At 66.8% G+C, this 53,601-nt stretch carries 51 protein-coding genes, 1 tRNA gene and 2 pseudogenes; 16 read left to right on the forward strand and 38 right to left on the reverse strand.

Annotation, left to right across the window (positions count from 1 at the left end):
- From VH499_RS14540 to VH499_RS14555, 4 genes and pseudogenes are all read left to right on the forward strand, one after another.
- Nucleotides 1-487: pseudogene (locus VH499_RS14540) on the forward strand (peptide ABC transporter substrate-binding protein); the annotation flags it as partial.
- Nucleotides 488-1,066: a GNAT family protein gene (locus VH499_RS14545; protein WP_332053460.1), complete on the forward strand. Its 579-nt coding sequence runs from the start codon at nucleotides 488-490 to the stop codon at nucleotides 1,064-1,066. It abuts the pseudogene before it with no gap.
- A gap of 28 nt (nucleotides 1,067-1,094) precedes the next feature.
- Nucleotides 1,095-2,075: an ABC transporter permease gene (locus VH499_RS14550; protein ID WP_332053461.1), complete on the forward strand. Its 981-nt coding sequence runs from the start codon at nucleotides 1,095-1,097 to the stop codon at nucleotides 2,073-2,075.
- Entirely contained in the window at nucleotides 2,072-2,977 is a 906-nt protein-coding gene (locus VH499_RS14555) for an ABC transporter permease (RefSeq protein WP_332053462.1), read from the forward strand. Before VH499_RS14550 ends, VH499_RS14555 begins: the two co-directional genes overlap by 4 nt.
- Here the strand turns inward: VH499_RS14555 and VH499_RS14560 are convergent.
- From VH499_RS14560 to VH499_RS14595, 8 genes are all read right to left on the reverse strand, one after another.
- Nucleotides 2,974-3,975: a TauD/TfdA family dioxygenase gene (locus VH499_RS14560; protein WP_332053463.1), complete on the reverse strand. Its 1,002-nt coding sequence runs from the start codon at nucleotides 3,973-3,975 to the stop codon at nucleotides 2,974-2,976. The genes VH499_RS14555 and VH499_RS14560 overlap by 4 nt on opposite strands.
- Entirely contained in the window at nucleotides 3,972-4,877 is a 906-nt protein-coding gene (locus VH499_RS14565) for a DUF6671 family protein (RefSeq protein ID WP_332053464.1), read from the reverse strand. Before VH499_RS14565 ends, VH499_RS14560 begins: the two co-directional genes overlap by 4 nt.
- Nucleotides 4,878-4,907: 30 nt before the next feature.
- Nucleotides 4,908-6,101: a M20 aminoacylase family protein gene (locus VH499_RS14570; RefSeq protein ID WP_332053465.1), complete on the reverse strand. Its 1,194-nt coding sequence runs from the start codon at nucleotides 6,099-6,101 to the stop codon at nucleotides 4,908-4,910.
- Between the two features lie 112 nt (nucleotides 6,102-6,213).
- Nucleotides 6,214-7,254: an oligopeptide/dipeptide ABC transporter ATP-binding protein gene (locus VH499_RS14575; RefSeq protein WP_332053466.1), complete on the reverse strand. Its 1,041-nt coding sequence runs from the start codon at nucleotides 7,252-7,254 to the stop codon at nucleotides 6,214-6,216.
- Nucleotides 7,247-8,281 (reverse strand): ABC transporter ATP-binding protein, encoded by a 1,035-nt coding sequence (locus VH499_RS14580; RefSeq protein WP_332053467.1) that lies wholly within the window; start codon nucleotides 8,279-8,281, stop codon nucleotides 7,247-7,249. The genes VH499_RS14575 and VH499_RS14580 overlap by 8 nt, the downstream gene beginning before the upstream one ends.
- Entirely contained in the window at nucleotides 8,281-9,216 is a 936-nt protein-coding gene (locus VH499_RS14585) for an ABC transporter permease (RefSeq protein WP_332053468.1), read from the reverse strand. Before VH499_RS14585 ends, VH499_RS14580 begins: the two co-directional genes overlap by 1 nt.
- A 1-nt stretch (nucleotide 9,217) precedes the next feature.
- Nucleotides 9,218-10,207 carry an ABC transporter permease gene (locus tag VH499_RS14590; RefSeq protein WP_332053469.1) on the reverse strand — a complete coding sequence of 330 codons (990 nt, stop codon included), beginning with the start codon at nucleotides 10,205-10,207 and terminating at the stop codon, nucleotides 9,218-9,220.
- A gap of 145 nt (nucleotides 10,208-10,352) precedes the next feature.
- Complete coding sequence (locus tag VH499_RS14595; RefSeq protein ID WP_332053470.1) at nucleotides 10,353-11,969, reverse strand: ABC transporter substrate-binding protein; 1,617 nt, start codon at nucleotides 11,967-11,969, stop codon at nucleotides 10,353-10,355.
- 210 nt (nucleotides 11,970-12,179) lie between these two features.
- Here VH499_RS14595 and VH499_RS14600 point away from each other — a divergent pair, with 210 nt between their 5' ends.
- Entirely contained in the window at nucleotides 12,180-13,589 is a 1,410-nt protein-coding gene (locus VH499_RS14600; protein ID WP_332053471.1) for an aspartate aminotransferase family protein, read from the forward strand.
- 1 nt (nucleotide 13,590) lies between these two features.
- On the forward strand, nucleotides 13,591-13,944 hold the full coding sequence (locus VH499_RS14605; RefSeq protein ID WP_332053472.1) for a hypothetical protein: 354 nt from the start codon (nucleotides 13,591-13,593) through the stop codon (nucleotides 13,942-13,944).
- A 13-nt stretch (nucleotides 13,945-13,957) separates the two neighbouring features.
- On the opposite strand, the gene VH499_RS14610 is transcribed toward VH499_RS14605, so the two are convergent.
- Both VH499_RS14610 and VH499_RS14615 read right to left on the reverse strand, forming a co-directional pair.
- The gene (locus VH499_RS14610; protein WP_332053473.1) at nucleotides 13,958-14,326 is read right to left on the reverse strand and encodes a c-type cytochrome; all 369 of its coding nucleotides are present in this window, start codon (nucleotides 14,324-14,326) and stop codon (nucleotides 13,958-13,960) included.
- Between the two features lie 2 nt (nucleotides 14,327-14,328).
- Complete coding sequence (locus VH499_RS14615) at nucleotides 14,329-14,907, reverse strand: ferritin-like domain-containing protein (protein ID WP_332053474.1); 579 nt, start codon at nucleotides 14,905-14,907, stop codon at nucleotides 14,329-14,331.
- A 313-nt stretch (nucleotides 14,908-15,220) separates the two neighbouring features.
- On the opposite strand from VH499_RS14615, the gene hemA reads away from it, so the two are divergent.
- A complete protein-coding gene (gene hemA / locus VH499_RS14620; RefSeq protein WP_332053509.1) occupies nucleotides 15,221-16,444 on the forward strand; it encodes a 5-aminolevulinate synthase in 1,224 nt (407 codons plus the stop codon).
- On the opposite strand, the gene VH499_RS14625 is transcribed toward hemA, so the two are convergent.
- The 4 genes from VH499_RS14625 to gor form a co-directional block, all read right to left on the reverse strand.
- Nucleotides 16,445-17,650 carry an MFS transporter gene (locus VH499_RS14625; RefSeq protein WP_332053475.1) on the reverse strand — a complete coding sequence of 402 codons (1,206 nt, stop codon included), beginning with the start codon at nucleotides 17,648-17,650 and terminating at the stop codon, nucleotides 16,445-16,447.
- A 7-nt stretch (nucleotides 17,651-17,657) separates the two neighbouring features.
- Nucleotides 17,658-18,806, reverse strand: coding sequence for a hypothetical protein (locus VH499_RS14630; protein WP_332053476.1), 1,149 nt, complete (start codon nucleotides 18,804-18,806; stop codon nucleotides 17,658-17,660).
- 45 nt (nucleotides 18,807-18,851) lie between these two features.
- A complete protein-coding gene (locus VH499_RS14635) occupies nucleotides 18,852-20,288 on the reverse strand; it encodes a class II 3-deoxy-7-phosphoheptulonate synthase (RefSeq protein ID WP_332053477.1) in 1,437 nt (478 codons plus the stop codon).
- Between the two features lie 105 nt (nucleotides 20,289-20,393).
- Nucleotides 20,394-21,782, reverse strand: coding sequence for a glutathione-disulfide reductase (gene gor, locus VH499_RS14640; protein ID WP_332053478.1), 1,389 nt, complete (start codon nucleotides 21,780-21,782; stop codon nucleotides 20,394-20,396).
- Nucleotides 21,783-21,919: 137 nt separating this feature from the next.
- Here gor and VH499_RS14645 point away from each other — a divergent pair, with 137 nt between their 5' ends.
- Nucleotides 21,920-22,402 (forward strand): EF-hand domain-containing protein, encoded by a 483-nt coding sequence (locus VH499_RS14645; RefSeq protein ID WP_332053479.1) that lies wholly within the window; start codon nucleotides 21,920-21,922, stop codon nucleotides 22,400-22,402.
- 71 nt (nucleotides 22,403-22,473) lie between these two features.
- Here the strand turns inward: VH499_RS14645 and VH499_RS14650 are convergent, their stop codons facing one another.
- The 10 genes from VH499_RS14650 to VH499_RS14695 form a co-directional block, all read right to left on the reverse strand.
- Nucleotides 22,474-23,694 carry an ABC transporter substrate-binding protein gene (locus VH499_RS14650; RefSeq protein WP_332053480.1) on the reverse strand — a complete coding sequence of 407 codons (1,221 nt, stop codon included), beginning with the start codon at nucleotides 23,692-23,694 and terminating at the stop codon, nucleotides 22,474-22,476.
- 129 nt (nucleotides 23,695-23,823) lie between these two features.
- Nucleotides 23,824-24,048: a hypothetical protein gene (locus VH499_RS14655; RefSeq protein WP_332053481.1), complete on the reverse strand. Its 225-nt coding sequence runs from the start codon at nucleotides 24,046-24,048 to the stop codon at nucleotides 23,824-23,826.
- 76 nt (nucleotides 24,049-24,124) lie between these two features.
- Nucleotides 24,125-25,342 carry an ABC transporter substrate-binding protein gene (locus tag VH499_RS14660; RefSeq protein WP_414709787.1) on the reverse strand — a complete coding sequence of 406 codons (1,218 nt, stop codon included), beginning with the start codon at nucleotides 25,340-25,342 and terminating at the stop codon, nucleotides 24,125-24,127.
- A 137-nt stretch (nucleotides 25,343-25,479) separates the two neighbouring features.
- Nucleotides 25,480-26,700, reverse strand: a complete 1,221-nt coding sequence (locus VH499_RS14665; RefSeq protein ID WP_332053482.1) for an ABC transporter substrate-binding protein — start codon at nucleotides 26,698-26,700, stop codon at nucleotides 25,480-25,482.
- Between the two features lie 71 nt (nucleotides 26,701-26,771).
- Nucleotides 26,772-27,992, reverse strand: a complete 1,221-nt coding sequence (locus VH499_RS14670) for an ABC transporter substrate-binding protein (RefSeq protein WP_332053483.1) — start codon at nucleotides 27,990-27,992, stop codon at nucleotides 26,772-26,774.
- A 72-nt stretch (nucleotides 27,993-28,064) separates the two neighbouring features.
- Nucleotides 28,065-29,288 (reverse strand): ABC transporter substrate-binding protein, encoded by a 1,224-nt coding sequence (locus VH499_RS14675; RefSeq protein WP_332053484.1) that lies wholly within the window; start codon nucleotides 29,286-29,288, stop codon nucleotides 28,065-28,067.
- Nucleotides 29,289-29,353: 65 nt separating this feature from the next.
- On the reverse strand, nucleotides 29,354-30,355 hold the full coding sequence (locus VH499_RS14680; protein ID WP_332053485.1) for a branched-chain amino acid ABC transporter permease: 1,002 nt from the start codon (nucleotides 30,353-30,355) through the stop codon (nucleotides 29,354-29,356).
- A gap of 1 nt (nucleotide 30,356) precedes the next feature.
- Nucleotides 30,357-31,262, reverse strand: coding sequence for a branched-chain amino acid ABC transporter permease (locus VH499_RS14685; protein ID WP_332053486.1), 906 nt, complete (start codon nucleotides 31,260-31,262; stop codon nucleotides 30,357-30,359).
- Nucleotides 31,263-31,281: 19 nt separating this feature from the next.
- Nucleotides 31,282-31,995 (reverse strand): ABC transporter ATP-binding protein, encoded by a 714-nt coding sequence (locus VH499_RS14690; RefSeq protein WP_332053487.1) that lies wholly within the window; start codon nucleotides 31,993-31,995, stop codon nucleotides 31,282-31,284.
- Nucleotides 31,995-32,783, reverse strand: coding sequence for an ABC transporter ATP-binding protein (locus tag VH499_RS14695; protein ID WP_332053488.1), 789 nt, complete (start codon nucleotides 32,781-32,783; stop codon nucleotides 31,995-31,997). The genes VH499_RS14690 and VH499_RS14695 overlap by 1 nt, the downstream gene beginning before the upstream one ends.
- A gap of 261 nt (nucleotides 32,784-33,044) precedes the next feature.
- Between VH499_RS14695 and VH499_RS14700 the strand changes: the two genes are divergently transcribed.
- On the forward strand, nucleotides 33,045-34,142 hold the full coding sequence (locus VH499_RS14700) for an EF-hand domain-containing protein (RefSeq protein ID WP_332053489.1): 1,098 nt from the start codon (nucleotides 33,045-33,047) through the stop codon (nucleotides 34,140-34,142).
- Between the two features lie 33 nt (nucleotides 34,143-34,175).
- On the opposite strand, the gene glmS is transcribed toward VH499_RS14700, so the two are convergent.
- Nucleotides 34,176-35,999 (reverse strand): glutamine--fructose-6-phosphate transaminase (isomerizing), encoded by a 1,824-nt coding sequence (gene glmS, locus VH499_RS14705; RefSeq protein WP_332053490.1) that lies wholly within the window; start codon nucleotides 35,997-35,999, stop codon nucleotides 34,176-34,178.
- Nucleotides 36,000-36,024: 25 nt separating this feature from the next.
- On the reverse strand, nucleotides 36,025-37,383 hold the full coding sequence (glmU, locus tag VH499_RS14710) for a bifunctional UDP-N-acetylglucosamine diphosphorylase/glucosamine-1-phosphate N-acetyltransferase GlmU (RefSeq protein ID WP_332053491.1): 1,359 nt from the start codon (nucleotides 37,381-37,383) through the stop codon (nucleotides 36,025-36,027).
- A 58-nt stretch (nucleotides 37,384-37,441) separates the two neighbouring features.
- Between glmU and VH499_RS14715 the strand changes: the two genes are divergently transcribed.
- The 4 genes from VH499_RS14715 to VH499_RS14730 all read left to right on the forward strand — a co-directional run bounded on the left by VH499_RS14715 (nucleotide 37,442) and on the right by VH499_RS14730 (nucleotide 39,705).
- Nucleotides 37,442-38,143 (forward strand): HAD-IA family hydrolase, encoded by a 702-nt coding sequence (locus tag VH499_RS14715; RefSeq protein WP_332053492.1) that lies wholly within the window; start codon nucleotides 37,442-37,444, stop codon nucleotides 38,141-38,143.
- 35 nt (nucleotides 38,144-38,178) lie between these two features.
- Nucleotides 38,179-38,253: transfer RNA gene (locus VH499_RS14720), tRNA-Val, on the forward strand.
- A 34-nt stretch (nucleotides 38,254-38,287) separates the two neighbouring features.
- The gene (locus VH499_RS14725; protein ID WP_332053493.1) at nucleotides 38,288-39,337 is read left to right on the forward strand and encodes a hypothetical protein; all 1,050 of its coding nucleotides are present in this window, start codon (nucleotides 38,288-38,290) and stop codon (nucleotides 39,335-39,337) included.
- On the forward strand, nucleotides 39,334-39,705 hold the full coding sequence (locus VH499_RS14730; protein ID WP_332053494.1) for a hypothetical protein: 372 nt from the start codon (nucleotides 39,334-39,336) through the stop codon (nucleotides 39,703-39,705). The genes VH499_RS14725 and VH499_RS14730 overlap by 4 nt, the downstream gene beginning before the upstream one ends.
- Here the strand turns inward: VH499_RS14730 and VH499_RS14735 are convergent.
- The 6 genes from VH499_RS14735 to VH499_RS14760 form a co-directional block, all read right to left on the reverse strand.
- On the reverse strand, nucleotides 39,702-41,216 hold the full coding sequence (locus VH499_RS14735) for a M81 family metallopeptidase (protein ID WP_332053495.1): 1,515 nt from the start codon (nucleotides 41,214-41,216) through the stop codon (nucleotides 39,702-39,704). The two genes, VH499_RS14730 and VH499_RS14735, sit on opposite strands and share 4 nt — an antisense overlap.
- A 16-nt stretch (nucleotides 41,217-41,232) precedes the next feature.
- Complete coding sequence (locus VH499_RS14740) at nucleotides 41,233-41,781, reverse strand: carboxymuconolactone decarboxylase family protein (protein WP_332053496.1); 549 nt, start codon at nucleotides 41,779-41,781, stop codon at nucleotides 41,233-41,235.
- A gap of 27 nt (nucleotides 41,782-41,808) precedes the next feature.
- Complete coding sequence (locus VH499_RS14745; RefSeq protein WP_332053497.1) at nucleotides 41,809-42,462, reverse strand: ChrR family anti-sigma-E factor; 654 nt, start codon at nucleotides 42,460-42,462, stop codon at nucleotides 41,809-41,811.
- Nucleotides 42,459-43,025 (reverse strand): sigma-70 family RNA polymerase sigma factor, encoded by a 567-nt coding sequence (locus tag VH499_RS14750; RefSeq protein ID WP_332053498.1) that lies wholly within the window; start codon nucleotides 43,023-43,025, stop codon nucleotides 42,459-42,461. Before VH499_RS14750 ends, VH499_RS14745 begins: the two co-directional genes overlap by 4 nt.
- Nucleotides 43,026-43,126: 101 nt before the next feature.
- A complete protein-coding gene (locus VH499_RS14755; RefSeq protein ID WP_332053499.1) occupies nucleotides 43,127-43,462 on the reverse strand; it encodes a hypothetical protein in 336 nt (111 codons plus the stop codon).
- 38 nt (nucleotides 43,463-43,500) lie between these two features.
- Nucleotides 43,501-44,895 carry a M20 family metallopeptidase gene (locus tag VH499_RS14760; protein WP_332053500.1) on the reverse strand — a complete coding sequence of 465 codons (1,395 nt, stop codon included), beginning with the start codon at nucleotides 44,893-44,895 and terminating at the stop codon, nucleotides 43,501-43,503.
- A gap of 62 nt (nucleotides 44,896-44,957) precedes the next feature.
- On the opposite strand from VH499_RS14760, the gene VH499_RS14765 reads away from it, so the two are divergent.
- Together VH499_RS14765 and VH499_RS14770 are read left to right on the forward strand one after the other, a co-directional pair.
- Nucleotides 44,958-46,103: an iron-containing alcohol dehydrogenase gene (locus tag VH499_RS14765; protein WP_332053501.1), complete on the forward strand. Its 1,146-nt coding sequence runs from the start codon at nucleotides 44,958-44,960 to the stop codon at nucleotides 46,101-46,103.
- 174 nt (nucleotides 46,104-46,277) lie between these two features.
- Complete coding sequence (locus VH499_RS14770) at nucleotides 46,278-47,675, forward strand: hypothetical protein (RefSeq protein ID WP_332053502.1); 1,398 nt, start codon at nucleotides 46,278-46,280, stop codon at nucleotides 47,673-47,675.
- Between the two features lie 16 nt (nucleotides 47,676-47,691).
- Here the strand turns inward: VH499_RS14770 and speB are convergent, their stop codons facing one another.
- From speB to VH499_RS14790, 4 genes are read right to left on the reverse strand one after another with little or no spacing between them, the layout of a single operon-like run.
- On the reverse strand, nucleotides 47,692-48,681 hold the full coding sequence (speB, locus tag VH499_RS14775) for an agmatinase (protein ID WP_332053503.1): 990 nt from the start codon (nucleotides 48,679-48,681) through the stop codon (nucleotides 47,692-47,694).
- A gap of 16 nt (nucleotides 48,682-48,697) precedes the next feature.
- On the reverse strand, nucleotides 48,698-50,035 hold the full coding sequence (locus tag VH499_RS14780; protein WP_332053504.1) for an aspartate aminotransferase family protein: 1,338 nt from the start codon (nucleotides 50,033-50,035) through the stop codon (nucleotides 48,698-48,700).
- Nucleotides 50,036-50,062: 27 nt separating this feature from the next.
- Nucleotides 50,063-51,208 (reverse strand): FAD-binding oxidoreductase, encoded by a 1,146-nt coding sequence (locus VH499_RS14785; RefSeq protein WP_332053505.1) that lies wholly within the window; start codon nucleotides 51,206-51,208, stop codon nucleotides 50,063-50,065.
- Nucleotides 51,205-51,693 (reverse strand): MarR family winged helix-turn-helix transcriptional regulator, encoded by a 489-nt coding sequence (locus tag VH499_RS14790; protein WP_332053506.1) that lies wholly within the window; start codon nucleotides 51,691-51,693, stop codon nucleotides 51,205-51,207. Before VH499_RS14790 ends, VH499_RS14785 begins: the two co-directional genes overlap by 4 nt.
- Before the next feature lie 146 nt (nucleotides 51,694-51,839).
- On the opposite strand from VH499_RS14790, the gene VH499_RS14795 reads away from it, so the two are divergent.
- On the forward strand, nucleotides 51,840-52,079 hold the full coding sequence (locus VH499_RS14795) for a hypothetical protein (protein WP_332053507.1): 240 nt from the start codon (nucleotides 51,840-51,842) through the stop codon (nucleotides 52,077-52,079).
- Between the two features lie 226 nt (nucleotides 52,080-52,305).
- Here the strand turns inward: VH499_RS14795 and VH499_RS14800 are convergent, their stop codons facing one another.
- Nucleotides 52,306-53,121, reverse strand: coding sequence for an isocitrate lyase/phosphoenolpyruvate mutase family protein (locus tag VH499_RS14800; RefSeq protein WP_332053508.1), 816 nt, complete (start codon nucleotides 53,119-53,121; stop codon nucleotides 52,306-52,308).
- 95 nt (nucleotides 53,122-53,216) lie between these two features.
- A pseudogene (locus tag VH499_RS14805) lies at nucleotides 53,217-53,601 on the reverse strand (FAD-containing monooxygenase EthA); the annotation flags it as partial.

A 53,601-nucleotide genomic window follows, 5' to 3' on the forward strand; every position in this document is an offset into this window, starting at 1 on the left:
CACCGCCGGCAACCGCGTGCGCGAGCAGGTGGCGCAGGTGATCCAGAGTCAGCTTCGCCGGGTCGGCATCGAGCTGCGCATCAAGGCCCAGCCGCCGCGCATCTTCTCCGACGCGCTGAACCACCGGCGCTTCACCGGCCTCGCCATGTATGCCTGGGTATCGCGTCCGGAAGGCGTTCCGCGCACCACGTTGCATTCCGAAGAAATTCCCACGGAGAAGAACGGCTGGAGCGGTCAGAACTATCCCGCCTATGCCAATCCCGCCATGGACAAGGCGCTCGATGCCGCCGAACGCGCGCTCGATCCGCACAAGCGCCGCGCCCTGTTCGCCGAGATCCAGCGCTACTACGCCGACGACCTGCCCGTTCTTCCGCTTTACTTCCGCGTCGATCCCTTCGTGATCCCCAGGCAACTCAAGGGCGTGCGGCCGACCGGCCATCTCAACAGCTCGACCCTGTGGGTCGAGCAATGGCGCTGGGAGGGCTAGATGGCGCTCGAGAAAGTGGTCCTCGAGGGCCGCTTCGTGCGGCTGGAACCGCTGCAGGAACGTCACCGCGAGCTGGTGCGGCCGGCCGCGCAGCATCCCGAGATTTTCGCCGTCACGACGTCGGCGTTCGGGCCTCTGTTCGATCCCTATATCGACAACGCGCTTCAGCGGACCGCCGCCGGCAGCGAGCTGGCGTTCGTCGTGCTTCACAAGGCAGAGGCGCGCCCGGTCGGCATGACGCGCTACCTCAACATCGAGGAAGCGCACAGGAGACTCGAGATCGGCTCGACCTGGTACGAGCCGTCGGTATGGGCGGGCATCGTCAATCCCGAGTGCAAGCTCCTGCTCCTGCAGCACGCTTTCGAGCGGCTGAAGTTCAACCGGGTCGAATTCAAGACCGATTTGCGCAACACCCGCAGCCAGTCCGCCATCCGGAAGCTCGGCGCCATGCAGGAAGGCGTCCTGCGCAAGCATATGATCGTCGCGGATGGCTACGTGCGCGACTCGGTCCTCTTCTCCATCGTCGACGAGGACTGGCCCGCCGTCCGGCAAGGCCTCGAGAAGCGGCTCTCGGCATGATCGAATCCGCAGCGCGTGCGCCCCTGCCGTGAGTCGCTACCTGGCGTCCCGGGCGGTGGAGATCGTGGTCACGCTGGCGATCATGAGCCTCGTCGTCTATCTCCTGATCGGATTGATGCCGGGCGATCCCATCGATCTCATGATCTCGGGCGACCCCAAGATGACGAGCGCCGACGCCGCAAGGCTGCGCGCCGTCTATGGCATCGACAAGCCTTTGCTCGACCGCTACCTCGCCTGGGCGCACCAGGCGCTGATCGGCAACTTCGGCTATTCGCGCTCCTTCAACCAGCCGGTACTGGCGGTGCTGGGGCCCCGGCTGCTGAACACCGTCGAGCTCGCCGGCATCGCCTTTTTCCTGGCGATCGGCATCGCCCTGCCGCTCGGCATATGGACCGCCGCCCGGCCGCACAGCCGCGCCGACTATCTGGTCAACCTCTTCTGCTTCGCCGGCATCTCGACGCCGCCTTTCTGGCTGGCGCTGCTGCTGATCACCCTGTTCGCCGTCACGCTGGGCTGGCTGCCGGCCGGCGGCATCGCCGAGCTGCGGGCCGGAACGGGCTGGGCCGCCGCGCTCGGCCAGAAGGTGCGTTTCGCCATCCTCCCCGTGGTCACGCTCGCCCTGGTCCAGCTCGGCACCTACACGCGCTTCATGCGCAGCGCCATGATCGAGGTGCTGCGGCAGGACTACGTGCGCACGGCGCGGGCCAAGGGCGCGTCCGAGCGGCGCGTGCTCCTGGGTCATGCCTTCGTCAATGCGCTCGCGCCCGTCCTGACCGTCCTCGCGCTCTCCTTCGGCGCGCTGTTCTCCGGCGCACTGATCACCGAGACCATGTTCGCCTGGCCCGGCATGGGCAAGATGATCTACCAGGCCATTCTCGACAACGACTACAATCTCGCCCTCGTCGGGCTGCTGATCGCGACCTTTGCCACCATCGCCGGCAATCTGCTGGCCGATCTTGCGCTGGTTTGGATCGATCCGCGCGTCTCGCTCTCGAGCCGCCTGCAATGACCGCGACCAGCCCGACCCTTCTCGTCTGGCGGCGCCTGCTGCGCCATCGCCTGGCCGAGCTTTCCCTGGTCTTCCTGGCCGTCCTGCTCGTGCTGGCGCTCGCCGCGCCACTCATCGCCGCAATGCGCGGCGTCGACCCCACGATGACGGACCTGTTCAGCCGGCTCGAGCCGCCGTCGGCGCGTCATTGGCTGGGCACCGACGAGCTCGGCCGCGATCTCTTCCAGCGCCTGCTCGACGGTGGCCGGATCTCCCTGCTGGCGGGGTTCGCGGGCGCGGCCTTGTCGGCCGTTCTCGGCGCGCTGATCGGCGTGGTCGCCGGCTATCTCGGCGGGCGCCTCGACGGCCTGCTGATGCGCCTCACCGACGGCGTGATCGCCCTGCCGCTGCTTCCGCTTCTGATCGTGCTGGCGGCGATCGATCCCCGCAAGCTCGGGATTCCGCCCGAGGTCGCGCAGTCGGAAACCTTCTCCCTCTACCGCATCGTTGCGATCGTTGCCCTGACCGGCTGGACGACGGTGGCGCGGCTGGTGCGGGCCGAGACCCTGTCGCTCAAGGCGCGCGACTTCGCGCGGGCGGCGCAGGCCCTCGGGGCTCCTCCGATGCGCATCATGTTCCGTCACATCCTGCCCAACGCGGCCGGCTCGCTCGTGGTCGCGACAACGATGTCGATCGGCAGCCTGATCCTGCTCGAATCGACGCTCTCCTTCCTCGGCCTCGGCACGCAGCCGCCGGCGGCCAGTTGGGGCAACATGCTGGCCGGCGCGCAGGACCTGCTGCGCGAGGCGCCCATGCTGGCGGTATGGCCGGGCCTGATGATCTTCCTGACCGTCATCGCCTTCAACTTTCTGGGCGACGGGCTACAGGAAGCGCTCGATCCGCGCAGCGAGCGGCGCCTCTAGGCCGTTGCGGTTTCCTGCGGGATCCAGCTCCGGCGCTCGCCGGCATAGATCGCGCCCGGATTGCCGCGCACCGTCGTGCGCCACATCAGCCGGCGCTCCCTGTCGGCGTCGTACCACGTGGCGCTGTGGATCAGGCAGCGATTGTCCCAGACGAGAAGATCGCCTTCGGTCCATTCGTGGACATAGACGAATTCCGGTCGCGTGTAGTGGCTCATCAGCTCGTCCAGCAGCGCGGCCCCGTCGCCGTGCGGGCCCGGCTGCATGCCGACGAAGGGTCCGTCGAACCAGTCCATCTGACCGTATTCGCAGAGATAAAGAGCGCGCTGTCCGGTGACCGGATGGGTCCGCACGACGGGCTGCGGCTGCGACCGTTCGTGCGGCGCGAACGGGCGCGGCGTCTTGCCGGCCAGCGCGTCCTTGCGGCCGCGGCCCGTGCCCGGCTGGGCGTGCAGCCCCTGCAGCGTGTCGACCCTCGCCTTGAGACGGGTTGGCAGGGCTTCGTAGGCGAGGATGCCGCTCGCGAACAGGGTCTGGCCGCGGCTGCGGTCGACCGGCATGACGGCATAGAAAAGCGAGATATCGGGCGGCGGCCGTCGATAGCTCTGGTCGGTATGCCAGCCCGTGCGATGCGGATATTGCACCGGCAGCCCACCGTCGACCGTCAGCGGCGGGTCCGGTTGCGCAGGCGGCGGCCGCGCGCCCGGGACGGTGTTGGTGACGAGAAAGATCTCGGGCTGCGTTTCATGCACCACGTGTCGCCCGGTCAGCAGGTGCCGGTAGTCCTCCACTTCCGGTCCGAACAGGCGGCTGAGCTGCACCAACAAGCCGGGCTCGCGGCTGATCTCCTTCAATCCCGGAATCAACAACAGGCCGCCGGCTTCAGCCAGGATCTGCGGCAGGCCCCGGGGCAGCTCGCTCGCAAGCGGCCGGGCAAGCCTTGCCGTGGCACCGAACGCCGCTTTCGGCAGAGGACGGGTCGTTTCGATCGATGCGCTCATCCTGTCCTTCCTGTGGTCTCTCCACTCGCGGTGGAGGACACCACCGATCGGTTGCGACAGGCCTTGCAGGAAAGCCGCGGTGCGGTTCGCCGGCCGTCGTTGCGCAGGCGGACGACAGCATGGCCGCAGCAGGAACAGCCGTCGATCTCGAAGTCGATCCAATGGGTGGGATCGCCGCATGCCTCGCAGGGCAGGCCGCGCCGCGACAGCAGATGGCCGAAGCCCGGCGCTCCGCATTTCGGGCACAGAGTCGCGAGCCGCCTGGCAAGCTTCCAGGCGAGCGCGCGCAGTACTTTCATCCGCATCGGATTGCGGTGTGCGCGCATGTCGGCGACCACCAGCGCCTTGCCGTCGGCCGACCGTCTCGCCTCGCGATCGACGGCCGCCACGACCTCGTCGAGGTTCGTCAGGTCCTTGACCGGATGATCGCCCGAGCTGCCGGAGATCACGAACACGCCATAGTCGGGAAAGCCCAGCGACTTCACCGCCTTCGAAACGGAGGGATCGCCGGCTTCGAAGCTCATCAGGCGCCAGTTGGTGCGGTGTGTCGCCAGCGTCTCGACCACGCGCATGCCGCGCTTGCGATCGACGAAGGCCATGATCTCCATGCCGCCGGGAGTGAGCGGCAGGCGATCGATTGGCCCGTAGCTTCCTTCGCTGGCCACCGCGCAGTCGACGTCCATGGTGCGGAAGACCAGCTCGGCCTTCATCAGCGACGTCTCGACCAGCGCATCGGGCCGCGGTACCTCGCCGGAAAAGGTCCCCAGCTTGTCGGTGTCGAGATCGGGCGCGACGACGACCGTGGCATCCATCAGACGACGGAATGGAGGGGCGACGGCGCGTTCCTTGGCGTGGATTGTCGCAAGACCGATGCGGTCGCCGGCGTAAGGATGGACTGACACGGTTACGACAAGTCTTGTCCGACGCGAATCCTATTCCGCGGCCTGAGGCACGGCCTGACGCGCGAGCTGCTGCTCAACCAGGGTCGCCCAGTACGAGGCCCCGACCGGCAGGATCTCGTCGTTGAAGTCATAGCCCGGATTGTGGACCATGCAGCTTCCCTCGCCGTCGCCGTTGCCGATCCAGATGTAGCAACCGGGCTTCTTCAGCAGCATCCAGGCGAAGTCCTCGCTGCCCATGGCCGGCGTCGGATTGCGGTTGACGTTGTCCGCCCCGACCAGCGCGGTCGCGGCCTGCGCCGCGAACTCGGTCTCCTGCGGGCTGTTCACCGTGGCGGGATAGCGGCGCTCGTATCGCCACCTGGTGACTTCGGCGCCGAAACCCGCGGCCACGTTGCGCGCGATCTTCTCGATCTGCCTCTCGATCAGGTCCTGCACCGGCTTCTTGAAGGTGCGCACGGTGCCCCGCAGCGCGCATTCCTGCGGGATCACGTTCCAGGTATCGCCCGCATGGATCTGTGTCGTGGAGACCACGGCGGTATCCATGGGATCGACGTTGCGCGCCACGATCGACTGCAGCGCGGTCACGATGTGGGCGCCAACCACCACCGGATCGATGCCGTGATGGGGCATCGCGCCGTGGGCGCCCACGCCCTTCACCACGATCTCGAAGACATCGTAGGCCGCCATCATCGGGCCCGGCCTGACCGCGAAGCGGCCGACCGGAATGCCCGGAATATTATGCATGCCGTAGACGCCCTCGCAGGGAAACTTCTCGAACAGCCCCTCTTCCACCATGACCCGGCCGCCGCCCTCGTTCTCCTCGGCCGGCTGGAAGATGAAGTGGACGGTGCCGTCGAAGTTCCGGGTCTCGGACAGGTACTTGGCCGCCCCCAGCAGCATCACCGTGTGGCCGTCGTGGCCGCAGGCGTGCATCTTGCCCGGAATGGTCGACTTGTGGCCGAAGTCGTTGGTCTCATGCACATCGAGCGCATCCATGTCGGCGCGCAGGCCGATCGCGCGCTTGGAGGTGCCGCAGCGAAGCACGCCCACGACGCCGGTCCTGGCGAGACCGCGATGCACCTCGAGACCGAACTGCTTCAGCTTGTCCGCGACGATATCGGCCGTCCGCACTTCCTCGAAGGCCGTTTCGGGATGGCTGTGGATGTCGTGCCGCCACGCCGTCATGTCCTTGTGAAACGAAGCGATGCGGTTGATAACCGGCATGGAATTCTCCAAAAAATATAGGCGCGGATCGTAAGCGCCCGTCCCGAGGGGTCAAGCACGGCCGGCATGCGGCGGCGCACATCATGCTCCCTGCTGCCAATTGCCGCGACCCCTAGCGTGAATTGGCATAGCTGCGCTGCTCGATCGCCAGCCGTCCTTCCTCGATGGCATGGCAGGCCACCGCTCCGCCTTCGACCGGCAGCAACTGCGGGCGCTCGACCGTGCAGCGTTCGTTGGCGAACGGGCAGCGCGGATGAAAGCTGCAGCCGGACGGCGGATCGATCGGGCTCGGCACCTCGCCGGCGACGGGCACGCGCCGGCGGCCGGTCATGTCGAGATCGGGAATCGTGTCGAGCAGCATGCGCGTATAGGGGTGCTTGGGCCGCCCGAACAGCGTGTCGGTCGGCGCCTGCTCGACAAGGCGACCGAGATACATGACGCCGACGCGCGTCGAGATGTGATAGACGACGGCAAGGTTGTGCGAGATGAACAGGTAGGTCAGGCCGAAGCGCCGTTGCAGATCCATCATCAGGTTCAGAATCTGCGCCTGCACCGAGACGTCGAGCGCCGATGTCGGCTCGTCGCATACCAGGAATTCCGGCCGGCTGGCGAGCGCGCGCGCGATCGAGATGCGCTGGCGCTGGCCGCCCGAGAACTCGTGCGGATATTTGCGTCCGTCGGCCGGCGTCAGCCGCACCTGGCGCAGGAGGTCGCCGACCTGTTTCTCGAGGTCGGCCTTGCCGGCGGCGAGGCCGAAGGCCCGGATCGGCTCGGCGATGATGTCGAACACGCGCCAGCGCGGATTGAGGCTGGCATACGGATCCTGGAAGATCATCTGCAGGCGACGGCGCAGGGCCGCGTCATGCGCGCGCCCGCGGCGCAGCGCGATATCGCTGCCATCGAAGGCGATTCGACCGGCGGTCGGTGCGTAGAGCCCCACCACCAGGCGCGCCACCGTCGACTTGCCGCAACCCGATTCGCCGACGAGCGAGAAGGTCTCGCCTTTGGCGATGTCGATATCGATGCCGTCGACGGCCTGGACGATTTGCCGGCCGCTTCCCTCCAGCAGCCGGACCAGCCAGGGCGGCGAGACGTCGAAATGGCGCTTCAGTCCCTCGATCTGGACGAACGGCTTGCCGCCTCCGTCAGGCATCGACCAGCTCCCCGGTGACGGCGCCGCCGACGCCCTTCGGATCGTGCAACCAGCAGGCGGCGCGGCCGGCGCCCGCCGGCATCAGATCGGGCCGTTCGACCAGGCAGCGCCGGCCGCGATGTCGGCAGCGCGGGTTGAAGGCGCAGCCTTGCGGGATCTCGGTGAGGCGCGGCATCGTGCCGTCGATCTGGGTCAGCCGCTCGGTGCGATGGCCGAGGCTGGGGATCGAGCCCATCAGACCCTCGGTATAGGGATGCCGGGCCTGCTTGATCACCTCGCGCACCGGTCCGATCTCGGCAATGCGACCGGCATACATCACCGCCACCCGGTCCGCCGTCTCGGCGATCACGCCCATGTCGTGCGTCACCAGCATCACCGCGGTGCCATGGTCCCGGCACAGGCGCTTCAGAAGCGCGATCACCTGGGCCTGGATCGAAACGTCGAGCGCGGTGGTCGGCTCGTCGGCCACGATCAGCCTCGGACCGGCGCATAGCGCGAGCGCGATCACCACCCGCTGACGCATGCCGCCCGAGAACTGGTGCGGATAGTGATCGATGCGCTGCTCCGCCCCGGGGATGCCGACCTCCTTCAGGAGATCGATGGCGCGCGTGCGCGCTTGCCCGGCCGACATCGGCAGATGGGTCTGGATAGTCTCGACGAGCTGCCGGCCGACCGAGTAGAGCGGATTGAGGCTGGTCAGCGGATCCTGGAAGATGGCGCCGACCTGCGCGCCGCGCACCTTGCGCATTTCCTCGTAGGGAAGATTGTCGATGCGCCGTCCCTCGAGCCGGATCTCGCCATCCGCGATGCGCCCCGGCGGCTCGAGCAGCCCGATGATCGCGTTGCCGGTGAGCGACTTGCCCGCGCCCGACTCACCCACCACGCCCAGCACCTCGCCCGCCGCAATGTCGAACGACACGTCGTCGACCGCCAGCAGCGTGCCGCGCCGCGTCGGGAACTCGATGCGCAGGTTCCTCACGTCGAGAAGCGGAGCGTTGCCCGGCACGGATCCGACCACGTCCGCCATCAGCGCAGCTTCGGATTGAGGGCGTCGCGCATCCAGTCGCCCAGGAGGTTCACCGCCAGGACCAGGATGGCGAGCGTGATGCCGGGAAACACGGTGATCCACCATTCGCCGGACTGCAGCAGCTCGTTGCCGAGCCGGATCAGCGTGCCGAGCGACGGCTGGGTCGAGGGCAGGCCGACGCCGAGGAAGGAGAGAGTGGCCTCGGTAATGATGGCGAGCCCGAGATTGATGGTGGCGATCACCAGCACCGGCCCGGTGACGTTGGGCAGCACGTGCCGCACCATGATGACCACCGGCGAGAGGCCGATCACGCGTGCCGCCTGGACATATTCCTTGTTCTTCTCCACCAGCACCGACCCGCGCACGGTTCGCGCGTACTGCACCCAGAACGACAGCCCGATGGCGCCGATGATCACGAAGGTCGCGATCTCGTCGTGGCGCTCGGAGGAGATCAGGCCACGCACCAGGCCGTCGATCAGCAGCGCCACGAGGATCGCGGGAAAGGTGAGCTGGACGTCGGCGATGCGCATGATCACGGCGTCGATGGTGCCGCCGAAATATCCGCTCACCAGGCCGAGCCCGATGCCGAGCACCATCGCCACTGCCACCGACGCGAAGCCGACAATCAGCGACAGCCGCGTGCCGTACATGATCGATGACAGGACATCCCTGCCCTGATCGTCGGTGCCGAGCGGAAAGCTCCAGTCGCCGTCGGGCGACAGCAGCACCGGCGGCTTGAGGCCGTCGCTGAGGCTCAGCGTGCCCGGATCGAAAGGCGTGTGCGGGGCGATCGCCGGCGCCAGGAAGGCCATGGCGACGATCAGCAGCGTCACGAGGGCCGCGATCACGGTGGTCGCCGACGACTTGAAGCTCCACCAGATGTCGCTGTCGGCCGCGTGGTGCAGCCAGGCGCCGATGGCCGTGCGGGTCGCCATGTCAGTGCGCACCGGCACGCAGGCCGATCTGGCCGCGCAGCCGGGGATCGACGACGAAGTAGAGCAGATCGACCGCCAGATTGATGATCACGAAGAACAGCCCGATCAGCATCAGGTACGCCGCCATCACCGGTATGTCGGAGAACTGCACCGACTGGATGAAGAGCTGGCCGACGCCCGGCCAGGCAAACACCGTCTCGGTGACGAGCGCGAAGGCGATCAGCGAGCCGAGCTGCAGGCCGGTGACGGTGATCACCGGCACCAGCGTGTTCTTCAGCGCATGGCCGAAGTTGATCGCCCGGTTGGTGAGGCCGCGGGCGCGGGCAAACTTGATGTAGTCGGTGCGCATCACCTCCAGCATCTCGGAGCGCACCAGGCGCATCAGCAGGGTGAGCTGGAACAGGCCGAGCGTGATCGACGGCAGGATCAGCGCCTCGAGTCCCTTCCAGCGCAGGAAGTTCGTCGTCCACCAGCCGATGGTCACGGTCTCGCCGCGGCCGAACGACGGCAGCCAGCGCAGGATGACCGAAAAGAACAGGATGAGCAGGATGCCGATCAGGAAGGTCGGCAGCGAGACCCCGATCAGCGAGATCGCCTGCAGCGCCCGGCTCGTCCAGTGCCGCGGGTAGAGCCCGGTGTAGACGCCCATCGGCACCCCGACCAGCAGGGCGAACAGTGCCGCGCAGAAGGACAGCTCGAGGGTTGCCGGCAGGCGCTCCAGGATCATGCGGTTCACCGGCTCGGAGGTGCGGTAGCTCAGCCCGAACTGGCCGCGCGCCGCGTTGGCGATGAAATGCACGAACTGGACCGGCGCGGGATCGTTGAGGCCGAGCTTCTGGCGCAACGCTTCGCGCTCGACCGCCGGCGTGTCCTGGCCGACCATGGCGTTGATCGGGTCGCCGACATAGCGAAAGAGGAAAAACGACACCAGGCCGACCGCCAGCAGCACGGCCACGGATTGCATCAGGCGTCTCAGGATGAAGGCGAGCATTTCGCGTCAGTGTGGGCCTGTTCCTCCCCTTGAACGGGGAGGTGGCTGCAGACCGGCGGGGTCGGCCTCCATCGTCGCTGGCCTCCGAACCCCTCCGCCCCTGCGGGGCACCTCCCCGGAGGACCGGGGAGGATGATTGCAATCGCTATTTCATGGTCACGAAGCGCAGCGGGAACGTGTTGTCGGCCGGCTGGACCAGATCGACATTCTTGCGCATCGCCCACACCAGCGCCTGCTGGTGCAGGGGAATGTAGGCATAGTCGTCGAGGTAGATCTTGGTGGCCTCGTGGATCATGGCATCGCGCTTGGCCTTGTCGGTCTCGACCTCGATCTTGTCAGTCAGCTCGTCGAATTTCTTGTTCGAGTAGCCGCCGACGTTGTAGAGGCCCTTCTTGCGCTTGATGTCCGGCGTCTCGATGAGATTCTCGAAGACGTTGTGCACGTCGTAGGTCGTCGCCGGCGACCAGCCCAGCATGAAGAAGCTGGTCTTGTTCGGCTTGCCGTCGCTGGTGCTGCGCAGGATCTTGGCGAAGAAGAGGTTTCGGGTCTGGGCCCTGAGGTTCACCTTCACGCCGATCTTGGCCAGCATCGACACGACCGCCTGGCAGATCTTCTCGTCGTTGACGTAGCGGTCGTTGGGGCAGTCCATGCCGACCTCGAAGCCGTCCGGATAGCCGGCCTCGGCGAGCAGCTTCTTGGCCGCCTCCGGCTTGAGAAGCGACGGCCGCTTGTCGAGATCCTTGGTGTAGCCGTTGATGCCCGGCGCGACCATGAGGGCGGTCGGGAACGATTGCCCGCGCATCACGGTACGCTTGATCGCGTCGACGTCGATCGAGCGGTACATCGCCTCGCGCACGCGCTTGTCCTTGAACGGGTTCTTGCCCTTGACGTTGGACTCGACCAGCTCGTCGCGCTCCTCGTCGAAGCCGAGATAGACGATGCGCGTCTCGGGACCTTCCAGCACCTTGATGTTCGGATCCCTCTTGAGGTTCTCGGTGTCGGCCGGCGGCACCTCGTAGGTCATGTCGATGTCGCCCGCCTTGAGTGCCGCGATGCGCGTGGCCGCGTTGGGAACGGGCGTGAAGATCACCTCGGTCAGGTTGTGGACCGGCTTGTCCCACCACGTCGGGTTCTGGACCAGCACGGTCTTCTCGCCCGCGCGGCGCTCCTTGAGCATGAAAGGGCCGGTACCCATGGCATTGCGGGTCGCGTAGTTCTCCTCGTTCTTGATCATGTCCGCGGCATGGACGGCGTTGTTCTTCTCGCACCATGCCTTGGACATGATGCCGATCGACTGCCACTTGTCCGCCAGCAGCGGATCGGGAACGGTGGTCTCCACCTCGACGCGAAGATCGTTGACCTTCCTGATCTCCTTCAGGGTCGAGAAGTTGCCGTTCATGTTCGATCCCGGCCCGTTGGCGCGGTTGACGGAGAACACCACGTCGTCCGCGGTGAAGGGTGTGCCGTCGCTGAACTTCACGTCAGGCCGCAGGTCGAAGTACCAGTGGGTGGGATCGGTCTGGCCCCACTTCACGGCCAGCGCCGGCTCGAGCTTCAGGTTCTTGTCGCGGCGGGTCAGCCCTTCATAGATGTTGGCCGTGAAGGTCAGCAGGAAGGTCTCCTGCCGCGCGTAAGGGTCCATCGAACTCACGTCGCCCGAATTGGCCCAGCGGAACGTCTTGGCGTCCGCCGTCGGGGCGAGCGCGAAACCGGCGAAGACGACGGCCGTCAACGCCATGGAATGCCGCAAACTGAACTTCATCCTCTAGTCCCCTCCAGAGCGCCGGCCGCCTGACTGGCAAAAGACTCCCCGCAGCGGCCTGTGCATCGGCGCATAGCTGGCAAACTGCACTGGCGCTGTGGTCGCGTCAATTCCACAAAATATTTCACGCCGGGGGCCAATAGACATCCGTTGGACAGGCTCCGGACGGCCACCTATCGTGCCTTCTCGCTATTCCGTGCAGGTGCAGCCATGAACGACGTCTCCCGCAGCTTCCGGGGCAATTCCAACGCCGCCCGCGATATCGCCCACCACCTCCATCCCTATACGAACTTCAAGAAGCACGAGGCTTCGGGGCCGCTGACGATCGTGCGCGGCCGCGGCGTTTACGTCACCGACGACGACGGCAAGGAGTACATCGAGGGCATGGCCGGCCTGTGGTCGGCGGCACTGGGCTTCAGCAACGAGCGGCTGGCGACGGTCGCCTACGAGCAGATGAAGCAGCTGCCCTTCTACCATGCGTTCAATCAGCGCAGCCACGAGCCCGCCATCAACCTGGCCGAGAAGCTGAAGCAGATGGCGCCGGTGGAGATGTCGAAGGTGTTCTTCGCCAACTCCGGCTCCGAGGCCAACGACACCGTCGTCAAGATGGTGTGGTACATGAACAATGCGCTCGGCCGGCCGAACAAGAAGAAGATCGTCTCGCGCCTCAAGGGATATCACGGCGTCACCGTGGCGTCGGCGAGCCTGACCGGCCTGCCCAACAATCACCGATCCTTCGACCTGCCGATCCCGGGCATCCTGCATGCCAGCTGCCCGCACTACTACCGGTTCGCCAAGGACGGCGAGACCGAGGAGCAGTTTGCCGCGCGCTGCGCCGAGGAGCTGGAGCAGCTCATTCTCAGGGAAGGCGGCGCGGACCATGTCGCGGCCATGATCTGCGAGCCGGTCATGGGGGCGGGCGGCGTCATCGTGCCGCCCAAGGGCTACTACGAGAAGATCCAGGCGGTGTGCCGCAAGTACGACATGCTGTTCGTCGCCGACGAGGTGATCTGCGGCTTCGGCCGGACCGGCAATGTCTGGGGCTGCCAGACCCTCGACATCAAGCCGGACATCCTCACCTGCGCCAAGGCCCTGTCGGCCTCGTTCCTGCCGATCTCGGCAGTGATGGTGAACGACAAGGTCTACCAGGCGCTGATGAGCGAGAGCGACAAGATCGGCACCTGGGGCCACGGCTTCACCTATTCGGGTCATCCGGTGGCCGCGGCCGTCGCGCTCGAGGCGCAGAAGATCTACGACGAGATCGACCTGTTCGGCCACGCCAGGCGCATGAGCCCCGTCTTCGGCAAGCATATCCAGTCCTTCGCCGGCCATCCGCTGGTCGGCGAGGCGATGAGCGTGGGCATGGTGGGTGCGCTCGAGATCGTCGCCGACAAGAAGACCAAGGCACCGTTCGATCTGGTCGCGGTGGGCGCCGGCAACCGCGTGTACAACCACGCCGTCGAGCGCGGCCTGTTCGTCCGCAACATGGGCGATCGCGTCGCCATCTGCCCGCCGCTGATCATCAACGAGAGCGAGCTCGGCGACCTGTTCGGCCGGCTGCGTCAGGCGCTGGACGCCACCGTGGCCGATCTCCGTTCGGAAGGGCTGTTCAAGGGCTGACGTGGCCGATCCGGCGGCACAGGCGGATGGGCGTCCGGACTGGACGCCGCCTCTCGGCACCAACGAGCGCATCCGCAACCGGGCGATCTGGGCGGTGACGCTGTTCGCGGCATCCGTCATTCCCACGATCGTCGGTCTCAGCGGGATCATGGGCGCCCGCGACGAGTTCAACATCGCCCTGGTCTTTGCCCTCGCCTTCTGGCTGGGCGGCGTCCTGATGGCCCTGTGGGCGGCCTTGCCTACCTTGCGCTATTGGGAAGGCCTGCCGGCGCAGACGCGATGGCTGGGCGCTCTGCCCCTGCTCACCATCTCCCTGTTCCTGAGTGCCGCCCTGATTGCGGCCGCCGTCACCTGAAAGGTCGCCGCCGTCACCGTCCGGACTGTTGCCGAAGGTAGGCGATGATATCGGTTCGGTCCTCCGCTGCGGATATCCGGAAGTTCATGCGCTGGCCGGGGATGAGCCGCTGGGGATCGGTGAGCCAGGCGTCGAGCGTCTTTCCTTCCCAGACGACGCCGGAATTCCTGACCGCCGCCGAGTAGTTGAAGTTGGGCGCGGTCCCGGCCTTGCGGCCGTAGACGCCGCGATGGGCCGGCCCGACCCGGTTGGCGTCGAGCGAATGACACCCGCCGCAGCGCGACTCGTAGAGTTCCTTGCCGCGTCCGGGATCGGCCGCAGCGGCGTCGGCCGCTGCGGCTGCGCTCAGGATCGCGGCAGAGAGCACGGCCTGCCGGATCATGGTCAGGCGCCAAAGGTCAGGGCACTTGCGGGCAGCGAGTCGTTGAGCACCTGTGTCAGCACCGTCCAGTGCATCGCCTCGTCGGCGGCGAGCCGTGCCGAGACCTGCGCCAGCGCCTTGTCGCTGAACGACGGAATGACGCCGATATAGGCGTTCGCCGCACCCTTCTCGAGCCGCTGTGCCAGGCGAAGCACGTCGACCTGCGTCTTCAGGGCCGCCGCATTCAGCGCCTGCGCCACCTCGGCATCGCTTTTCGCCGCCACCGGCATGCCGCCCAGCTTGCGGATGGTCGCGATCAGGGCGTCGCGATGTCCCTTGTGATGCGACTGGAAGCGCACCGCCACCTCGAGCACCGGCTTCTGCAGGAGATCGCTTGCGGCACCGACCTGATAGGCGCTGATCGCCTCGTGCTCGAGGCCGAGCGCCGTGTTCAATATGCCGACATCGCCTGCGCTGTTACTGGTCTGCGCAGCGGCCATTTTCTCGCAGCCGGCGAGCAACGCGACGGCCGATGCCGACAGGACGGTCACGCCCGATGCACGCAGGAATCGGCGACGATGCTGATCGATGATCCGGGACATGGATTTCTCCTCGTTCTGGGGACGGAGCGAAACCAGCGTTCCGCTCTCGACCGCACCTACGCGCCGAACAGAACCGGCGGATGTATGGAGCCGGCGTCACGTGCGCGTGATGGCTTTGGATGATTGCCCGCAACAGTTCGCGAGCCGGCAATCCGACGAGGCCGGCCCGACGTATCGCAGCGCTCCGATCGCGGGCTGTTCAGTTGCGAACCACTCGCAGTCGAAAGACGGCCACGGAATCGTGTCGTCCGCGACCAAAATGCGCCTGATGGTACGTCGGAAGGCGACTAAGATCGGCAGCGCAGTGACCAGCATGAACTACGAAGTTTTTTTTGCCGACCATCTCGACCGCTTGCGCGGCGAAGGTCGCTATCGCGTCTTCGCCGAGCTGGAGCGCATCGTCGGCGCCTTCCCGCGAGCGCGGCTGCACCGCGACGGAATGCCGGCACGCGACGTCACGGTGTGGTGCAGCAACGACTATCTCGCCATGGGCCAGCATCCGGCGGTGCTCGAGGCGATGCAGGCAGCGCTCGGAGCCCAGGGCTCGGGGGCCGGCGGCACGCGCAATATCTCGGGCACCAACACCTTGCACGCCGCCCTCGAGCGCGAGCTGGCGGCCCTGCATGGCAAGGATGCCGCCCTGGTGTTCACCTCGGGCTACGTCGCCAACGAAACCACCTTGCAGACGCTTGGCGCTCTCCTGCCCGGTTGCGAGCTCTATTCCGACGCCTTCAACCACGCCTCGATGATCGCGGGCATCCGCCACTCCGGCGCGGTGCGCAGGATCTTCCGCCACAACGACCTTCGCCATCTCGAGGAGCTGCTGGCGGCCGCCGATCCCGCGACGCCCAAGATCGTGGCGTTCGAGTCGGTCTATTCCATGGACGGCGACATCTCGCCGATCGGCGAGATCTGCGACATCGCGCACCGCCACGGGGCGCTCACCTATCTCGACGAGGTCCATGCCGTCGGCATGTATGGCGCACGCGGCGGCGGCGTCGCCGAACGCGACGGCGTGCTCGCCAGGGTCGACATCGTGCAGGGCACGCTGGCCAAGGCCTTCGGCGTCGTCGGCGGCTACATCGCATCGACCGCGGCGACCGTCGACTTCGTGCGTTCCTGTGGCGCCGGCTTCATCTTCACGACGTCGCTGCCGCCCGCCATCGCCGCCGCCGCGCTGGCAAGCATTCGCCATGTCAGCGGCCATCCCGAGCTGCGCGTGCGCCATCAGGAGCGCGCGGCGACGCTCAAGCGCCGTCTCGCCGCCGCCGGCCTGCCGGTCATGCCGTCGGCGAGCCACATCGTGCCCGTGTCTGTCGGCGACGCCGCCCTCTGCAAGCAGGCGAGCGACCTGCTGCTCGACCGCCACGGCATCTATGTCCAGCCGATCAACTATCCGACGGTGCCGCGCGGCACGGAGCGTCTGCGGCTGACGCCGACGCCGATGCACTCCGACGAGCACATGACCCGCCTGGTCGCGGCGCTGCAGGACGTCTGGCAGACGCTCGGGCTCGGCCGACGGGCTGCCGCCGAGTAGCTATTCCACCGTCCGCATCGACCACAGCGCGGAGCGCAACAGGACCGCCGCGATCAGCAGCACCATGGCGATGGCGGGCACCAGCATCGCCATTTGTATGCCCCAGACCGCGCAGATCGATCCGGTAACGAAGGCGCCGATCGGGCCGCCGCCGCCCAATCCCAGCTGAAACAGCGACAGCAGGCGCGCGCGATGCGTCGCCGGCGCCACGATCTGCACCACGGTTCGGCTCTGCGTCATGGTGATGCCGGCGCCGATCCCCCAGACGAAGTTGAGCGCCACGAAGACGGGAAACGAGGGCAAGGTCGCGAGCAAGCCGAGGATCACGGCGCCCGCCATGACAGCGCCGCCGATCAGCCTGCCGCGCAGGGTGAGCCTTCGCGCCAGTCCGGCAAAGGCGATGCTGGCAATGATCGTGGCGGCCCAGAAAGCGAGATTGGCGTAGGCAAGATCAGCGGCGCCGCCGTGGTAATGATCGCGCACGGCGAGCGGCAGGACAGCCATGAACGGTCCGACATAGAAGACGCCCACCCCGAAATTGAGCAGCAGCACCGGCCAGATCTGGTCCGACTTCGCCGCCGCCGCCAGGCCTTCGCCCACGCTGCGCCAGAAACCGGAACTCTCCGCGGCCGGATGCGGCGGCGGATCGGGTAATCGCCAGACCGCTGCCGTCCCCAATAGCACCAGCGCCGCTTGCAACACGAGCAACGGCACCGCACCCGAACGATCAGCCAGCGAGGCGCAGGCGATGCCGACGAGCTGCCCGCCGAATTGCAGCGCCGTCGCCAGCGCCACCGCGCGCGGCAGGCCGACGTCGGTGGCGATGTGCGGCAGCAGCGCGTCGCGTGTCGGCACGGCAAAGGCGCTGATCGAGCCCGCCGCCAGCGCGTAGGCGATCAGGAGAGGATAACTGAGGCCGTCCGCGAGCAGGACCACGGCGAGCGCGAGAGGCGGCGCCGCGTAGATCAGGTGATAGCGCAGCAGCAGGCGCCGCGGATTGCCGCGGTCTGCCACCGAGCCGCCCAGCGGCAGGAACAGGAGCGACGGCGCCATGATCGCGGTCTGGGCCACGCCGACGGCGAAAGCGTCCATGCGCAGCACGACCGCGACCAGCCAGGGGAACAGCACCATCTGGATGCCGAGCGGCACGAACCAGCTGGCAAGGCCCGCCAGATAGGCCGGGAAGGCGAGCCCGTGAGGCGACACGCCAAGTCTACAGTGCGCGGCTCGCGTTGCCGTCGCGAGTGCGATGGAGGAACTCGCGGCCGATCTTCACCCGCTTCCGGCCGTCATATTCGACGATGTCCGCCGTGGCGTAGGTTTCGGTCCAGTTGGACGGCAGGAACGAGCCTGTTCCGACCACGTCGATCGGCGCCTTGGCCTCGGCCATGATCCGGCACTTGGCCGGTCCGAAGCCCGACGAGGCCACGATCTTCACCGCCTTGAAGCCCGCCTTGTCGAGCGCGTCGCGCAGATGGAAGATCGCCGCCGCCGAGACGCCGGTGCCGACGAGATAGCGAAGCTCCTCCTCGCTGCGATAGCCGCGAATCGATTCCGGAGAGAAGCGCTCCAGCACGGCGTAGGAGGTGGCGGGATCGAGGCCCTCGACATAGCGGCCACCCGTCGTGTCGAGCCGGAACGACAGCATGCCCTTGGCGGCGAGCTCGGGAAAACGCCGGCACACGTCGAGCGAATCGGAAACCTCGCGGGCGAAATAGTCGACCAGCACCGTCATCGGATCGTCGGGAAAGGTCTGGTGGAACATCTCGGCCGCGCGCACGGTCGAGCCGGCATAACCGATCAGGGCATGCGGCATGGTGCCGAGGCCCTCGTTGCGCCCGAAGAAATGCGCGGTGGCGTGCGTGGCGTTGCCGATGAAGCCGATCGCGCCGACCTTGCGCTTGGCGCGCGCCGAGCCGACCGAGGCCGCGTAGGCCATCATCTCGGCCATCTCGTGCCCCGCGCAATGCCGTGCGTCCATCGCCAGGAAGGCCGCCTTCGGCATGTCGGCGCACATCGTCCAGGCGTTGTAGGCGGCGACGCAGGCCGGCCCCAGCTTCTGCAGGAAGATCGTCTCGAGATCGACCAGATGGAAGAACGAACCGGTGATGTAGATCATGGGCTCGCCGGCGCCGACCCACTTGCCCTCGCCGTAGCGAGGATCGATCTCGACCTCGGCCTTGCGGCGTTCGACCGTCTCCTCGAGCCAGTCGAGTGCGAGACGCGGCGCGAACACCACCGGCCGGCGCATGAAGATGGCGTAGGTCACGCGGCTGTCGCCGAACTTGCCGATCACCTGCTTCGTGCGATTGAAGTAGTGATCGGTGTAACGCTCGATCTCGCCGTTGCTCGGGTGCGTCATCGGCCCTCCCCGGCCCTGGGCTGCTGTTCGCTGCGAGGCCGGCCGTCAGATCGCCGGCCGCGCGCGGTGGACCTGCAGGCGCTCGGCCTTGAGCTGCTCGGCCAGCAGGAAGGCGAGCTCCAGCGCCTGGCTGGCGTTGAGCCTGGGATCGCACTGCGTCTCGTAGCGCTCGACCAGATTGTCGACCTTGATGTCGACCGCGCCGCCGATGCACTCCGTGACTTCCTGGCCAGTCATCTCGAAATGGACGCCGCCCGGATGCGTGCCCTCGGCGCGGTGCGCGGCGAAGAACTCCTTCACCTCGCGCAGGATGGCGTCGAAGTGGCGGGTCTTCTTGCCGTTGGCCGCGGTGACCGTGTTGCCGTGCATCGGATCGCACGACCACACGACGGAGTGGCCGGCGCGCTTCACCGCGCGCAGGAGCGGCGGCAGCTTCGCCGCGACATTGTCGGCGCCCATGCGCACGATGATCACGATGCGACCGGGCTCGTTGGCCGGATTGAGCGACTCGACCAGGCGCAACGTATCGTCGACCGACAGCGACGGCCCCGCCTTGAAGCCGAGCGGATTGCGAACGCCGCGCAGGAACTCGACATGCGCCCCGTCGGGCTGGCGGGTGCGGTCGCCGATCCACAGCAGATGGGCCGAGCAGTCGTACCAGTCGCCCGACGTCGAATCGACGCGGGTCAGCGCCTCCTCGTAGTGCAGCAGCAGCGCCTCGTGGCTGGTGAAGAAGTCGGTCTCGGCGATCTGCGGCGTCGTTGCCGAGGTGAGGCCGCAGGCGGCCATGAAGTTCAGTGTCTCGTCGAGCCGCGCCGCCAGGTCCTGGTAGCGGTCCGAGGCGGGGGAATTGCGGACGAAATCGAGGTTCCAGCGATTCACCTCGTGCAGGTCGGCATAGCCGCCCTGTGCGAAGGCGCGCAGCAGGTTGAGAGTCGCCGCCGACTGGTTGTAGGCCTGCACCATGCGCTCGGGATCGGGCCTGCGCGCCTCGGCGGTGAACTCGAAGCCGTTGACGTTGTCGCCGCGGTAGGACGGCAGCTCGACGCCGCCCACTTTCTCGGTGTTGGACGAACGCGGCTTGGCGAACTGACCGGCCATGCGGCCGACCTTCACCACCGGCACGCCGGCGCCGTAGGTCAGGACGACCGCCATTTGCAGGAGCACCCGGAAGGTGTCGCGAATGTTGTTGGCGGAGAAGTCGATGAAGCTCTCGGCGCAGTCACCGCCCTGCAGCAGGAAGGCTTCGCCCGCCGCGACCTTGGCGAGCGCCGTCTTGAGCTTGCGCGCCTCGCCGGCAAAAACCAGCGGCGGATAACGGCGCAGCCGCGCCTCGGCGCCGGCAAGGGCGTCGGCTTCCGGATAAACCGGCATCTGCTGCGCCGGCCGGCCGCGCCAGCTCGTCGGCGTCCAGTCGGCGGCGCTGGAACTGCGGGACTGCGCTTTTCCGGCCGTCGCGGACGGTCCCTGAATCGCGGTCATTTGCTCCTCCTGCTGCCGAGGCCGAAGGACGGTCCTTCGGGGTCGGTGAACCTATACATGGCGTGGATAAAAGGCCAGATGGCGTCCGGTGAGCCGGCGGGCGCCCTATTCCGCCGCCGCCTGCCGCGGCGCGGGCTCGGCGCGGGCCGAGCGCATGGTGACGAATTCCTCGCCGGCTGTCGGATGGATGCCGACAGTGGCATCGAACTGCGCCTTGGTGGCGCCCGCCTTCACAGCGACCGCGAGGCCCTGGATCAACTCGGCGGCGTCGTCGCCCACCATGTGTACGCCGACGACCTTGTCGGTCGCGGCCTCGACGATCAGCTTCATGAACGTCCGCTGCTGGCGGCCCGACACCGTGTATTTCATCGGCCGGAACGCGGCGGTAAAGACCCGCAGCTCGCCCAGCGTGCGCGTCGCTTCCTCCTCGGTCAGTCCGACAGTGGCGAGCTCGGGCTGGCAGAAGACGGCCGACGGCACGTTGCGGTGATCGGGCTTGCGCGGCTTCTTGCCGAATACGCTGTCGGCGAAGCAGTGGCCTTCCATGATCGCGACCGGCGTGAGGTTGATGCGGTCGGTGACGTCGCCCACCGCCCAGATGTTCTCGGCCGTGCTCCTCGACCATTCATCGACCGCGACGGCGCCGGCCTTGTCGAGCTGAACGCCGGCTTTCTCGAGGCCGATGCCCGCGGTGTTGGCGACGCGGCCGGTGGCGTACATCACCAGATCGGTCTCGAACATGCCGCCGCTCTGCGTATGCAGCCGGAACGGCGGCTTGCCTTCCGTCGCCTCGATACGGGCAATCTGGGTTTCTGTCCGCATCCTGATGCCGCCCTGGGCCAACGCCTCGTGAACGACGGTCCGGCACTCCTCGTCGAACCCGCGCAGCACCCGATCGCGCCGCAGCACCAGATCGACCTCGCAGCCGAGGCCGTTGAAGATGCCGGCGAACTCCACGGCGATGTAGCCGCCGCCTATGATGGCGATCCGCCGGGGAAGCGGATCGGGAAGATGGAAAGCCTCGTTCGAGGTGATCGCGAACTGGTGCCCCGGAACGGGCGGGATCTCGGGCCGCCCGCCGGTGGCGACGAGGATCTTGTCGGTGGTGAACGTCTCGCCGCCGACCTCGACCGTATGCCGGTCGAGCAGTCGGCCGCGCCCCATCTGGAGCCTGACGCCCGCGCTCTCGAGCAGGCGCACATAGGTGCCGTTCAGCCGGTCAACTTCCTTCTGCACGTTGTCGCGCAACGTCGCCCAGGAGTGCGTGACCGGGCCCGTCGACCAGCCATAGGCGGGTGCATCCTCGAACTCGTGGGCAAATTTCGAGCCATAGACCAGGAGCTTCTTAGGCACGCAGCCGCGGATCACACAGGTGCCGCCGACACGATAGTCCTCGCAGATGCCGACACGCGCGCCATGGCCGGCCGCGATGCGCGATGCGCGCACGCCGCCCGAGCCGGCACCGATGACAAAGAGGTCGTAGTCGTACGCCATGGCAACGAACCCCGAGAACAAAACCACAACACGGCCATAATTCGGTCGCGCCTCAGACTATATCGGCCCTTAAAGGCGCGGGTAAGGGAACCGGCGCGTGTTTTTCCGGTTTCTGATACAACTTCAGGATGCCACCAATGACCAGACTTGTCTTCCTCGCTGCCGCTCTCCTGTTCACTGCGCCAGCCCTCGCCGCGCCCGACAACCAGTCCGCATCGGCCCCGGCCAAGCCGACCCATGCCAACCGGGGCCTCATGCGTTACGACGCCAACGGCGACGGCGTTGTCGACCGCAGCGAATGGAACGCGGGCCAGGAGGCCCGGTTCAAGCAGCTCGATACCGACGGCGACGGCAAGCTGAGCCAGGACGAGTTGTTCGCGCGCACTCCGGCGTCGGGCGGCAATGTCGTGCCCAACGATCGCCAGGTCCAGCGTCAGACGTCCTATTTCCGGAGGCTCGACAGCGACAAGGACGGCTTCATCTCCAGGGAGGAGTTCCTGGCCCAGTCGGGCCGCAACTTCGCCCGCTGCGACCTCAACAAGGACGACCGCATCGACACCGCCGAGTGCCGACAGGCGTTGCGGCGCAAGCCCGGCCAGCCGGCCAGGGCCGATCGCTGACGCGGCAAAAAGGCCGCCGTCGGCGGCGGCCTTTCTTGCTTCGGCTCCCGAGCCGGTGCTGCGCGCCCGAATCAGCTGCTCTCTTCCTCGCGGATGTTGCCGAACAGTTGCCATGTCTTGCCCTCGAAGCGGGCGAGCTGGACGGCCTGGATCGGATAGAAGTCGGTCGGGCTGGTGCTGACGGTGATGCCCGGCAGCAGCAGCGGCACGCGATACTTGTGGAAGCCCGCGGCCTGCTTCATCACGTTGGCGCGCGTGAGCTCGTCGCCGCAGCGTCGCAAGGTCTCGTGCATCAACGTTGCCACCGAGAACGCGTAGACGTAGGACCCGTCCGACTGGTTGGCGCCCGCCATCTGCTTGGTCATGAAATCACGCCACGTCTTCATCTCGGCGTCGCCGTCCCACTGCTTGTCGGTCGGATCCTTGAGATAGGCGGCGGTGATGATGCCCTGGCAGTTGTCGAAGCCGGCCGGCTGCATCGTGCTGCCGACCGACGCCGACACGTTGTTGAGATACTGGATCGGCTTCCAGCCCAGCGCGGCGGCCTTGCGGATTGCCTGGGCGGCGAACTTCGGGATCGAGATGTTGAAGAAGACGTTAGCGCCCGAGCCGTGCAGCTCGATGATCTGCGAGTCGACGGTCGGGTCGGTGGTCTCGTAGGTCACGTGCTTGACGACCTTGTCCGCCTCCTTGCCGAGACCGGCCTGGAAGCCCGCCCAGTAGTCCTTGCCATAGTCGTCATTCTGCATCAGGACTCCGATCTTGGGATCCTTGACGTTGGCCAAGATGTGCTTGGCGTAGATCACGGCCTCGGTGCGGTAGTCGGGCTGATAGCCCATGGTCCACGGGAAGTGCTTGGGGTCGCCCCACTTGGAGGCGCCGGTCGCGACATAGAGCTGCGGCACCTTCTTCTGGTTCATGTACTTGTGGATCGCCGTGTTGGTCGGCGTGCCGAGCGTGTTGAACAGGCAAAGCACCCTGTCCTCCTCGACCAGCTTGCGCGTCACCTCAACCGACTTCGGCGGCGAGTAGCCGTCGTCGTAGGTGATGAAGTCGATCTTGCGCCCGTTGATGCCGCCCTGCTCGTTGACCATCTTCCAGTACGCCTGATGCGCCTGTCCGATCACACCGTAGGACGAGGCCGGCCCGCTGTAGGGGCAGAAGTGGCCGATCTTGATCTCACTGTCGCTGGCGCCCTCGTCGTACTTCTTCTCGGCCCACGCCGCCCGGGCGGCTGGCAGGAGAAGAGCGGCGGAGACGCCACCGAGAAAACCGCGCCTGTTCGTACGCATAAGTCCTCCATCGCGTTCGGCTCCCCGGTCATCGAACCGTCTGGCGGAAAAGCGGCATTGTCGTGACGTAGCGCGAGGCAAAAGGCCGCCGGAACCCGGCGGCCCTCGCTCTCTTCCCGCGGAGCCCGATCAGCTGCTTTCGGCGTGCATAACCTCGCCGAAGAGGTCCCACGACTCTCCCTTGAAGCGCGACAGCTGGACCGCCTGCAGGGGGTAGTAGTCGGCCGTGCCGGTGTTCACCGTGATTGCGGGCAGCACCAGCGGCAACTGCAGACCGTGGAAGCCGGCGGCCTGCTTCATGACGTTCTCGCGCACGAGGTCGTCGCCGCATTTGAAAAGCCTCGTCGGTCGCACAGTGCCACAACGCAAAAGGCCGCCGGAAACCGGCGGCCTCTCTCGCTCCCGCGCTTCAAGCGTCAGGCGTCAGGCGTCAGGCGCTCTCGGCCGACATGACTTCGCCGAACAGCTCCCAGCTCTCGCCCTTGAAGGCCTCGAGCTGGACCGACTGGATCGGAAAGAAGTCGGTCGGGCTGGTGTTGATGGTGATGCCCGGCAGCAGGCCCGGCACCCGGAACTTCTGGAAGTTGGCGGCCTGCTTCATGACGTTCTCGCGCGTCAGCGTGTCGCCGCACTTCTTCAGCGTCTCGTGCATCAGGTAGGACACCGTGTAGGCATAGACGTAGTTGCCATCGCCCTGGTTGGCGCCCGGCATGTACTTGGTCATGAACTCGCGCCACACCTTCAGCTCGGCATCGTCGGCCCAGCGCTTGTCGGTCGGGTCCTTGAGATAGGCCGCGGTGATGATGCCCTGCGCATTGTCGAAGCCGGCCGGCTTGAGCACGGCAGCGACCGAGGCCGAGACGTTGGTCATGTACTGCGCCGGCTTCCAGCCGATGTCGGCCGCCTTGCGGATCGCCTGTGCCGCGAACTTCGGCGTCGCGACGTTCAGGAAGACGTTGGCGCCGGTATCCTTGAGCTGGATGATCTGGCTGTCGACCGTCGGGTCCGTGACCTCGTAGGTGACGAGCTTCACGATCTTGCCCGCATCGCCGCCGAGGCCCTTCTTGAAGCCGTCGACATAGTCTTTGCCGAAGTCGTCGTTCTGCATCAGGACGGCGATCTTCGCGTCCTTGACGTTGGCCATGATGTGCTTGGCGTAGATCTGGCCTTCGGTGTTGTAGTCGGGCTGGTAGCCCATGGTCCACGGGAAGTGCTTGGGATCGCCCCACTTCGACGCACCGGTCGCCACATAGAGCTGCGGTACCTTCTTCTGGTTCATGTACTTGTGGATCGCGGTGTTCGACGGCGTGCCGAGCGTGTTGAACAGGCAGAGCACCTTGTCCTGCTCGACCAGCCGGCGCACGACCTCCACGGTCTTCGGCGGGCTGTAGCCGTCGTCGTAGGTGACGAAGTTGACCTTGCGGCCGTTGATGCCGCCCTGGTCGTTGACCATCTTCCAGTAGGCCTCGATGCCCTTGCCGATCACGCCGTAGGCGGAGGCGGGCCCGCTATAGGGACCGGCATGACCGAGCTTGATCTCGGTATCGGTCGCCCCGTCGTCGTACTTCTTTTCCGCGAACGCCAGCCTGGAGCCGGACAACAAAGCGGCGGCCGAAACGCCGATGAACGTACGCCTGTTCGTCCTCACTTACTTCACCCTCCCAATTGCCAAAAGGTGCGGACTTTTCCTCCGAAATGCCGCGCGAGGGAAGCGACAAAAGAAAGGGCCGTCGAAGTTTCGACGGCCCTTTCCTCGCCTTTTCGGTCTGCGTTTCGAGAGGCGGTCTAGCTGCTCTCGGCGTGCATGATCTCGCCGAACCGATCCCACGTCTCGCCCTTGAAGCGGGCGAGCTGGACCGCCTGGATGGGATAGAAATCGGTCGCACTGGTATTGACCGTGATACCGGGCAGCATCAGCGGTACGCGGAATTTCTTGAAGGAAGCGGCCTGCTTCATCAGGTTCTCCCGGGTCAGCGTGTCGCCACATCGCTTCAATGTCTCGTGCATCAGGGTGCTGACCGCGTAGCCGTAGATATGGTTGGCGTCGGCCTTGTTGGCGCCCGGCATGTTCTTGTCCATCCAGGCCCGCCACGCCTTCATCTCGGCGTCGTCATCCCATTGCTTGTCGGTGGCGTCCTTCAGATAGGCGGCCGTCAGGATGCCCTGGCTGTTCTCAAAGCCGGCCGGCTTCATGACCGCCGCGACCGAGACCGAGACGTTCACCAGGTAGTGCGCCGGCTTCCAGCCGATGTCGGCCGCCTTGCGGATGGCCTGGGCGGCCTGCTTCGGCGCCGAGATGTTGAAGAAGACGTTGGCACCGGAGTCCTTGAGCTGGATGATCTGGCTGTCAACGGTCGGGTCGGTCACTTCGTAGGTGACCTGCTTGATGATGCGGCTGGTCTCCTTGCCCAGTCCCTCCTGAAGACCGCCGAGATAGTCGCGGCCGAAGTCGTCGTTCTGCATCAGCACGGCGATCTTCGCGTCCTTGACGTTGGCCAGGATGTGCTTGGCGTAGATCACGGCCTCGGTGTGGTAGTCGGGCTGGAACCCCATGGTCCACGGGAAGTGCTTGGGGTCGCCCCATTTCGAGGCGCCCGTCGCCACGTAGAGCTGAGGCACCTTCTTCTGGTTCATGTACTTGTGGATCGCCGTGTTGCACGGCGTGCCGAGCGACTGGAACAGCGCGAAGATCTTCTCCTGCTCGACCATCTGGCGCACCACCTCGACCGTCTTGGGCGGCGAGTAGCCGTCGTCCATGGTGATGAAGTTCACCTTGCGGCCGTTGATGCCGCCGGCCTCGTTCACGCTCTTCCAGTAGGCATCGATCGTCTTGCCGATCGCGCCGTAGGACGAGGCCGGACCGCTGTACGGGTTGGTGTTGCCGATCTTGATCTCGCTGTCGGTGGCCCCCTCGTCGTACTTCTTCTGCCCGAACGCCGCCGTCGTACCCGAGACGATGGCCGCCGCGGATACGCCGCCGATAAACGTACGCCTGCTTGTCTTCACTCCTGCCTCCTTTGAAAACCAGAGGCTGCCAAGCACCGGCAGCCTCCCTCCTCGACCTCGATCCCCCGGGATCAGGTGCTCTCCGCCGACATGACGTCGCCGAACAGTTCCCATGTCTTGCCCTTGAAACGCTGGAGCTGAACCGCCTGGACCGGATAGAAGTCGGTCGGGCTCGTGCTGACCGTGATGCCGGGCAGCAAGCCGGGGACGCGGAATTTCCGGAAGTCGGCGGCCTGCTTCATCAGGTTTGCGCGGGTGAGCATGTCGCCGCATCTCTTCAGCGTCTCGGTCATCAGAAACGCCACCGAATAGGCATAGACATAGTTGACCTCGCCGAGGTTGCCGCCCGGCATGTACTTCGCCATCCAGGCATGCCACGCCTTCATCTCGGCGTCGTTGTCCCACTGCTTGTCGGTCGGATCCTTGAGCCAGGCCGCGGTGATCACGCCCTGCACGTTGTCGAAGCCGGCCGGCTCCATGGTGCTCGCCACCTGCGCCGAGACATTGACGAGATAGATCCGCGGCTTCCAGCCGAGGTCGGCCGCCTTGCGCATCGCCTGGGCCGCGAATTTGGGGATGCCGTTCACGAAGAAGACGTCGGCGCCCGAGCTCTTGAGCTGGATGACCTGGGAATCGACCGTCGGGTCGGTCACCTCGTAGCTGGCGAGCTTGACGATCCTGTCGACGTCCTTGCCGAGGCCCTTCTTGAAGCCGTCGACATAGTCCTTGCCGGCGTCGTCGTTCTGCATCAGGACGGCGATCCTGGCGTCCTTGACGTTGGCCAGGATGTGCTTGGCGTAGATCTGGGCCTCGGTGTTGTAGTCGGGCTGGTAGCCCATGGTCCACGGAAAGTGCTGCGGGTCGCCCCATTTCGAGGCGCCGGTCGCCACGTAGAGCTGCGGCACCTTCTTCTGGTTGAGATACTTGTGGACCGCCGTGTTGGTCGGCGTGCCGAGCAGGTTGAAGATGCAGAACACCTTGTCCTGCTCGACGAGCTGGCGCACGCATTCCACGGTCTTGGGCGGGCTGTAGCCGTCGTCGAGGGTGATGAAGTCGATCTTGCGGCCGTTTATGCCGCCCTGGTCGTTGACCATCTTCCAGTAGGCCTGCAGCCCCTTGCCGATCACGCCGTAGGACGAGGCCGGACCGCTGTACGGGTTGGTGTGGCCGAGCTTGATCGTGCTGTCGCTCGCGCCCTCGTCATATTGCTTCTGCCCGTACGCGACGCGGGCGGTCGACAGCAAGGTCGCAGCCGACATGCCGCCGACGAAGCTACGCCTGTTGCTGTTCATGCCCGCCTTCTCCTTCTGCGAGAGGCCGCCAGGCTGCCGGCGGCCTCCGCTCTCGTTCCGATGCCGCGCGGATCAGGTGCTCTCCGCATGCATGATGTCGCCGAACTGATCCCACGAATCCTTGTTGAAACGGGCCAGCCGTATCGCCTGGATCGGATAGAAATCGGTCGCGCTGGTGCTGACCGTGATACCCGGCAGCAGCAGCGGAATGCGGAACTTCTGGAAGCTCGCCGCCTGCTTCATCAGGTTGGCGTGCGTCAGGTTATCGCCGCAATTCTTGAGCGTCTGCTCCATCAGATACGACACCGAGTAGGCGTAGACGTAGCTGGCATCCGCGGTGTTCGCACCCGGCATGTTCTTGGCCATGAAATCCTGCCAGGTCTTCATGTCGGCGTTCGAGTTCCATTGATGGTCGGTCGGATCCATCAGGTACTGGCTGCTGATGATGCCCTGACAATTGTCGAAGCCGGCCGGCTTCATCGTGGCGGCGACCGATGCCGACACGTTGTTCAGATATTGAGTCGGCTTCCAGCCGATGTCGGCGGCCTTGCGGATCGCCTGGGCGGCGAACTTCGGAATCGAGATGTTGAAGAAGACGGTGGCGCCGGCATCCTTGAGCTGGATGACCTGGCTGTCGACGGTCGGATCGGTCGTCTCATACGTCACGTGCTTGACGATCTGGCCGACGTCCTTGCCGAGGCCCTTCTTGAAGCCCTCGTAGTAGTCCTTGCCATAGTCGTCGTTCTGCATCAGCACGCCGATCTTGGCCCCCTTGACGTTGGCCAGGATGTGCTTGGCGTAGATCACCGCCTCGGTCTGGTAGTCGGGCTGGTAGCCCATGGTCCACGGGAAGTGCTGCGGGTCGCCCCACTTCGAGGCGCCGGTCGCGACGTAGAGCTGCGGCACCTTCTTCTGGTTCATGTACTTGTGGATCGCGGTGTTGCACGGCGTGCCGAGCGTGTTGAAGGTGCACAGCACCTTGTCCTCCTCGACGAGCTTGCGCACCATCTCGACGGTCTTCGGCGGGCTGTAGCCGTCGTCGTAGGTGATGAAGTTGACCTTGCGGCCGTTGATGCCGCCGCGGTCGTTGACGGCCTTCCAGTAGGCCTGGTGGAGCTTGCCGATGACCCCGTAGGACGAGGCCGGCCCGCTGTAGGGATTGGTGTGACCGATCTTGATCTCTGTGTCGCTTGCACCGTCGTCGTACTTCTTCTGCGCGGACGCTACTCGGGTACCGGAAACGATCGCCGCGGCCGAGACGCCGGCCACGAACGTACGTCTGTTCGTCTTGTACATGTAGGCCTCCTAGTTTTCTTACTCCATGAACTACCCTCACGCTGTTTGCTGTAAACCGGCGACCGTCAGCCGCGGCGCAGCCGCCGCATCGCCATGAAAAGCCCGCCGGCGATGCCCATGGGCATCAGGTACATCAGCACGATCAGCAGGATACCAAAGACGGTATAGGCCGACAGATCGAACTGCAGCCCGAGGTCGTTCTTGACGAAGGTCGAGAGCGCCTGGGCCGAATTGTCGACCAGAACGTAGAAGATACCGCCGATCACCGAGCCTGTCAGCGAGCCGACCCCGCCGACGACCAGGCCGATCAGGAATTTGATCGACAGGAAGAAGCCGAAACTGTCGGGCGCCACGAAGGCGATGGCCGAGGCCGACAGCGCGCCGGCGATGCCGGTGTAGGCCGCACTGATGCCGAAGGTTACTGTCTTGTAGAGCGCGGTGTCGATGCCCATCGTGTCGGCGGCGATCTTGTAGTCGCGGATCGCCATCATTGCCCGGCCGCTGCGGCTTTTCAGGATGTTGGCCGCCGCCCAGTAGAGGATCAGCATCACGATCAGGCAGTAGTAGTAGAGCCACTGGTCCTCGGTCAGCGGCAGGCCGAACGGCACCTCGGGCTTGAGCAGGACGATGCCCTGCACGCCGCCGGTCAGGTCCTCGAGCCACTTGTATTTCAGGATCTGCGGTACCGACAGCGCCAGCGCGAAGGTGGCGAGCGCCAGATAATGGCCTTCGAGCCTCAGCGCCGGCAGGCCGAACAGGTAGCCGACCACGAAGGACAGGATCGCCGCCGCCGGCACCGTCAGGTAGTAGGGACAGTCGAGCTTGTCCATCAGGATGGCGGCGGTATAGGCGCCGACCGCATAGAAGGCGCTGTGCCCGAGCGAGATCTGGCCGTTGAAGCCGGTGAGCAGATTGAGCCCCAGCACCGCGATCGAGGCGATGATCATCGTGCTGACGAGGAACAGGCGATAGTTCGACACCAGGTCCGGCATCACCGGATGGAGCAGCGGAATCAGGATCGCGAGCGCGACCAGGACCGCCAACCACTTCCTCGGGAACGGCGGCATGTCAGACCCTCTTCACGACCACGCGGCCGAACAGGCCGGCGGGTTTCAGGGTGAGCACGAAGATGACGATGATCAGCGCCACCGTGAGCTTCTCTCCGTTGCCGATGATGTACACGCCCGTCAGCTTCTCGATCTGGTTGCCGGTGTAGGCGACCATGTTCTCCAGCACCCCGACGATAAAGCCGCCGAGCACCGCGCCGCCGGGATTGCCGATGCCGCCGATCAGGGCGCTGGCGAAGGCGTAGAGCAGGATGCCGCCCATCATGTTCGGGTCGAGATAGACGATGTGCGCCACCATGATGCCGGCGACGGCGCCGACCGCGGCCGCGAGCCCCCAGCCCAGCGCCAGCATCCAGTCGACGCGCACGCCGACCAGCCGTGCCATCTGCGGGTTCTGCGCCGCCGCGCGCATGGCAAGCCCGAGCGGCGTGAAGCGGAAGAACACGAACAGCAGGCTGAGCACGATCAGGGTGACCAGCACCACGCCGAGCTGGTGCGCGCCGATGACCCCGCCGATGCCGAAGCTGCTCTTGGGGAAGGGCGAAGGATATTCCTTGATCAGGTAGCTCCAGATCGCGCCCGCCATCGAGTTGCAGATCGCGAGCAGCCCGATGAAGACCACCACGACCGACAGGACCGGCGCGTTGTGAAGCGGTCTCAGGATGACCCTTTCGATCAGCAGCCCCAGGACGAAGGAGATCAGGACCGCACCGACGAACGCGACCCAGAAATTCAGGCCCCACTGCATCAGCTGCCAGCTGATATAAGTGCTGAACATCGCCATCTCGCCCTGGGCGAAATTGAGGTGATCGGTCGAGACGTAGATCATGACCAGCGCCAACGCCACGCAGGCGTAGATGGCGCCGTTGGCGAGGCCGGAGGCGAGCTGTTCGAGGAACTGTTCCATCGCTAAGGGTCTCCGTACCTTAGTAACCGAGGTAGGATTTGCGGATGTTCTCGTCGTCCTTGATGACCGACGAGGGGCCGGACATCACGACCCGCCCGGTTTCGAGGACGTAGGCGTGCGAGGCGAGATCGAGCGCGAGGGCGGCGTTCTGCTCCACGAGCAGGATGCTCACCTTCTCCTCTTCGTTGATGCGCTTCAGGATGCGGAAGATCTCCACCACGATCAAAGGCGCGAGGCCGAACGACGGCTCGTCGAGCAGCATCAGCCGCGGCTTCAGCATCAGGGCGCGGGCAATGGCGAGCATCTGCTGCTCGCCGCCGGACAGCGTGCCGGCCTGCTGCTGGACCCGTTCCTTGAGCCGCGGAAAATAGCTGAAGACCCGATCGAGCTCGGCCTTCACCTCGCTCTTGTCCTTGCGCGTGTAGGCGGCGATGCGCAGATTCTCGTCGACCGTGAGCGAGGTGAAGGTGCCGCGTCCCTCCGGCACGTGCGCGATCCTGAGGCGCACGATCTCCTCGGTCGGCCTGCCGCGGATGTCATGGCCGTCGAAGCGGATCGCCCCGTCGGTCCGCACCATGTTGCAGATGGCGCGAAGGGTCGTCGTCTTGCCGGCGCCGTTGGCCCCCAGCAAGGTCGTGATCCCGCCGGTCGGGATGTCGAAATTCACGTCGTACAGCGACTGGGTCGGCCCGTAGAACGCCTTGAGCGCCTTCACTTCCAGCAGCGACGCCATCATGAAGTCCCCAGGTAGGCGCGGATCACTTCCGGATCGCGCTGCACTTCCGCCGGCGACCCGTCGGCGATCTTCTTGCCGAAGTCGATCGCCACGACCTTGTCGGAGACCGACATGACCAGGCTCATGTGATGCTCGACCAGCAGCACGGTCACGTTCTGGGTGTCGCGGACCCGCTTGATCTGGCCCTTGAGCACTTCGATCTCGTCGTGATTGAGACCGGCGGCCGGCTCGTCGAGCAGCAGCAGCTTGGGGCTCGACGCCAGCGCCCGCGCGAGCTCGACGCGCTTGCGGATCGGGAAGGGCAATGGTCCGGCAATTGCGTTGGTGAAGGGCGTCAGGTCCATGAACTCGATCAGCTCGCGCGCGCGCCCTTCGATGCGCCGTTCCTCGCCCTGGACCTTGGGCAGGCGCAGGGCGTTGTCGAAGAAGCTGGTCGAGCTCACGCTGTGGCAGCCGACCTTCACGTTGTCGAGCACGGTCATGCGGTCGAACAGGGCGACGTTCTGGAAGGTGCGTCCGATGCCGATGTGCGGGATGTCGTGGCGCGGCCGGTCGAGAATCGATTTGCCCTCGAACAGCACGTCGCCGCCGTTCGGCGTGTAGAGCCGGCTGAGGCAGTTGAAGAGCGTGGTCTTGCCGGCGCCGTTGGGACCGATCAGGCCCGCGATCTGCCCCTTGAATACGTCGAACGTGACGCCGTCGAGTGCCACGATACCGCCGAAGCGGACCGAAACATCGCGCACGCTCAAGAGTGCGGAGCCGTTGGAAGAAGACGGTTCTGCCATGTTGTACAGTGGTTCCGCGGGCGCGCATTCAACATGCCCACGACGCGGAATTACCCTTTCCTCCCAAGTACTTGCGGCCCTTCTCCGAAGCCTGCAGAGCGGCCACGATGGCCCATCCCGCCGACCGAAGCAACTCAAATGGCGCTGAGTCATGCTTTTGGCGCGATTGCGTCGCAGGAAGGTGTTGCAGCGCGGACGTTGACACCGGTCGCGTTGCCGCCGATACGGATTTCCCCTTCAAGACTTGCCGGCTCACCGCCTATGAAACGTGCCTTTTGTCTGATCCTCGTTGCCGCTGCCGTCGCGACGGTACCGGCCGCCGCCCAGACGCCCGCTCCGGCCCAGCCGGCAACGCCGAAGACGACCCCGGCACCTCCTGCAGCACCCGCCGCTCCTGCTCACGCCGCTCCCGCCGCTCCCGCCCCCGCAACGTCGCCCGCCAGCCCTGCGCCGCAGAGCAGCAGCAATGCGCCGGTTCCGCTTCCCTCCTGGTTCCACGAGATCGACACGGCGAACAAGGGCGAGGTGACGCGCGCGGAATTCCTGAAGTACCGGATGAAGACGTTCGAGCAGCTCGACACCAACAAGGACGGCAAGCTGTCACTGGAGGAATTCCTCAAGGTCGCCGAACCGCCCTTCTCGCATGACGGACAGGGCGTGCCGTCGCTGGAGGAGCGGCGCACGCGGGCGCGCGCGGAGTTCCAGAATCTCGACACCAACCGCGACGGTTTCGTCGAGCGCGCCGAGGCCGAGGCTGTCGTCCAGGCGGAGTTCAACCAGTACGACACCGATCGCGACAACAAGGTGACGGAGCCGGAGCTCAGGCTGATCATCCAGCAGGCGATGCAGCGCGCCGCCGCGCAGCGCCAGCAGGCCGAGGCGCAGCGCCGCCAGGGCCTGGTCGCGATCAACGACTTCATCGACATGCAACTGCGCGAAGCCGACCATCTCGACAAGAACGGCGACGGCAAGGTGACGCGCGACGAGTTCATCGCCGTGGTGGCCGGCCCGCCCGACGGCCCGCAAGCGAAGGGGCTGCCGCCCTTCGAGTTGCGCAAGCAGATCGCCCTGCACAAGTTCGCGGAGATCGACACCAACAAGGACGGCATGCTCGATCGCGTCGAGCTGACCGCGCACGCGGTCGAGCAGTTCATCCAGCTCGACCTCAACAAGGATCACTTCCTGAACGAGGAAGAATTCAAGAAGGCCCAGGCGGCCGAAGGCGCCAAGCTGCGCGCGCTCGTCCAGACGCTCGCTCCGGCGCAGCCGCCCCGGCCGGCGCCCGCGCCCGCCCCCGCGCAGCCCAAGCCTGCGCCGCCGCCGGGCCTGGCGCCCGGGCTTCCCCAGGGCACGCGCTAGACTGGCGGCAGCGCAAACCGCGCCGGCCGCGCCCTATTCGACGGTCACGCTCTTGGCGAGATTGCGCGGCTGATCGACGTCGGTGCCCTTGGCCACCGCCGTGTAATACGCGAGAAGCTGGGCCGGCACCGTGTAGAGGATCGGCGCCACCACGGGGTCGACGGTCGGCAGGGTGATGGTGGCGATGGCCTGCCCGCCCAGGCGCGCCGCGCCGGCGGCGTCGGTCATCAGCACCAGCTTGCCGCCGCGCGCCTTCACCTGCTCGAAGTTGGAGGCGATCTTGTCGAAGATCGCGTCGCTCGGCGCCACCACGACGACCGGCACCAGCTCGTCGATCAGCGCGATCGGCCCGTGCTTCATCTCGCCACCGGCGTAGCCCTCGGCGTGGATGTACGAGATCTCCTTCAGCTTCAGCGCCCCTTCGAGCGCCACCGGGAAGGACGCGCCGCGGCCCATGTAGAGCACGTCGCGCGCCTCGGCGAGGATGTTCTCGGCGATGTGGCGGTACTGCTCCTCCATGTTCAGCGCTTCGTTGATGTGCGCCGGCAATTCGATCAGGGCATGCGCCAGGCGCGCTTCGTCGGCCCCGGCGAGCGTGCCGCGTGCCCGCCCGGCGGCGATGGCGGCCGTCAGCAGGACCGTGAGCTGGGTGGTGAAGGCCTTGGTCGAGGCGACGCCGATCTCGGGCCCGGCGAGCGTCGGCAGCACGACGTGCGATTCACGCGCGATGGCGCTTTCGGGCACGTTCACGACCGACAGGATGGTCTGCTTCTGCGCCTTGGCGTAGCGCAGCGCCGCCAGCGTATCGACGGTCTCGCCCGATTGGGAGACGGCGATGCAGACGCCGCCTTCGGGCAAGGGCGGCTCGCGGTAACGCAGCTCGGAGGCGACTTCGACCTCGACCGGCAGGCGCGCGAGCTTCTCGAACCAGTATTTCGCCACCTGGCAGGCAAAGCAGGCGGTGCCGCAGGCGGTCATGGTGAGCCGGCTCACCCTGCTCCAGTCGAACGGCAGGGCAGGGAGCGTCACCGAGCGCGTCGCCGGATCGAGATAGGTCTGCAGGGTATCGCCGACCACCGCCGGCTGCTCGTAGATCTCCTTGATCATGAAGTGACGATGATTGCCCTTGCCGATCATCGCGCCCGAGATCCCGCTCTGGCGGATCTCGCGCTTCACCTCGGTACGGCCCTGGTAAACGTTGCAGCCGTTCGCGGTCAGCACGACCCAGTCGTCGTCCTCGAGATAACTCACGCGTCGGGTGAAGGGCGCAAGAGCGAGCGCATCCGTGCCGACATACATCTCGCCGTCGCCATGGCCGACGGCAAGCGAGCTGCCGCGGCGGGCGCCCATCAGGATGTCGTGACGGCCGCTGAACAGCGCCACCAGCGCGAACGCGCCGCGCAGCCGTTCCATCGCCTTGCCCATCGCCTCTTCCGGCGAGACCTGGCGCTCGAGCATCGAGGTCAGCAGTTGCGCCACCACCTCGGTGTCGGTGTCGCTCTCGAAGCGACGGCCCTCGGCGAGCAGCTCGTCCTTGAGTTCCTGGAAGTTCTCGATGATGCCGTTGTGCACGATCGCGACGCGATCGGTGGCGATCGGATGGGCATTGCGCTCGCTGGGCTTGCCGTGGGTCGCCCAGCGCGTGTGGCCGATGCCGATCGTTCCCGGCAATGGCTCCCGCGCAAGCCGCTCCTCGAGCCTGACGAGCTTGCCCTCGGCGCGGCGGCGGTCGATGTGGCCGTTCACCAGCGTGGCGACGCCGGCCGAATCGTAGCCGCGATATTCCAGCCGCTTCAGCGCATCGACCAGCAGCGGAGTGACGGGCGCCTTGCCGATGATTCCGATGATGCCGCACATGGAGGACCGTCCGGACGGAGTGTCGCTATTTCTGCCGTGTCCGCTTGGCCGCCGCCGCGCGGGCCTTCAGTTTCGCACGAAGCGGAGCGGCGCGCCCTTTCTTTGTCGCCTGCCGTGCGCGTCCGAGCGCCAATGCGCCGGGTGGTACATCTTCGGTGATAACACTTCCGGCAGCGACGTTGGCGCCCTTGCCGACGCGCACCGGAGCGACCAGCGAGCTGTTGGAGCCGATGAACGCCTCGGCGCCGATCACCGTCCGGTACTTGCCATAGCCGTCGTAGTTCACCGCGATCGTCCCCGCGCCGATATTGCTGGCGCCGCCGATATCGGAATCGCCGAGATAGGCGAGATGGTTGGCCTTGGCGCCCCGCCCCATCTTGGTCGCCTTGAGCTCGACGAAATTGCCGATGTGCACGTTGTCCGCCACGTCGGAACCCGGACGGATGCGGGCGAAAGGACCGACCCTGGCGCCCTTGCCGATGCGCACGCCTTCGAGGTCGCAAAAGGACTTGATCTCGGCATGGGACGCGATCGTGACGCCCCGGCCCAGGCGAACGTAGGGCTCGATGGTGACGTCGGCCGCAAGGCGCGTGTCGGCCGACAGCCACACGGTCTCGGGATCGACCAGCGTGACGCCGGCGTCCATCGCCGCCGCACGCAGACGCTGTTGCAGCGCGCGCTCGGCCAGCGCGAGCTCGGCGCGCGAGTTCACTCCCTGGAACTCCGCCTCCTCGCCCGCGACGGCGATGGCATGGTGCCCGGCCGCGCGGGCGATGGCTGCGGCATCGGTGAGGTAGAACTCGCCCTTCGCGTTGTCGTTGCCGATGGCGCCCAGCAACGCTGCCAGGAGCGCGCCGTCGAGGCACATCACGCCGGAATTGCAGAAGTCGATCTTCTTCTCGATCTCGTCGGCGTCCCTGCTCTCGACGATCCTTTCGAGCTTGCCGTCCTGCACGATCAGGCGGCCATAGGGAGACGGATCGTGCGCCCTGAAGCCCAGCACGCCGACGGCGGCCTTGTCGCGGCGGCAGGCATCGACCAGCTTGCGCAGCGTCGCTGTCGTGATCAGCGGCGCGTCGGCATAGACGACCAGGACCGGCCCGTCATGGCCTTTCAGCATCGCGAGGGCCGCCTTGACCGCATCCCCGGTGCCGAGCGGCCGCCGCTGCACCACCGTCGGATGAGGCGCGAAGGCGGCAGCCACCTCCTTGGCGTCGGGCCCGACCACACCCACCACCCGCGCCGGCCTCAGGCGCGTCACGTTCTCGAGCACATGGCGCAGCATCGGCCAGCCGGCCAGCGGATGGAGCACCTTCGGCCGGGCGGATTTCATGCGTGTGCCGGCGCCGGCCGCCAGGACCACTACCGCAACGGGTGACTTCATGTCGGGTCGATGCCACGGGGCTGGCGGTCCTGCAAGATGGATGTGCTAAGGAGGGTGCATGCAAGCTTCCGCCGACGCCCTCATCACCACTCGCTTCGACACCGTGATCTACGACCTCGACGGCACCCTGATCGACAGCGCCAGGGACATGCAGCTCGCGGTGAGCCGCGTGCTGGCCGGTCACGGCCTGCCGCCGGTCAGCGAGGACGACGTGCGCGTCTTCATGGGCCAGGGCAGCAAGGTCACCATGGCCAAGGCCTTCGCCAGCCACGGCAAGATGCTGGACGACGCCGCGCTGAGCGCCGTCACCCGCGAGTTCGTCCGCTACTACGAGGCCGACCCGGTCGGGCACACCGTCGCCTTCGACGGCGTGGCGGAGGTCGTTGCCCGCTTCGACCGGCTCGGCCTGAAGCAGGGCGTCTGCACCAACAAGTTCGAGACGCCGTCGCGCATGATCCTCGAGCACCTGAAGCTGATGCCGCCGATCGCGGGCCTCGCCGGGGCCGACACCTTTCCCGTCCGCAAGCCCGATCCGCGGCATATCCTGATGCTGATCGAGCGCATGGGCGGCGACCCCGGGCGCGCCGTCATGATCGGCGATTCGATCCACGACGTGGAGGCCGCCCACGGCGCCGGCCTGCCGGCCGTGCTGGTGAGCTGGGGCTACACCGTGCGACCAGCAAGCGAACTGGGGGCCGAGGCGGTGATCGAGCGGTTCGACGCCCTGCCCGAGGCGATGAGCCGGATCGCCGCCCGTTGACGGGCTGGCTTGCAGGCCCTATACGCGCGCCTTCCGGGCGCGTAGCTCAGCGGGAGAGCACACCCTTCACACGGGTGGGGTCGCAGGTTCAATCCCTGCCGCGCCCACCATCCGCTACCGGCGTTCCTCGTTCTGCGGGCTTCGATGACCACCGCGCTGCTGCTCCGTCCTGGTGATCGTGTTCCCGACTTCGCGCTGCCCGGGCTCGACGGCAAGTTCCGCAAGTTCGTCTGGTCGTTCACCGGCCAGCCCGTGGTGCTTGTCGCGACCGACGCGCTCCAGAGCCTCGACGCCGATCACCTCGCGACCCTGGCCGCGGCCTGCAAGGCAGCGTCGGCCGGACTCGTCGTGGCGACGGGGACCGCGGTCGCTGCCGCCTCTCCGATCTGGGGCAAGCTCGGCGGCGAGGCCGGCGGATGTCTCCTGCTCTGTGACGGCGACAGGAAGTTCGTTCCCGCCCTCCTGAGCCAGGGCGGCATCGGCTTCGGCCAGGCCGCCGGTCCACGCACGCGCGCGATCGTGCTCGATCCCAACCAGCGCGTGGCCGCGACCTTCGACAGCCGGCCGCTGCTCGCCGCCGCCGAGGCGATCGGCGGTCTGGCCGACAGCGTGCGCAGCAACGGCGGCCGGGATCAGGCGATCAAGTGTCCGATGGCGCCGGTGCTCGTGCTGCCGCGGGTGTTCGAGCCCGAGTTCTGCGGCCAGGTGATCCGCCTCTGGCACAAGGGCGACCATCAGGACAGCGGCGTCTCCAGCCGCTACGGCAATGTCGGCGTGGCCGAGCTCAAGCGCACCGAAGACTACATGATCGTCGAGCCGATGATGCAGAAGGCGATCTCCGACCGCCTTGCCTACCGCATCGGCCCCGAGCTCGCGAAGGCCTTCGCCTTCGACCGCGAGTTCACCTTCGATGCCCATGTCGTGCTGTCGTACAGCGCCGAGGGCCACCACTTCTTCTCCGCCCATCGCGACAACGGCGCACCGACCACGGCCGACCGCGCCTTCGCCGTGTCACTGAACCTCAACGACGATTTCGAGGGCGGCGAACTGGTCTTTCCCGAATACGCGGGCGTCAGGGTTTCGCCGCCGGCCGGCGCGGCCGCGGTCTTTTCCTGCTCCGTTCTGCACGAGGCCCTGCCCGTGACGCGCGGCCGGCGCTTCGTGCTGACGACCTTCTTCCGGCAGAAGAAGTGATCCGCGCCGCACTGCTGCTGCTGCTGGTCGGCGCGGCCGGGCTCGCGGCGGCGCAGTCGCCGTCGCGCGCGCACATGGAAGCCTGCACGCAATGGCATTTCCAGGGGAGCAATATCGGCACGCGCAACGATTGCGACCGGCCGGTCGCCATCAAGTTCATGGCCCACGACGGCGGCCATGTTCGCGAGGCCGATGTCCCGCCCGGCGGCTGGTTCGATTCGGGGGTCGCGCCTGGCACGATCGGCGGTTTCCTGTTCACCGTCTGCCCGGTCGGCTACGTGCCGAGCGTGCGCTTCTCGCCCGAGAACGCGACGGCCATCGTCGAAAGCCTCTACAACTGCCGGCCTCTCGGCAAACCCGACGTCTAGGCCGGGCGCGCTCCGGCGTAGGGATCGTTCACGCCGTCGAGCGGCCAGATCGGCCGGCGCAGCCTGGTGAACTTCAGCCGCGAGATATCTGGCGAGCAGATGCCGCCCGAATCCACCAGCACGATCTCGCGCGCGATCGGCGCATAGGCGGCGCGGAAGTGCTGCACGCTCTTCACCACCAGCACGTCTTTGGTGCGGGGATCGATGCCCTGGCTCAGAAAGGCCTGCAGATCGATGGTCTGGATGCGGTTGGAGATGGTGACGACGTCGATGCCGCCGATGCGCAGCACGGCCGTCGGCCCCATGTTGCTCTCGACGCCCGCGTTCATCGGACCGTCGTTCCTGAACACGCCGTCCGACAACATCCTCACGAGCGCCCGCGCCTTCACCGGCGCTCCCATCGAGGCATCGGTGTGCCCGCCCAGCGCGACCTCGATCTCGGCGCCGACGCCCGCCTTCATCGCCTGCTGCACCGTGCCCGGATCGTAGATCGTGCCGACGGCGGCGTTCCCGATCCGGGCATCGATCAGCGCCTGCAGGACGGGGGTCGTGTCGTTGTAGCCGCCGCCGCCCGGATTGTCGGTCCCGTCGGCGATCACCAGGGGCCCCTTCCCGTCCCTGTTCGCGCGCGCCGCGGCGATGCCGTCCGAGATCGGCCGATAGTCCGCGGTCGTCTCGTCGCGGCGGCGCCAGATCTCGTCGATCAGGGCGCGGGCGATCTCCTTCGCGCGCGCCTGCGCCTGCGGCTCGTGGCTGACCGCGATCGAGGGGCCGGTATAGGGAATGTCCGACCAGGTGAAGCCGACCTGGATGCTGACGACGTCGATGCCGGCTTCCTTCTCGTAGCCGTCGGCCTTCGCAAGCAGGTCGCGCATCAGGCCGGGCTGCGTGGTCCGGCCATGGTCCGCGCCCTCCAGCATGGCAGGCTGGCTGAGAAGACAGCGCGGCTTCTTCGTGCCCGCGAGCGCCTCCTGCACCAGCGCCGCCGCCTGCACGGCGCGGTCGTAGCCGTCGACATGCGGATAGGTGCGGAAGGCCACCAGCGCGTTGGCATTCGCCGCCATCCTGGCGGTCGCGTTGGCATGCAAATCGAGCGTCGCCACCATCGGCACGTCGGGCCCGATCACGCCGCGCAGCGCCTCGAGCAACGCGCCCTCGGCATCGTCCTCGGTCTCAGTCACCATGGCGCCGTGCAGCGAAAGGCAGACGGCGTCGAGCTTGCCGACGCTCCTGGCCGCGCCGACGATCTTGTCGCGGATCGTCTCCCACGTCTGCCTGGTGAGCTTGCCCGAGGGCGTCGCGTTGGCCGCCACGGCATAGACCGGTTGCCAGCCATGCTTCGCCGCCGAGTCGATGTAGCCGGCCACCTCGTTCCGCGTGCCCTTGAAGTGCGGCACCATCGCCTCGCCTTCGATCAGCCAGCGGCGGCGATAGTCGTCGAGCGTGGTCTTCAGTTTGCTGAACGTGTTGGTCTCGTGCATGAACTGCGCGATCAGAACGCGATACGCCATCGGTCGAACTCCACGCCTACAGTTTTGCCGTCTTCAGCCACTCGGCCTGCCCTTCCTCGCCATCGACGCCGGTCGTCTCGAGAAAACGGCAGACCATCATGTAGTAGCCGATGGCGAGCGTCAGTTCGACCAGGGCGCCGCGGGAGAGGAAGACTTCGACAGCCTTCAGCGCCTTGTCCGAGGCACGCACGTTGCGCACCACCTCGTCGGTGAAGCGCAGCACGGCCTTCTCGTGGTCCGAGAAGACCGGCGACTCGATGGTCGCGTCGCGCAGCGCCGCGATCTTCTCGTCCGCGACCCCGACCTCGCGGGCGATGCGCTCGTGGAGGAACACCTCGTAGGCGGCGCGGCTGAGCCGTCCGACGCGCAGGATGGCGAGCTCGCGCAAGACCGGATCGAGCTCGCAGCGATGCAGCAGCGTGTTGCCCATGCGCGCGAAGCCCTTCAAGCCGTTCTCCGAGTGGGCCAGCATGCGGTAGATGTTGAGCTGCGTGCCGAGCTTGCCCAGGAACTCGGCATGCCTGCCGGCGGCGTTCTCGACTTCGTAGTACGGAATGCGTGACATCGGCTCTCCTCCAGGGGCGGGAGCCTGTCAGAGCCAGCCGCGCCGCACCAGCGGATTGAACCAGCGCCCCCAGCGGCCCGTCAGCACGATCGGCTGCTCGAGCACGATCAGCGCGATGCATGCCGTTCCCGGATCGGCGATCGGCCGATGTTCCTCGGCGCCCGGCCCGACAGCGAAATCGCCGACGCCATAGCTGCCGGTCGAGTCGGTGTATCCGCCCTGCAGCACGACCGTGTATTCGCTCCCCGCATGACGATGCACCGGAAGGCCTTTACCGGGTTCGAGCCGCAGCAGCGAGACGCGGTGCGTCTCGCCTCCCGGTTTCAGCGCCATCTCCTCGAAGCCGCCGAACCTGCGCTTCCATCGGGCACCCGTCGCGAGATGAGGGCGCAGCGCGGGCGGCGCCCATTCGAAGCCCGGGCCGGCCTGCGGAACCTCCGGCGGCGGGTCGACCGGGACGCGTTCGACACGGCCGAGAACTCTGTCGAGGACGGCCGCGTCGAGTTCGGCGGGAGTCTCGCCCTCGATCAGCGCGCCGCCAAGCGCGGCCAGCCCGTCGGCCAGGCGTCGCGCCGCCGGGTCGAGCGCAAGGTGGAGCGACAGCGCGAGCGCCGGCCCCTCCGCCAGCGTGCCGGCGACATAGTCGAGCACAAGCTCCTCGGGCGCTGCATGACGGCTCATGGCTTCTCTTCGTCCTCCTTCTCCAGCGCCTGGCGCAGCTTGCCCAAAGCGGCCCGGATCCGCGACTTCACCGTGCCGAGCGGCAGCCGCATCTCCTCGGCGATCGCGGTGTGGGCCTTGTCCTCGAAGAAGGCCTTGCGAATCACCGCCTGCTGGTCCGGAGGCAGGCCGTCCATCAACTCCTTCATGCGTAGATACGTCTGGCCGGCGAACACGGATTTGTCGGCGCCCTCGTCCGCCGGCGCGAAAACCGCCAGCCAGTCCTCGGTTTCGAGGGCAGGCCGGCCGGCGCGCCGCATCAGATCGATGCGCTTGTTGCGGGCAATGGTGTAGATCCAGGTGGCCGCCGAAGCCCGGCGCCGATCGAAGCTCGCGGCCTTGCGCCACACCATGATCATCGCTTCCTGGGCGACTTCCTGCGCCGTCTCCGGGTCGCCGCCCCCGCGCACGACGAAGGACTTGAGGCGCGGCGCATAGTGCCGGAACAGGGCGGCGAAGGCCGCGCGATCCTGCCGTAGCGCGATCGCCTCGACCAGGTCGGCTGCCTGCTCCGCCGTCAGCATGGCTGTGCGGTCAGGCCAGCCGGCCTTCCGGTGTCGGTTCTGTCATGCCGGCCGGAGGCGATCATGGACCGGATCGAAACGCCTCCGTGCCGGGCCGCCGATCATTTGTACTCGACCAGCACTTCCCGATAGGCGGTCGGGCCGATGTTCCTCGCCTTGTGCCTGGCGGGCACACGCATCCCCTTGCCATGTTCGGACAGGACTTCCAGGAAGCCGTTGTCGAGTTTCAGCGAGTAGATCGCACCCGTCGGGATATCGAGGGTGCCCAGGTCCTTCCCCTGCTCGTCGAAGATCTGCAAGGGAGCGCCGTCGATGGAATACCACATGTAACTGTGCTCATGCGTATGCATCGGCGTTTCCGCCCCCGGCGCGAGCACGAAGTTCCAGACGATGACCTTGTCGTTCTCGAAGACTTTCTCCGTTCCTACGTCAGCCATTGCTTCCTCCTCTGCCACGGACGTTCTGAAAGAGGCCGTCACCCCGGCCGCCCCTCGGCGCCGAGATCCCAGAACAGGCCGGTCATCAGTCGCAGCCCGTCGCGCGCCACGGACGCCAGCAGATGCTCGTTGGGCGCATGCTGCGAACAGGCGGCATAGGAATGCGGCACCCACACGGTCGGCATGCCGAGGATGTCGGCGAACACCTCGTTGGGCAGTGAGCCACCGAGATTGGGCAGCATGTTGGGCTTCTGGCCCGCGGTTTTCTCGATCGAGGCGGCGGCGAACCTGGCCCACGGGTTCTCCGGATCGAGGCGCGTCGCATTCATGATCACGTCGCGCGCCGGCTCGACCTCGATCGCGTCGAAGCCGTGCCGTGCAAGATGGCGGCGCAGCGCCGGCACGATATCGTGCGGATCGGTGCCGACGACGAAGCGGAGCTGGCAGTGGGCGACGGCGCTGGGCGGTATGGCGTTGACCGGCCGGTCGGGATTGCCGGTCTTGAAGGCCAGCACCTCGAAGGAGTTCCAGCCGAACACGCGCTCGACCGGCGTCAGGCCCTTCTCGCCCCACTCGGTATCGATCTCCGGCGCGCCCTCGCCCGCGTCGACATGGGCGTCGGCGAGCGCGGCGCGCACCGAATTGGTGAGCGTCGTGGGCCGCCACTCGGGCACTTTGATCTGGCCGCGCGCATCGGTGATGGTGGCGAGTGCATGGGCGAGGACGATTCCGGGATTGGCGAGCAGGCCGCCCCAGTTGCCCGAGTGATGGCCGCCCTCGCGCAGCGTCAGCCTGAGATCGAAGTTCATCGTGCCGCGGGTGCCGCCGAAGATGGTGGGCCGGCGATGGTCGAGCCGCGGCCCGTCCGAGCCGATCAGCGCGTCCGCCCTGAGCGCGGCCTTGTTGGCCTTGCAGAAGTCGGCGAGTCCGGGCGAGCCCGTCTCCTCGCCGGTCTCGATGAGGATCGTCGAGTTGAAGCCGAGGCTGCCGCGCTCCTCGAGCACGCAGGCAAGGGCCGCGATATTGATCGTGTGCTGGCCCTTGTTGTCGGCGGTGCCGCGGCCGTACAGGCGATCGCCCTCGACCACGATCTTCCAGGGCGAGAGACCCTGCCGCCACTGCTCCTCCTGGCCGCGGATCACGTCGCCATGGCCATAGGTCAGGACCGTCGGCCCGGCCGGATCCTCGACCCGCCGCGCGATCAGGAACGGCCCGTATTCGGCGCGCGGATTGGGCGACACGCTGCAGTCGTAGCCGAGCTTGTCCAGCGACTCGGTCATCTCGCCGGCGACATACTGCTGGAGCGCCGGCATCGAGCCGGCCTCCTGGCTGGTCGTGGGAATGGCCACGCGCCGCTGCAGATCGGCCAGGAAGCCGCCGTCGTCGAAATAAGCCTCTGCGCGCGCGAGGGCGCCGTTTCGTGTGCCTGACATGGGAGCTAAGCTAGCAACAGCGCGGCCCCTGAGCCAACAACGAGCGCGATCGGAGGAACGTCATGCCGCACGCCGGACAAGTCGTCTTCAGCAGGCTCGAGGAAGTGCAGTTCGGCAAGCCCGCCGCCGAGACGGTGGCCGAGCTGGCGCGCCGTCATCAGGCCGAGCGCGTCTTTCTGATGGTGAGCGGCACGCTGAACCGCGAGACCGACGAGATCGAGACGCTTCGCCGGGCGCTCGGCAATCACTGCGTCGGCACATTCGACAGGATGCCGGCGCACACGCCGCGCTCGGCCGTGATCGCCGCCGCCGAACAGGCGCGCGCGGCCGGGGCCGATCTCATCGTAACGCTGGGCGGCGGCTCGGTCACCGACGGCGCCAAGGCCGTGCAGCTCTGCCTCGCCAACGGCATCCGCGACGTCGATGCCCTCGACAAGGTGCGCGCGCCGGCGCCGGTGAATTCACCCAGGGTGCGCCAGATCTCGGTGCCGACCACGCTGTCGGCCGGCGAATTCTCGCCCATCTCGGGCGTGACCGACGAGCGCACCCGGGTCAAGGAGCTGTTCCGTCATCCCGACATCGTCCCCAAGGCCGTGGTGCTCGATCCGGCGGTCACCCGCCATACGCCCCTGTGGCTGTTCCTCTCGACGGGCATCCGCGCCGTCGATCACTGCGTCGAGGGAATCTGCTCCAACGAGTCGAGCCCCTATGGCGACGCCTCGGCGCTGCACGGTCTCGCACTGCTGGCGCGTGGCCTGCCCAGGGTGAAGGCCGATCCGAGCGACAGGGACGCCCGGCTCGACTGCCAGATCGGCGCCTGGCTCTCCATGACGCCGCTGGTGAGCGGCGTGCCGATGGGCGCAAGTCACGGCATCGGCTACGTGCTGGGCGCGGTGTTCGACGTTCCCCATGGCCACACCTCCTGCATCATGCTGCCGTCGGTGATGCGCTGGAACAAGCCGGCCAACGCCGACAAGCAGGCGCTGGTCGCAGCGGCCATGGGCCATGCGGGCGAAGAGGCGGCCGACGTGCTCGATGCCTTCATCCGCGGACTCGGCATGCCGCGCCGTCTCGGTGACGTGAAGGTCGGGGCGGATCATTTCGAGCGCATCGCGCGGCAGGCGATGAACACCCCCTGGGTGCCGCGCAACCCGCGCCCGATCGCCGGACCGGCCGAGGTCGAGGAGATCTTGGCACTGGCTGCCTGAGGATCGATGCGTTACACACGACGTCGCCCGCCTGCGTCGCATTTCATCGGCGCAGGCTGCCCCAGACGCTCGAATCGTTCGCCCTTCCCACAACGTGAACCTGCCCACAGCATGTCGAAATCCTTCACGAATCTTCGAGGAACTTGCGCCTTGTCTGCGAGCCGAGCCCGCTGAATGGACCGAAGCGACAAAGCTCTGCTTGCGGCGTTCCTGCTTGCCGCCGTGCTCGGCACCTGGACCCACTGCCTGCTGCTGAACGATGGCGCCGTCCTGATGTCGGCCGGCTGGTTCGGCGATGCCTGGGATCTCTACTTCAACCAGATTGCAAGCCGCGCGGTCTCGGTATTGACATTGTTCGGGCCGGCCTGGGCGGCCCGCGCAGCTTTCGGCCTCGGCGCTGATGCCTACATGATCCTGGCGCACGCACTCTATTTCGCGGCGCCCCTGGTGCTGTGGCTGGTGTTGCGCGGTATCGAGCGCGACCGGGTGTTCTCCCGGCTCTATCTCGCGATCGTCCTGGTGATGATGTATTTCCCCAGCGAGCTGATCGTCGGCATCGGACTGTGGCTGATCTGGCTGGCATTGGTGAGCGATCCGGCGCGCTCGACAAGGAGTGCCGTGACGGCGACGCTCCTGTTGGGCGCCATGATGGCCTTCACCCATCCGGCGCTGGCGTTGATGAGCATCCTCTACGTCGTTGTCGGTGCGATCCTGGGCGCCATGGGACGCCCGGCGCCACCGCGCACCGTGACCGCCGCCGCGGCAATGTCGGTGTTGCTGCTGGCCGGCTATTTCGTGACCAACCGCTGGCTGCCGACAACCAACCCGACGATCATCGCGGCGTTGCAAGCCAACCGGTTCGCCTACATCAACCCGCTCTGGATGCTGAAGGCGGTCGTCCTGTTTCCAATGCTGGCGGCCTTGTGGTTCCTGTTGCTGGCGCCCGGCGCCAAGGCCGTGGGGTTGCGATGGCGTTTCCTGCCGGCCGCGACGTTGGTCGTCGCCGTGCTCGGCCTGTGGTGCGCCGCCACGGGTACGGGCCTGAAGACCTGGAGTTATTCACGGCACACCGGAGCCTACATACTGGTGCTGGCGCTGCTGCTGGCGCTAGCGGCACCGGCGGAATGGCTGCGGGAGGCCACGCGGCCGCTGGTCTTGTTCGCTTCGATCGTTGCCGTGGCTGCCGTCTCCTACAATGCCGATGTCTTTCTCTTCGGACGCTTCCTCGATCGCGACCTGAAGCCCGGCGTGACCGACGCCGCGACGCTGGCGGCGCCCTGGCCCTCGAGGCGGCCCGACCCGCTCGCGGCGCTCATCCTTTTCAAGTACGGCGCAGGACAGGACTATGTCCGCGACGTGGTCATGCCGACCTACGACTGGTTTCGCGTGACGCTCGCCTTCTACAGCTTCTTCCGCTCCGACCGGACGAGCGTCCTGTACCACACGCTGGGAGGCGGGGCCGATTGGCAGCCGTTCGAATGTCCGGCCGTACAACGCGCGCTCGATCACGCACACGATGCGCGGGACCGCGTGTTCATCGAATTTATCTCGCGGCATTATTGCGCCGGTTAGGGCCGTGTGACCGGCGCTACAGTCGTGCCTTCCTCTTGCCCACCGATTCTGCAAGCAGGCAGAGGATCTCCCACATCATGGTGACGCCGACGAGCGCGGTGTTGCCGCTCATGTCGAAGGGCGGCGAGACCTCGACCACGTCGCCGCCGACCAGGTTGAGGCCGCGCAGGCCGCGCAGCATGCGCTGCGCCTCGTGCGGGGTGTAGCCGCCGATCTCGGGCGTGCCGGTGCCCGGCGCATAGGCCGGATCGAGGCCGTCGACGTCGAAGCTGATGTAGGTCGGGCCGTCGCCGACCACGCGGCGCGCCTCGGCGATCACCTTCTCCACACCGAGATCGAAGTACTCCTCGATGGTGATCACCCGCATGCCCTGCTCGACGGCCCAGGCATTGTCGTCGCGCTTGTAGAGCGAGCCGCGGATGCCGATCTGCACGACACGCCGGGGATCGAGCAGCCCCTCCTCCACGGCGCGACGGAAAGGCGTGCCGTGCGTGTACTTGTAGCCGCCGAAATAGGTGTCCCAGGTATCGCTGTGGGCGTCGAAATGCACCATGCCGAGCGGCGCCTGGCCCCCCTTCTCGCCCTTCGGGGCGATGCCGCGCATGATCGGCAGCGTGATCAGGTGGTCGCCGCCCGCGGAAAGCGGAACGGCGCCGGCGGCGTGGACCTTGCTGTAGAATTTCTCGATCCGCGCCAGCGAATCATCGACGCTCGCCGGGTTCACCGAGGCATCGCCGAGATCGCCGCACTTGGCGAGCTCGTAGGGCGCGATGCCGGTGACGTGATGGATGCGGCGCATCATCGTCGACAGGTCGCGCATCTGGCGCGGGCCGTGCCGCGCCCCCGGCCGATTGGTGGTGCCGCCGTCCCAGGGGACGCCGATCAGGCCGATCTCGACCTCGGCAGGATCGCGAAACAGGGGCAGGCGCATGAAGGTCGCGACGTCGCCGAAACGCGGCGTCACCGTGCCGGAAACAGGCTGGGGAAAGCTGCTGATATCGGTCATGCCGGGATGTGGGAACTCATTGCGGCTGCAATAGGGCCTTGCGCGCGGTGACGAACTCCTCGACCGCGGAGACGAAGCGGTCGCTCTCCGTATCGCCGATCATGATGTTCAGCGCGACGAAGCCGCGGCGGGCGATCCAGATGCCGGCCGCCGACATGTCGAAGAAGAAGAGCTCCTTGGCGTCCTGGCTCGAGCTCGCGATGTCGGCTGCCGTCCGGATGGGGCGCCTCGTTGCATGCGCCGTCATCATCGAGCCGATGCCGGAAAACTGGAAGGCGACCTCGTTCTTCGCGCAGATCGCATTCAGCCGCGCCCGGATCTTCTCGCCGCGGGCGTTCAGCGCGTCCGCCGCCTCGGGCGTGTAGACCTCGCCGTAGCCGGCCACACCCGCCGCCATCGTAAGGACATTGTTGTTGAAGGTGCCGGCATGGGGCAGCGAATCGGGCCTGGTGGGATCGAACAGCTCCATGATCTCGCGCCGGCCGCCGAAGGCGCCGAACGACATGCCGCCGCCGATATATTTGCCGAGCGTGGTCATGTCGGGAACGATCCCGAGCCTTGCCTGCAGGCCGCCCGGCGAGAGACGCGAGGTCATGACCTCGTCGAAGATCAGGGTGATGCCCCGCGCCTTCGTCTCGTCACGCAGCATCCTGAGGAACGCGGGATCGCCCGGCAGGCAGCCATGGCTGCCCTGCATCGGCTCGACCAGCACGGCGAAGACCTGCTCGGCGTGCCCGGCGAGCAGCGCGCGTGTGCCCTCGATGTCGTTGTATGGCGCGACGACATAATCATACGGCATGTTCACCGGGCTGCCGCCGGTCACGAAATAGAGCACGCCGCCGTGATAGCCGCCATGGAACACCATGACCTTGCTCGCCTTGGCACGCCCGGCACGCTGGGCGAAGACCCTGGCGCCCGCCAGCGCCATCACATTGCCCTCGGTGCCCGAATTGGTGAAACGCACGAGGTCGATCGAGGGAATGCGGTCGGCGATCAGCCGCGCCAGCCGCGCCTCGTAGGCGTTGCGCCCGGCATAGTTCCAGCCGTGATTGAGGGCGCGGTCGATGGCGGCGCGGATCACCGGATGGGAGTGGCCGTAGATGCCGGCGGTGTACTCGCCCAGCACGTCGATATATTCGTGTCCGTCGGCGTCCCACAGCCGGCAGCCTTCGCCGCGCACGACGGTGAGCGGAAACGGCGCGTTGTGGAGCGTGGTGCGCGTGTTGCCGCCCGGCATCGCCTCGCAGGCTTCCTGATGGCGCGCGAAGCTCCTGGGATTGCGGTCGATGTAGGCCTGGCGCGCTTCGGCGAGCGCTGATTGCAGGTCCGAATTGACCAAGGCTTGGTCGGGCACGTTACTCTCCCTTGCTGGCCGAGAGTATCACACCACGTTGAGCTCGCGGATAGGCCGGCCTGCGGATATCCGTTCATAACCGAACGGCCGAAGATCCAGCGTGCGGTATTCGCCGTGCGCGATCAGCTCCGCGACCGCGCGCCCGACCGCCGGTGATTGCTGTATGCCGTGCCCGGAGAAGCCGGTGGCGAAGATCACGCTCTCGGCTGCGGGACAGCGGCCGACGATGCCGTTCTGGTCGAAGGTATTGTAGTCGTAGTAGCCGGCCCAGGAATTCACCACCTTCGCGGCCTCGAACGCGGGCACGCGTGCCGCCAGCACGGGCCATACCATCTCGTCCCATTCCCGATGCTGCACCTCGAGCGGGGCGCCGGCCGGATCGTTGCCCGCCGCCGGCGTCGTGCCGCCGATATAGAAGCGGCCTTCGGGCCGGAACCAGACGCCCGACGGATCGATGGTGAGCGGTGTCGGACCGGGCGGCCGGCGCACGTCGAAGACGAACACCGAGCGCCGACGCGGCTCGACCGGCAGGGCGATGCCGGCCATGGCCGCGATCTCTCCGGACCACGCCCCCGCGGCGACGACGATGGTGCCTGCCGCCATGCGGCCGCCCGTGCGCAGGTCGACGTGGCGCCGACCGAGCCCCACCACCTCGTCGGCGACGTAGACCGCGCCACGGTCCTGCGCGGCGCGGCGAAAGGCCTGCATCAGCGACGGCCCGTCGAACCAGCCCTCGTTGGCGGCGCCGAACGAGGCGAGCACCAGCCCGTCGGTCGCGATCCAGGGAAAGCGGCGGGCAAGCTCCGCCGGCTCGACCAGCTCGACGGCGCAGCCCTCGCCGCGCTGCACCGCGTTGTTGGCGCGCAGCACCGCCTGGCCCGCGGCGCTCGCGAGGAAGAGATAGCCCATCTCCTTCAGCGCCAGATCGACGTCCAGGAGCTTCGGCGCCGTGCGCAGGAACTCGATGCCATGGCGCGACAGGTGGATATTGAGGGGCGTGGAGAACTGCTGGCGGATCGAGCTCGCCGACAATGCCGACGAGGCGCGGGCATAGCTCGGATCGCGCTCGATCACGACCACCCTGCCCGCGAAGTCCTTGTCGCTTGCCAGGTGGTAGGCGATCGACGAGCCGATGGCGCCGCCGCCGACGATCAGCACATCGTTCTGCTTCATCGGCCGTTCTCGACGAGCCTTTCCGCCACCGCGCTCAGCCAGCGGCGCACGACGCGCTCCTCGTCCTTGCCGAGCAGCCTCGCGATCTCGGACTCGATGCCGACGATGCGCGAGCGACAGCGCTTGCACAGGGTCTGTCCCTCGGCCGTGGCATGCAGCCGCAGGATGCGCCCGTGCGTGGCATGTGCGCTTTTCCCGATCGCACCGGCGCGCTCGAGGTTGCCCACGATGACGTTGATGGTCTGAGGGGTGAGGTAGGTGAGCCGCGCCAGGTCGGCTCCCGAGACCCCGGGGTAGGCGACGATCATGGTGAGCACGGTGAACTGCGGCGGCGTCACGTCGAGGTCGGAGAGCGCCCGCTCCATGGCGCCGCGCACCGACGCCTGGGCCTGGCGCAGGAGATAACCGAGATGCCCTTCGGGGCCGCGTTTGCCCTGCCCGGGCGCGGGGATGGGGCTGGCGGCAGGCGGCGGCTTGCGATTCATATCAGTGTTTTAATAACTTGTTCGAATTCGAAGACATTAACAGGTCACTCCCCCATGAACCAGGTGCTCGCCAGCCTGCTGCGCCGCCACCTGGCGGCCGAGAGCGCGCACGACCTCGATGGCACGCTCGCCATCCTGCACCCCGAGTGCCGCTTCGAAGATTGCGCCACCGGCCGGGGCTGGCTGGCCATGCCGGCGCCGGCGCGCACTATCGGCAATGGTGGACCATGTTCGACGTCGAGGTCCAGCGCGTCGCCGGCCAACGCACTTGCTGGACCGAGGACGACTGCTGCATCTCCGAGGCGACGCGGCACGGCCGTCACATCGGCGCTTTCCCGGCCTCGAGCCGTCGAACCGGCCGATCGTGCAGCCGCTCGTCGTCATGATCACGTTTCGCGACGGCCTGATGGCGAGCGAGCGCTTCCCCTACGATCTTGCCTCGCTGCTGCGTCAGATCGGACCCGACCCCATCCCTGCCCTCACGGACTGGATTATCGACAGGCTGCCTGATCCTCGAGCTCTGTCGTCGCCGCGCGAGACGTCAAGGTGGCGCTGGCGGCCAGGAGGAACGACGTACGCGCCGTGGAGATCGTCGCCGGCGCGCCCTGGCCGTCAGGACCGAAAGACCGGCTTCAGGTCCCGGGTCGGCATCGCTTCGCGCACCCAGGTGAAGCCGCCGTCCTTCATCTCGCGCGCGCCCTTCATGAAGGCGGCGAGCGCGAGCCGCGACAGCGCGCCGCCGACGCTGATCCGCTTCACGCCGACGGCCGCCATCTGGTCGACGCTGAGTGCGGGATCGGCGGCGCTCATCACGACGTTGATCGGCCGGCCGACCGACGAGGCGACCAGCTTCATGGTCTGGAGATCGCGCAGGCCAGGCGCATAGAGCACATCGGCTCCCGCCTTCTCGAAGGCCTGCAGGCGGCGAAGCGTGTCGTCGAGGTCGTCGCGGCCGCGAATGAGGTTCTCCGCGCGCGCCGTGAAGGTGAACGGCACCGCGAGCGACCGCGCCATCTCGACCCCGGCCGCGACCCGCTCGACGGCATGGTTGAAGTCGTAGATCTTCTCGCCGCTCCAGTCCTCGAGCGAGCCGCCGACCACGCCCGCCTCGGCGGCATCGCGCAGGATGGTGGCCGCCGCTCGCGGCTCGTCGGCATAGCCGTTCTCGAGATCGGCATTCACCGGCAGATCGGTCGCACCGGCGATCGCGCGGCAGTTCTCGAGGAGCTCGGCACGGCTCACCGAGCCCTCGCCATCGGCGCGGCCGAGCGCGTTCGACATGCCGAGGCTGGTGGTCGCCAGGGCCTCGAAGCCCAGCGACTGCAGGAGCTTTGCCGTCCCGGCATCCCACGGATTGGGCAGCAGCAGGATGCCCGGTCGCTCGTGCAGGTCCCGGAACAGGCGTCCCTTCTCGGCTTGTGAGCGCATCGATCCTCCCCGGTGATCGCCAAGCGTATCGCAGGGCATGGCGCGGAGCCATCGACGCCGCGAAGAGACGATGACGGACCGAAGCGGCCGAAAGTCTAGCGCACGAAGGTCATCGCGCGGTCGCGCAAAGTGCCGAAGCGCAGGGACATGAGGTCGAGCACGTAGTTCTGGTAGAGCTTCCACGGCCGCTTCGAGCCCTGCTTGGGCTGATGCTCGAGCGCGCGCTGGATGTAGCCCGACGAGAAGTTGACCCACGGCTCGGCCGCGAGCGTCGGATCGCTGTTGTGCGGCATGCAGTAGCGATAGCCCTTGCGGTCCATGCGATTGAGGAGCCGGCAGACATATTCGCAGACGAGGTCGGCTTTCAGCGTCCACGAGGCGTTGGTGTAGCCGAACACGGAGGCAAGGTTCGGCACGTCGGAGTACATCATGCCCTTGTAGATGAAGGTCTGCGACGGCTCGACCGCGCGGCCGTCGACC

This window comes from Reyranella sp. (assembly GCF_036558665.1).
GTDB lineage: Bacteria > Pseudomonadota > Alphaproteobacteria > Reyranellales > Reyranellaceae > Reyranella.

Excerpts from the sequence above, each read along its gene's own strand:
- VH499_RS14545 (WP_332053460.1), top strand. The coding sequence starts at position 488 with ATGGCGCTCGAGAAAGTGGTCCTCGAGGGCCGCTTCGTGCGGCTGGAA.
- VH499_RS14555 (WP_332053462.1), top strand. The coding sequence starts at position 2,072 with ATGACCGCGACCAGCCCGACCCTTCTCGTCTGGCGGCGCCTGCTGCGC.
- VH499_RS14560 (WP_332053463.1), bottom strand. The coding sequence starts at position 3,975 with ATGAGCGCATCGATCGAAACGACCCGTCCTCTGCCGAAAGCGGCGTTC.
- VH499_RS14570 (WP_332053465.1), bottom strand. The coding sequence starts at position 6,101 with ATGCCGGTTATCAACCGCATCGCTTCGTTTCACAAGGACATGACGGCG.
- VH499_RS14575 (WP_332053466.1), bottom strand. The coding sequence starts at position 7,254 with ATGCCTGACGGAGGCGGCAAGCCGTTCGTCCAGATCGAGGGACTGAAG.
- VH499_RS14580 (WP_332053467.1), bottom strand. The coding sequence starts at position 8,281 with ATGGCGGACGTGGTCGGATCCGTGCCGGGCAACGCTCCGCTTCTCGAC.
- VH499_RS14585 (WP_332053468.1), bottom strand. The coding sequence starts at position 9,216 with ATGGCGACCCGCACGGCCATCGGCGCCTGGCTGCACCACGCGGCCGAC.
- VH499_RS14590 (WP_332053469.1), bottom strand. The coding sequence starts at position 10,207 with ATGCTCGCCTTCATCCTGAGACGCCTGATGCAATCCGTGGCCGTGCTG.
- VH499_RS14595 (WP_332053470.1), bottom strand. The coding sequence starts at position 11,969 with ATGAAGTTCAGTTTGCGGCATTCCATGGCGTTGACGGCCGTCGTCTTC.
- VH499_RS14600 (WP_332053471.1), top strand. The coding sequence starts at position 12,180 with ATGAACGACGTCTCCCGCAGCTTCCGGGGCAATTCCAACGCCGCCCGC.
- VH499_RS14610 (WP_332053473.1), bottom strand. The coding sequence starts at position 14,326 with ATGATCCGGCAGGCCGTGCTCTCTGCCGCGATCCTGAGCGCAGCCGCA.
- VH499_RS14615 (WP_332053474.1), bottom strand. The coding sequence starts at position 14,907 with ATGTCCCGGATCATCGATCAGCATCGTCGCCGATTCCTGCGTGCATCG.
- hemA (WP_332053509.1), top strand. The coding sequence starts at position 15,221 with ATGAACTACGAAGTTTTTTTTGCCGACCATCTCGACCGCTTGCGCGGC.
- VH499_RS14630 (WP_332053476.1), bottom strand. The coding sequence starts at position 18,806 with ATGACGCACCCGAGCAACGGCGAGATCGAGCGTTACACCGATCACTAC.
- VH499_RS14635 (WP_332053477.1), bottom strand. The coding sequence starts at position 20,288 with ATGACCGCGATTCAGGGACCGTCCGCGACGGCCGGAAAAGCGCAGTCC.
- gor (WP_332053478.1), bottom strand. The coding sequence starts at position 21,782 with ATGGCGTACGACTACGACCTCTTTGTCATCGGTGCCGGCTCGGGCGGC.
- VH499_RS14645 (WP_332053479.1), top strand. The coding sequence starts at position 21,920 with ATGACCAGACTTGTCTTCCTCGCTGCCGCTCTCCTGTTCACTGCGCCA.
- VH499_RS14650 (WP_332053480.1), bottom strand. The coding sequence starts at position 23,694 with ATGCGTACGAACAGGCGCGGTTTTCTCGGTGGCGTCTCCGCCGCTCTT.
- VH499_RS14670 (WP_332053483.1), bottom strand. The coding sequence starts at position 27,992 with ATGAACAGCAACAGGCGTAGCTTCGTCGGCGGCATGTCGGCTGCGACC.
- VH499_RS14675 (WP_332053484.1), bottom strand. The coding sequence starts at position 29,288 with ATGTACAAGACGAACAGACGTACGTTCGTGGCCGGCGTCTCGGCCGCG.
- VH499_RS14680 (WP_332053485.1), bottom strand. The coding sequence starts at position 30,355 with ATGCCGCCGTTCCCGAGGAAGTGGTTGGCGGTCCTGGTCGCGCTCGCG.
- VH499_RS14685 (WP_332053486.1), bottom strand. The coding sequence starts at position 31,262 with ATGGAACAGTTCCTCGAACAGCTCGCCTCCGGCCTCGCCAACGGCGCC.
- VH499_RS14690 (WP_332053487.1), bottom strand. The coding sequence starts at position 31,995 with ATGGCGTCGCTGCTGGAAGTGAAGGCGCTCAAGGCGTTCTACGGGCCG.
- VH499_RS14695 (WP_332053488.1), bottom strand. The coding sequence starts at position 32,783 with ATGGCAGAACCGTCTTCTTCCAACGGCTCCGCACTCTTGAGCGTGCGC.
- VH499_RS14700 (WP_332053489.1), top strand. The coding sequence starts at position 33,045 with ATGAAACGTGCCTTTTGTCTGATCCTCGTTGCCGCTGCCGTCGCGACG.
- glmS (WP_332053490.1), bottom strand. The coding sequence starts at position 35,999 with ATGTGCGGCATCATCGGAATCATCGGCAAGGCGCCCGTCACTCCGCTG.
- glmU (WP_332053491.1), bottom strand. The coding sequence starts at position 37,383 with ATGAAGTCACCCGTTGCGGTAGTGGTCCTGGCGGCCGGCGCCGGCACA.
- VH499_RS14715 (WP_332053492.1), top strand. The coding sequence starts at position 37,442 with ATGCAAGCTTCCGCCGACGCCCTCATCACCACTCGCTTCGACACCGTG.
- VH499_RS14725 (WP_332053493.1), top strand. The coding sequence starts at position 38,288 with ATGACCACCGCGCTGCTGCTCCGTCCTGGTGATCGTGTTCCCGACTTC.
- VH499_RS14735 (WP_332053495.1), bottom strand. The coding sequence starts at position 41,216 with ATGGCGTATCGCGTTCTGATCGCGCAGTTCATGCACGAGACCAACACG.
- VH499_RS14740 (WP_332053496.1), bottom strand. The coding sequence starts at position 41,781 with ATGTCACGCATTCCGTACTACGAAGTCGAGAACGCCGCCGGCAGGCAT.
- VH499_RS14745 (WP_332053497.1), bottom strand. The coding sequence starts at position 42,462 with ATGAGCCGTCATGCAGCGCCCGAGGAGCTTGTGCTCGACTATGTCGCC.
- VH499_RS14750 (WP_332053498.1), bottom strand. The coding sequence starts at position 43,025 with ATGCTGACGGCGGAGCAGGCAGCCGACCTGGTCGAGGCGATCGCGCTA.
- VH499_RS14755 (WP_332053499.1), bottom strand. The coding sequence starts at position 43,462 with ATGGCTGACGTAGGAACGGAGAAAGTCTTCGAGAACGACAAGGTCATC.
- VH499_RS14760 (WP_332053500.1), bottom strand. The coding sequence starts at position 44,895 with ATGTCAGGCACACGAAACGGCGCCCTCGCGCGCGCAGAGGCTTATTTC.
- VH499_RS14765 (WP_332053501.1), top strand. The coding sequence starts at position 44,958 with ATGCCGCACGCCGGACAAGTCGTCTTCAGCAGGCTCGAGGAAGTGCAG.
- VH499_RS14770 (WP_332053502.1), top strand. The coding sequence starts at position 46,278 with ATGGACCGAAGCGACAAAGCTCTGCTTGCGGCGTTCCTGCTTGCCGCC.
- speB (WP_332053503.1), bottom strand. The coding sequence starts at position 48,681 with ATGACCGATATCAGCAGCTTTCCCCAGCCTGTTTCCGGCACGGTGACG.
- VH499_RS14785 (WP_332053505.1), bottom strand. The coding sequence starts at position 51,208 with ATGAAGCAGAACGATGTGCTGATCGTCGGCGGCGGCGCCATCGGCTCG.
- VH499_RS14790 (WP_332053506.1), bottom strand. The coding sequence starts at position 51,693 with ATGAATCGCAAGCCGCCGCCTGCCGCCAGCCCCATCCCCGCGCCCGGG.
- VH499_RS14800 (WP_332053508.1), bottom strand. The coding sequence starts at position 53,121 with ATGCGCTCACAAGCCGAGAAGGGACGCCTGTTCCGGGACCTGCACGAG.